Annotated in this window: 34 protein-coding genes and 2 pseudogenes (1 of these 36 cut by a window edge); 10 read left to right on the forward strand and 26 right to left on the reverse strand. The window is 48.0% G+C overall.

What is annotated here, in order from left to right:
• Both J2Z65_RS06730 and J2Z65_RS06735 read right to left on the reverse strand, forming a co-directional pair.
• Positions 1–217, reverse strand: the 5' end (the start) of a protein-coding gene (locus tag J2Z65_RS06730; protein WP_167053435.1) for an acetylxylan esterase. Its footprint begins 743 nt before the window's first position; the window shows 217 of its 960 coding nt (coding positions 1–217); it begins with the start codon at positions 215–217; its stop codon lies off the left edge, out of view.
• Positions 218–236: 19 nt separating this feature from the next.
• Positions 237–1,898 carry a hypothetical protein gene (locus J2Z65_RS06735; protein WP_167053433.1) on the reverse strand — a complete coding sequence of 554 codons (1,662 nt, stop codon included), beginning with the start codon at positions 1,896–1,898 and terminating at the stop codon, positions 237–239.
• Positions 1,899–2,139: 241 nt separating this feature from the next.
• Here J2Z65_RS06735 and J2Z65_RS06740 point away from each other — a divergent pair, with 241 nt between their 5' ends.
• From J2Z65_RS06740 to J2Z65_RS06750, 3 genes are read left to right on the forward strand one after another with little or no spacing between them, the layout of a single operon-like run.
• On the forward strand, positions 2,140–3,168 hold the full coding sequence (locus tag J2Z65_RS06740) for a methionine ABC transporter ATP-binding protein (RefSeq protein WP_167054372.1): 1,029 nt from the start codon (positions 2,140–2,142) through the stop codon (positions 3,166–3,168).
• On the forward strand, positions 3,165–3,827 hold the full coding sequence (locus J2Z65_RS06745; protein ID WP_167053431.1) for a methionine ABC transporter permease: 663 nt from the start codon (positions 3,165–3,167) through the stop codon (positions 3,825–3,827). The genes J2Z65_RS06740 and J2Z65_RS06745 overlap by 4 nt, the downstream gene beginning before the upstream one ends.
• Before the next feature lie 31 nt (positions 3,828–3,858).
• Positions 3,859–4,716 carry a MetQ/NlpA family ABC transporter substrate-binding protein gene (locus J2Z65_RS06750; RefSeq protein WP_167053429.1) on the forward strand — a complete coding sequence of 286 codons (858 nt, stop codon included), beginning with the start codon at positions 3,859–3,861 and terminating at the stop codon, positions 4,714–4,716.
• Between the two features lie 51 nt (positions 4,717–4,767).
• On the opposite strand, the pseudogene J2Z65_RS06755 reads toward J2Z65_RS06750, so the two are convergent.
• The 7 genes and pseudogenes from J2Z65_RS06755 to J2Z65_RS06785 form a co-directional block, all read right to left on the reverse strand.
• Positions 4,768–5,540 (reverse strand): annotated as a pseudogene (locus J2Z65_RS06755) (YitT family protein).
• A 130-nt stretch (positions 5,541–5,670) separates the two neighbouring features.
• Positions 5,671–6,786: an alanine dehydrogenase gene (ald, locus tag J2Z65_RS06760; protein ID WP_167053427.1), complete on the reverse strand. Its 1,116-nt coding sequence runs from the start codon at positions 6,784–6,786 to the stop codon at positions 5,671–5,673.
• A 125-nt stretch (positions 6,787–6,911) separates the two neighbouring features.
• On the reverse strand, positions 6,912–8,579 hold the full coding sequence (locus tag J2Z65_RS06765; protein WP_338111560.1) for a PucR family transcriptional regulator: 1,668 nt from the start codon (positions 8,577–8,579) through the stop codon (positions 6,912–6,914).
• 140 nt (positions 8,580–8,719) lie between these two features.
• A complete protein-coding gene (locus J2Z65_RS06770) occupies positions 8,720–9,871 on the reverse strand; it encodes a DUF2264 domain-containing protein (protein ID WP_167053425.1) in 1,152 nt (383 codons plus the stop codon).
• A complete protein-coding gene (locus tag J2Z65_RS06775; RefSeq protein ID WP_167053423.1) occupies positions 9,864–10,985 on the reverse strand; it encodes a glycoside hydrolase family 88 protein in 1,122 nt (373 codons plus the stop codon). The genes J2Z65_RS06770 and J2Z65_RS06775 overlap by 8 nt, the downstream gene beginning before the upstream one ends.
• A 19-nt stretch (positions 10,986–11,004) precedes the next feature.
• Positions 11,005–12,021: a LacI family DNA-binding transcriptional regulator gene (locus tag J2Z65_RS06780; protein WP_167053420.1), complete on the reverse strand. Its 1,017-nt coding sequence runs from the start codon at positions 12,019–12,021 to the stop codon at positions 11,005–11,007.
• 134 nt (positions 12,022–12,155) lie between these two features.
• Entirely contained in the window at positions 12,156–13,502 is a 1,347-nt protein-coding gene (locus J2Z65_RS06785) for an ABC transporter substrate-binding protein (RefSeq protein WP_167053418.1), read from the reverse strand.
• A gap of 387 nt (positions 13,503–13,889) precedes the next feature.
• On the opposite strand from J2Z65_RS06785, the gene J2Z65_RS06790 reads away from it, so the two are divergent.
• Positions 13,890–14,033 carry a hypothetical protein gene (locus J2Z65_RS06790; RefSeq protein WP_167053416.1) on the forward strand — a complete coding sequence of 48 codons (144 nt, stop codon included), beginning with the start codon at positions 13,890–13,892 and terminating at the stop codon, positions 14,031–14,033.
• Positions 14,034–14,265: 232 nt separating this feature from the next.
• Here J2Z65_RS06790 and J2Z65_RS06795 read toward each other — a convergent pair whose 3' ends face one another.
• The 10 genes from J2Z65_RS06795 to J2Z65_RS06840 all read right to left on the reverse strand — a co-directional run bounded on the left by J2Z65_RS06795 (position 14,266) and on the right by J2Z65_RS06840 (position 23,664).
• Positions 14,266–15,216 (reverse strand): MsnO8 family LLM class oxidoreductase, encoded by a 951-nt coding sequence (locus tag J2Z65_RS06795; RefSeq protein ID WP_167053414.1) that lies wholly within the window; start codon positions 15,214–15,216, stop codon positions 14,266–14,268.
• 232 nt (positions 15,217–15,448) lie between these two features.
• On the reverse strand, positions 15,449–16,231 hold the full coding sequence (locus J2Z65_RS06800; RefSeq protein ID WP_167053412.1) for an SDR family NAD(P)-dependent oxidoreductase: 783 nt from the start codon (positions 16,229–16,231) through the stop codon (positions 15,449–15,451).
• Between the two features lie 138 nt (positions 16,232–16,369).
• Positions 16,370–17,455 carry a Gfo/Idh/MocA family protein gene (locus J2Z65_RS06805; RefSeq protein WP_167053410.1) on the reverse strand — a complete coding sequence of 362 codons (1,086 nt, stop codon included), beginning with the start codon at positions 17,453–17,455 and terminating at the stop codon, positions 16,370–16,372.
• A 33-nt stretch (positions 17,456–17,488) separates the two neighbouring features.
• Complete coding sequence (locus J2Z65_RS06810; protein ID WP_167053408.1) at positions 17,489–18,571, reverse strand: Gfo/Idh/MocA family protein; 1,083 nt, start codon at positions 18,569–18,571, stop codon at positions 17,489–17,491.
• A 395-nt stretch (positions 18,572–18,966) separates the two neighbouring features.
• Positions 18,967–19,638, reverse strand: coding sequence for a hypothetical protein (locus tag J2Z65_RS06815; protein ID WP_167053405.1), 672 nt, complete (start codon positions 19,636–19,638; stop codon positions 18,967–18,969).
• A 137-nt stretch (positions 19,639–19,775) separates the two neighbouring features.
• The gene (glpX, locus tag J2Z65_RS06820; protein ID WP_167053403.1) at positions 19,776–20,738 is read right to left on the reverse strand and encodes a class II fructose-bisphosphatase; all 963 of its coding nucleotides are present in this window, start codon (positions 20,736–20,738) and stop codon (positions 19,776–19,778) included.
• 40 nt (positions 20,739–20,778) lie between these two features.
• Positions 20,779–21,570 (reverse strand): pyruvate, water dikinase regulatory protein, encoded by a 792-nt coding sequence (locus J2Z65_RS06825; protein WP_167054368.1) that lies wholly within the window; start codon positions 21,568–21,570, stop codon positions 20,779–20,781.
• Positions 21,571–21,597: 27 nt separating this feature from the next.
• Positions 21,598–22,236 (reverse strand): helix-turn-helix transcriptional regulator, encoded by a 639-nt coding sequence (locus J2Z65_RS06830; protein WP_420850772.1) that lies wholly within the window; start codon positions 22,234–22,236, stop codon positions 21,598–21,600.
• A 224-nt stretch (positions 22,237–22,460) separates the two neighbouring features.
• A complete protein-coding gene (locus J2Z65_RS06835) occupies positions 22,461–23,003 on the reverse strand; it encodes a chromate transporter (protein ID WP_167053400.1) in 543 nt (180 codons plus the stop codon).
• Between the two features lie 16 nt (positions 23,004–23,019).
• Positions 23,020–23,664 (reverse strand): chromate transporter, encoded by a 645-nt coding sequence (locus J2Z65_RS06840; RefSeq protein ID WP_167053398.1) that lies wholly within the window; start codon positions 23,662–23,664, stop codon positions 23,020–23,022.
• Between the two features lie 251 nt (positions 23,665–23,915).
• Here J2Z65_RS06840 and J2Z65_RS06845 point away from each other — a divergent pair, with 251 nt between their 5' ends.
• The gene (locus tag J2Z65_RS06845) at positions 23,916–24,284 is read left to right on the forward strand and encodes a hypothetical protein (protein ID WP_167053396.1); all 369 of its coding nucleotides are present in this window, start codon (positions 23,916–23,918) and stop codon (positions 24,282–24,284) included.
• A gap of 73 nt (positions 24,285–24,357) precedes the next feature.
• On the opposite strand, the gene J2Z65_RS06850 is transcribed toward J2Z65_RS06845, so the two are convergent.
• A complete protein-coding gene (locus tag J2Z65_RS06850) occupies positions 24,358–25,266 on the reverse strand; it encodes a DMT family transporter (protein ID WP_167053394.1) in 909 nt (302 codons plus the stop codon).
• A gap of 201 nt (positions 25,267–25,467) precedes the next feature.
• On the opposite strand from J2Z65_RS06850, the gene J2Z65_RS06855 reads away from it, so the two are divergent.
• From J2Z65_RS06855 to J2Z65_RS06875, 5 genes are all read left to right on the forward strand, one after another.
• Positions 25,468–26,871: a spore germination protein gene (locus J2Z65_RS06855; RefSeq protein WP_167053392.1), complete on the forward strand. Its 1,404-nt coding sequence runs from the start codon at positions 25,468–25,470 to the stop codon at positions 26,869–26,871.
• A gap of 9 nt (positions 26,872–26,880) precedes the next feature.
• Entirely contained in the window at positions 26,881–27,969 is a 1,089-nt protein-coding gene (locus J2Z65_RS06860) for a GerAB/ArcD/ProY family transporter (RefSeq protein WP_167053390.1), read from the forward strand.
• Positions 27,962–29,080 carry a Ger(x)C family spore germination protein gene (locus tag J2Z65_RS06865; RefSeq protein WP_167053388.1) on the forward strand — a complete coding sequence of 373 codons (1,119 nt, stop codon included), beginning with the start codon at positions 27,962–27,964 and terminating at the stop codon, positions 29,078–29,080. The genes J2Z65_RS06860 and J2Z65_RS06865 overlap by 8 nt, the downstream gene beginning before the upstream one ends.
• Before the next feature lie 122 nt (positions 29,081–29,202).
• The gene (locus tag J2Z65_RS06870; RefSeq protein ID WP_167053386.1) at positions 29,203–30,414 is read left to right on the forward strand and encodes a threonine synthase; all 1,212 of its coding nucleotides are present in this window, start codon (positions 29,203–29,205) and stop codon (positions 30,412–30,414) included.
• Between the two features lie 20 nt (positions 30,415–30,434).
• Entirely contained in the window at positions 30,435–30,638 is a 204-nt protein-coding gene (locus J2Z65_RS06875) for a hypothetical protein (protein WP_167053384.1), read from the forward strand.
• A gap of 12 nt (positions 30,639–30,650) precedes the next feature.
• Here J2Z65_RS06875 and J2Z65_RS06880 read toward each other — a convergent pair whose 3' ends face one another.
• The 6 genes and pseudogenes from J2Z65_RS06880 to J2Z65_RS06900 form a co-directional block, all read right to left on the reverse strand.
• Complete coding sequence (locus J2Z65_RS06880; RefSeq protein ID WP_167053382.1) at positions 30,651–31,145, reverse strand: hypothetical protein; 495 nt, start codon at positions 31,143–31,145, stop codon at positions 30,651–30,653.
• Between the two features lie 100 nt (positions 31,146–31,245).
• Entirely contained in the window at positions 31,246–32,697 is a 1,452-nt protein-coding gene (gene katA, locus J2Z65_RS06885; protein ID WP_167053380.1) for a catalase KatA, read from the reverse strand.
• A gap of 197 nt (positions 32,698–32,894) precedes the next feature.
• Entirely contained in the window at positions 32,895–36,608 is a 3,714-nt protein-coding gene (locus J2Z65_RS35665; RefSeq protein ID WP_167053378.1) for a rhamnogalacturonan lyase family protein, read from the reverse strand.
• A 158-nt stretch (positions 36,609–36,766) separates the two neighbouring features.
• Complete coding sequence (locus J2Z65_RS35185) at positions 36,767–37,405, reverse strand: dockerin type I domain-containing protein (protein WP_342357340.1); 639 nt, start codon at positions 37,403–37,405, stop codon at positions 36,767–36,769.
• Between the two features lie 207 nt (positions 37,406–37,612).
• Positions 37,613–39,898 (reverse strand): annotated as a pseudogene (locus J2Z65_RS06895) (rhamnogalacturonan lyase); the annotation flags it as partial.
• Between the two features lie 997 nt (positions 39,899–40,895).
• Positions 40,896–41,099, reverse strand: a 204-nt coding sequence (locus J2Z65_RS06900) for a hypothetical protein (protein ID WP_209855783.1), incomplete at its 5' end; no start/stop codon positions are given.

Below are 41,099 nucleotides of genomic sequence, written 5' to 3' on the forward strand. Positions count from 1 at the left end.
ATTTGGCATAGATTCGGGCGCCTTTAACGCCGGTAAAATAGAGATCGAAGCATTCCGCAAAAGGAACTTGAAACTCGCTTGAGCGCAGTTCGATTTGCGGATCAACAGCTTTCATTTCAGCGATGGCCCGCTCCCAATACGCATCGAAATCTTCTGGGCGGGGATTGCGTCCCTCATAGGAAAGTAACTTGTCCAACGGCATATCCACTAATGGCATGATCATATCCTCTTTTCTTTTATTTTAAAAGGACCTTATAATCCGTGAAATCCGCAGCATGACCATTTACAAATCTGCTGGCTTCGGAGTTAGGGCCGCTTTTGAAAACAAGTAAATCATCATTCAGTGTTGTGTAATGAATAGCGTAATCATTTCCCGCAGCAGGAGAGTATGCCGGTTGTTTATTTCTCATTACATCTGCAAATTTCCTTAGATCGGCAATGCCCCTCGACTTCGCGTCCTTTGTGTCCATACACTCAAAAACAACGGCATTCTTATTTCCGCTGCTCGTTATTACGGAACGGTCGGCTAGTACTTCTCTTTGATGCGGCTGCTGCACATAGACTGCCATGTATACATCTCCGCATAAGCCAAACAAAGCGTGCTTATCTTCCACCCAATCTCCTGCAGGCAAGCAGCCAATAATTTGATTGGGAATATTTTCTGGAATCTGATAATCAGCTATGACCGTACTCCGATGAAAAAACACTTCTGAATATTCGCTCTGATGCCGCAAATCTCCTTCTCCATTCCCAGGTGCCGGATGGAAAAAATAGGCATGATTGACTCCTTCCGCACGATCAAGCGGTAGCGCTACATCCCAGCGGTGCTGCTCATTGTCAAATTCAAGCACACGTTCGTATATTCCGCCAACGGCAAAGCTTTCTGTGATAAATACATAGCTGTGAAGCACATCCTCTTCATTGATAGCTAATCCAGCTTGTTTGGGAATGCGAGACTTCACTTCGACAGGAACCTGACGGTTCAAAGCAAGATGCCGGGCATCAACCGGAGCCTCATATGCTAGAAAACCGGCATACTCTGTCCGTGGCATTGAGTCAGGCAGGGTGAAATCCCCGTACTGCGCATAATCGTGCAGCACATTCGTATCCCTAGGCATGTCGTGAGGCCAAATCCTGGAATGCGGTCCCACCCATGCGCCTCCTAAATAATAGGTCGAGCGAACACGCCACAGGTAATCTAACAAGCGGGCGAGCTCACCTTTAATCTCTGGATCTTTCATCAGCTGCCAAGCGCATGTAAACGCCTGCACCCAATGCCAGAACCATGGCAATCCCCCGTACTCGGACATTCCAAGCGTTGTGACCCGGTCCAATGTACGGCGCAAGCTCACAATGCCATCTTCCAGTAAGTCTTTATCTTCATAGCGCTGTCCGAAAATGAGCTTGGCAGCCGTGTATTTGGCTTCGTGATGATTGAAATGCTCGACCCTTTTGCGATAGAAGCCGCTCTCATAAATATGGAAAAGCGTTCCTTCGAAAGAGTTGCGCAAGGACTCGCTAAGAACATCCGCGTAACGCTCATAGAAATAAACCATCAAGCTCCCCATCAATTCCACTGGGAGTGTATTTTTCGTTGCTTCATGCGGAGTTGGTCTCAAATTTAGCGGCCAATGACCATAAGTGGGGCTTTTTGCATTTCGGTCCTGCAGTTCAAGTAAAAGCAGAAGAATACTTTCCGCTTTCTCTTTCGCCGAATGGCGGTCTCCTTCAAACGGAATGTCTTGCTCCTGGGATGCTGCAAATAGATAAGATGCGTAGTAGAAGTTATCACGAACATCTTGGTGAAATAAGAACCCGCTGCTCATTAAAGGCAGCTTATATGCCGCTGTGGCAACTTTCGATTTGATTTCATTTTGTCTTTGTTGCAAATTCGTCAAATTTATCATCCCCCTGAAAAAATCGTAAAAGAGCGTTTTCTCTGTTGAATAAAGCGCTGTCTTGATTAGTTGAAACGTTTAACCTCAGTTTATATGCAAACATATACAGCGTCAATGAATAATGAAAGTTTCATTTTTCATATTTTGGCTGTTGCTTAGTCTTGTAATTTCTTATAAAATGATCTACCGTTGGTCAAAATATACAATCACCATTATTTGCATGGAATAGGAGGTATTCATCCTGATTCATATCGATAACTTGCAAAAAGTGTACGAGGATATACCGGGACGTGTACCCGCTATCCAGCAGATCCATTTACATATCGCTCGCGGAGAAATTTTCGGTATCATCGGACACTCCGGCGCAGGAAAGAGCACTTTGCTGCGGTGTGTAAATTTACTGGAACGTCCTTCCTCAGGAAGCATTATCATCGATGGCGAAGATATGACAAGTCTAAACGCCAAACAACTGCAGGTCAAACGCCGCAAAATCGGCATGATTTTTCAACATTTTAATCTGCTTTCTTCATCTACGGTTGCTGAAAACATCGCCTTTCCGCTGAAGTTGGCTGGCACAGGACAAGCCGAGATTGGCGCGAGGATTAAGGAACTGCTTGAACTTGTTGGATTGCAGGAACATGCGGACAAATATCCGAACCAACTTTCTGGCGGACAAAAGCAGCGCGTCGGTATTGCAAGAGCGCTGGCCAATCATCCGGATATTCTGCTCTGCGATGAAGCCACTTCTGCGCTCGATCCGCAGACAACGAATGCGATTCTCGCCCTTCTGCTCGATATTAACCGGAAGCTTGGCATTACGATCCTGCTTATTACGCATGAAATGCAGGTCATTCGCGCGATCTGTGACCGCGTAGCCGTTATGGAGAAAGGTTTGATTGTCGAAACCGGCAAAGTGCTCGACGTGTTTCTTCAGCCGCAGCATCCGGTAACGAAGGAGTTTGTCGGTCAAGTTTCTGATTTTGCCACAAGCAGTGCTGCGGTCGATTCGAATGTACAGCAGGGGGACAAGGCAGGAACGATCATCCGGATTACGTACATCGGTGCGAAAACGTATGAGCCGATCTTGTTTGAAACGGTCAAGTCGACGAATGTGACCTTCGCTATTTTGCAGGGGACTATTTCTTCCATGAAAGGTGTTCCCTACGGTCAGTTAGTCGTCCAATTATCCGGCGCTCAGCAAGAGGAAATTGCTGCCGTAATTGCTAAGCTGAAGCAAGAAGGAATGGATGTGGAGGTGATTGCCCCATGAATATGACCTGGGAAATTAACTGGGCTGAAATTGCAAAAGCAACAGGCGATACGCTTGTGATGCTGGGGTGGTCACTCCTATTCACAGTCATCATCGGCTTAGCGTTAGGCATTATCTTATTTCTGACTTCCAAAGGGCAGCTGCTGCAAAATCTGCCGCTGTACGGAGTTCTCTCCCTGATCGTGAACATCCTGCGCTCTGTGCCCTTCGTTATTCTCATGATTTCGGTATTCCCGATCACGAAAGCGCTCGTGCACACCACCATCGGCGTGAAAGGCGCGATCCCGCCTCTCGTGATCGCCGCCGCGCCATTTCTGGCGCGGCTGGTCGAATCCGCGCTGCGCGAGATCGAGAGCGGCGTCATTGAAGCCGCACAATCTATGGGCGCAACGCCATGGCAAATCATCTGGCGCGTTCTGCTGCCGGAGGCTCGCTCGGGTTTGATCTCAGCTGTGACGGTAACGGCTGTGGCTCTGCTCTCCTACTCCGCCATGTCAGGCGTTGTCGGCGGCGGCGGGCTTGGCGATCTTTCGCTCCGCTACGGCTATATGCGGTTCCGTACGGACATTATGATCGTCACTGTTGTTATCCTTGTCATTTTTGTTCAACTTTTACAAATGCTCGGTGATCGAATGGTCGCCAAATACAACCGCAAATAAGACATCATTGATTATTGGAGGTCATTTTACAATGAAAAAACTTACTGTTTCACTCGTTGCCCTATTCTTCGTTCTGGCACTTGCTGCCTGCGGACAAAAACCGGCTGAAAATCAAGCCAGCACAGCTCCTGCTGCGTCGGCTGCACCTTCTGCTACGACGCCAGCCAAAGAAGTGACATTAAAAGTCGGCGCTTCCTCCGTTCCACACGCTGAAATTTTGAACAGCTTGAAAGCAAAAATGAAAGCGCAAGGTGTTAACTTGGAAGTTATCGAGTTCAATGATTATGTGCAACCGAACGTGCAAGTGTTTGAAAAACAATTGGACGCGAACTTTTTCCAACACCAACCTTACCTGGACCAATACAATGCTGATAAAAAGCAAAACCTTGTAAAAGTCGTTGGCGTGCACATTGAGCCATTCGGCGCTTATTCTCAAAAAGTGAAATCCGCTGCAGAACTGAAAGAAGGCGCGTCCGTAGCAATCCCTAACGATCCTTCCAATGCGGGCCGTGCGCTCGCGTTGATGGAGAAAAACGGTCTGATTAAGTTGAAAGACGGCGTTGGCATTAAAGGAACTGTGAAAGACATCGTTGAAAACAGCAAAAAGCTTCAAATTAAAGAGCTGGATCCTGCCATGCTGCCTCGTACAATCGGTGAGTTCGATCTTGCGCTGATCAACACGAACTATGCGCTCCAAGCGAACTTAAATCCAACAAAAGATGCTCTGTTCATTGAGGATAAAAATTCCCCTTATGTGAACATTCTCGTTTCCCGTCCGGACAACAAAGATTCTGAAGCTATGCAAAAGCTTGCGAAAGAATTGAACTCCGCTGAAATGAAAAAATTCATTGAAGACAAATACAAAGGCGCTATCGTTCCTGCGTTCTAAAACGAAAAAAGCTGCACTTCCAGGTTGCCTGGAGGTGCAGCTTTTTTGCGTTTACGGCTCGTGCTGAGCGAATCCGTTCCCTACGACTTCTCTCACATCGCTGAATGTGACAAAAGCGCAGGCGTCTAAGCGATGAACAAGCGATTTCAATTTAATGATTCTTTGCGGCTTACGATACAATAGATGACTTCCCGGTGAAATCCCGTGTAACCGCCTCTTCCTTCGAGAAACGTAATTCCTCGCTGTAATTCAGACATAATGGCCGTTGCTGTCTGCTCAGGCTTGGCCGTAATAATAAATGCCGCACGCGCTCCGGAAGCCCCCTCCAGCACAAAATCAATCACTCTGGCACCTACAATAATAGCAATAAGCGTATACATCGCTCGCGTTTGATCAAGGTAGATCAGCGATAAAAGCAGGATGATGAAATCGATGGCGAATATCGTTTTGGCCATTCCGATCCCATAGTGCTTCTGCAACATGCGGGCAATGATATCCGTCCCCTCTGTCATCCCTTCGAAACGGAACACGATACCGAACCCTAGCCCAACAATTCCTCCCGCATAGAGAGAAGCTAAAAGGGGATCTGGGAGCGGCATGGAATAGCGCTCGAACAGCCATAGAAATAGTGAAACAGACACCATTCCTATGACTGTGTATATGAAGCTGATACGTCCAAGCAACTTCCAACCTATGAGAATGAGCGGAATGTTAATAAGCAGATTCGACCAGGCCGGATTCCACCCCAGCACATATTTGAGCAAGAGTGCAAGCCCGGTTATCCCCCCTTCTGCGAGACCATTGGCCAGATTGAAGTAGTTCATGCCGAAGGCGATTATTGCAGAACCGGCGATAATCGCAAGTATATTCACCCCATTAATTTTAACAGGCACGATAACCTCCTTGGTAAAAGAACCCTAGTGAGATTATTATGCCCTTGTGCAACTTATCCCATTACTGTAAAAGCGAGTACACATCCGTATATTCATAACCATGTGCTTCCGCAACAGCTTTGTAAGTGACATGGCCTGCAACTACATTGATCCCTTTGGCGATAGCTTTATTATCCAATGCTGCGCGCACAAAGCCTTTGCTGGCAATTTGCAAACCATAGGGAGTCGTTACATTCGTAAGCGCCAAAGTTGACGTACGCGCTACGGCTCCAGGCATGTTCGCCACCGCATAGTGAATGACTCCATGCTTCTCATAGGTCGGTTGATCATGCGTCGTGATGCGGTCAATCGTCTCGATGGAACCGCCCTGATCAATCGCAACATCCACGATCACGCTGCCTGGGCTCATCGTTTTGACCATCTCTTCGGTCACCAAACGAGGTGCGCGCGCTCCCGGAATCAACACGGCGCCGACAACTAAATCTGCGCGCCGCACGACTTCTGCGATGTTATAGGGACTTGACATCATCGTTTTCACGCGACCTTGGAAGAGATCATCCAACTGTCGCAAACGATCTGGATTCAAGTCAACAATGGTCACATCGGCACCCAAGCCAATTGCCATTTTGGCCGCATTCGCACCGACGATTCCTCCTCCAATGACGGCTACCCGACCTGGCTCAACGCCTGGTACGCCGCCAAGAAGAATCCCTTTGCCGCCATGCGCTTTCTCCAGAAAATGCGCCCCGATCTGGACGGACATGCGGCCAGCCACTTCACTCATCGGCGTCAGCAGCGGAAGGCTGCCATTGTCCAGCTGAATTGTCTCATAGGCAATAGCAGTTACTTTATTGCGTGCCAGAGCATGCGTTAGTTCAGCCTCCGGTGCAAGGTGAAGATACGTATATAAAATCAAACCTTCGTGAAAGTAACCGTACTCCTCCGGCAGCGGTTCTTTTACTTTGACAACCATGTCAGCCTTCCACACTTCCGCAGCCGTTGCCACAATGGATGCTCCGGCTTGCACGTAATCCTCATCCTTAAACCCGATGCTTTGACCTGCCGAGGTCTCTACTCTTACTTCATGACCCGCTTTTGTGTAAGAAAGAACAGAACTAGGTGTCATGCCAACACGGAACTCATTATTTTTAATTTCCTTAGGAACCCCAATAATCATTATGCATCTGCCTCTCTTTGGGATCCATCCAAAAAAGGATCCGTCTCTACTTGATGTTTCCAAGTATAAGAGGGATCCGCTTTCGTTCCATTAGACAAATTGTAAAGAAACTGTCCGATTTTTTTTCACAATTTTATATCCGGATGCAGCAGCTGGAAGGCACGGATGCCAACTTGCAGCGCTAAGCGTTTTTCCGGCAGCATGTAGTTTGCGCCCAGCAGCTCCTCGATTTTCTCCAAACGGTAATAGAGCGATTGCCTAACGATAAAAAGCTGCTGAGCAGCGATCTGCTTCGAGCCGTCATTGTCGAGATATACCTTAAGCGTGCGCAGCAGCTCGCTGCCCTTCATGTGGTCATAGTCGATGATCGGCCCCAAATACGTGCGGACAAAGGACTTCAGCATTTGCTTATCGGCAATATGAAACAACAGTTGAAAGACGCCGAGCTCGTCAAAAAACAGCACCTTACTTTGCAGCGTCGGAGCAAGCGATATCGCCTGAAGCGCTTCTTGGTAGCTTTGGTGCGCCTGCATGAAGCTTCGGTTGCTTTGTCCGACCCCGATTGTCAACTCCATCTCTTCCTCCGCTTTCAAGAGCTGAAGCGATTGAAATACTTGCTGCAGGCGCTCTTTGGCCGGACGTTTAGGCGTTTTGTCAAAAGCTACGACAACAAGCCGGTTGTTTTTTAAAGTTAAAAGGGGATGAAAGGTATGCTGTTCGAATATAGAGCGTGCAGCAAGCGAAAGATGAATGCCGGCAGATTCAATTCCGCCGCCATCACCTAAAGCGGGATAATCTTCTGTTTGTTTATGCTCGAACTCGATCAAAATGACATGATAGACCAGCTCGTTTAGCTGTTTAAAACCGTGGCCGATCAGCACTTTGATCTGCTCTTCGTCACGAATCCGAAGGTGAAGCAGATCATCGACCCACAAAGTTTGTGAATATAATTTCCGCTCTTCCATATACCGCTTGCGCAGTAAATCCTGCGCGATCGACAAGGAAGCTGAGTCGAGAATTAAGTATTCATACTCCTGCGGCTTTCGGCTGAGCACAAGCATGATATTGGCCCAGGTTTTGCCCATGGCGCCAACAGGCTGCACAATAACTGTTTGTCCTTCGACTTCGAAGACGGCGGGAGATCCCGCATGCCTGGAGTCTGAGTTCGTGGCAAGGTGGCCGCTCAAATATTCCAGCCACTGAGCGGATTCTCGGCTCCTCATCTGAGGAAAGAACTTGGGCTGCCCATCTTGTGGCACATAGATAACCTGGGCTTTGGTACTGCTTTGCAAAAGCCCTAGCACGTGGGATACGCCTTGAGACGATAGCGTCATGCGATGAAATTCACGCGATATTTTCTCCAGATCCTGGAGCGCTTTATGATGTTGATTAATGATGTGCGCATGAATATCCTGCGTAATGTCGATGAACCGCACCGCTTGAGGGAAAATGATAAGCGGCAGCTGGCTGGCTTCCGCCGCATCGATCCATGCCTGCGGAACGGAACTCAAATAATGGCCCATCTCAATGCAAAGGCAGGACACATTATTATTCATGAGCTGCTCCAGATAGGTCATAAACAGCTTCGTATCGCTCTTAAAGGCGGCTCCGGTTGTCAGGATCATCTCTCCGCCCTGAAGCAGTTCTTCAAACTGAATCACTTCAATGATATGCACCCAGCGCACCAGACGCTGTAAACCCTCTTGACCTGCAGCGATATAGGCTTGCTGAAAGAACGGTCTTCTCAGCACTTCTTGTACCGTTAACTGATAATTTTCATTCAAAAGCGCCACGCTTCTTTCTTCTGGCTCACCAAAGTTATCCACAATCTCTAATTCGGGCTATTTGGGGATAAAGGGAATTAACGTTGTTTAGTATACATGAAAAAAGCGCCTGTTTCACTAGGAAACAGCACGCTTTTTGAGATCCAATTTTATATGGCTTTATCAATAGCAACAGTTTGTCCCGCCCAAACCTTCTGGGAGGTCCAAAGCGCATCTGCCCCTTGCCAGAACTCATCATTCGCCGTCAAGCCAAGCGGCAGAAATACAGCGGAGCATAAGTACAGGCTGCCTGTTGAAATATACGGTTCGCCAAGCTCAGGCTGGTGGCCGCACAGGCCGATCTTCAGCCAGCCCGCTTCATCGAACGTACCAGGCGCTTCAATTAGTCGCTTGATCACCTCGGTCAACGCGCATCTGACTTGAGCTGGAGCTACGCCGACCGGCAGTTCGCGGCGCAGCGCCGTCTGGGCCAGCGACTGGAAGGCACCGAACCGGTAGGCAAGTGATCTACCTATAACAGGGAACGTGCCCTCCGGAGAAATGGATCGCTCCTGCACGGCGGCATAACGTTGAGCGCGGATCAAAATATTCTCACGCATCGCGTCCCAGTCCGGGTACTCCCCATGGACAAGCTCGATAATATCAACCAACATCGGCTGAATCACGAAGCTGTTGTAGTAATCTGCGTGATAGTCAGGCCCGTCGCCGTACATGCCGTCGCCGAGGTACCACTGCTCATGCTGCTTGAGAGCAAAGTCCACACGCATCCGGTCCCAATCTGCACCCATATAACGAAGCGCCGTTTCGGTCATAGCCGCAAACAACAACCAATTGCTAAAGAACGGCTTGCGCGTTCTCGACGACTGCAAAGCTTTCACCAGATTAGCCTGTACGCGGCCATCTAATCCATGCCACAGCGCGTTCGGAGCTCTTAGGATGGCATGAGCCAGAAAAGCGGTGTCAACGACTGGCTGAAACCCTTGACTAAAGTTCAAGAAATCAGGCGACTCAGGATCCGTCGCCGCATCGAGACCTGCGCGCACAAGATCGACGTAGTGCGTCCGAAGCTTTTCTTCCTCTGCATCCAGCGCAGGACTTTCCAGCCATGGCGCCATCCCGACGAGCGTTCGTGCAAAAGCTTCCAGGTGAGAGAACTGGCGCTGCTCTTCTTTTTTATTTTCAACGGGCATCGTAGCCCGCAGCTTTCTTTCTGCCAATGCTTCCAAGACAGGACTTGCAATGCGAAGCATGGTTTGCAACCAGTAAGAACGGGTATTGCCGATTGAAGCTTGATTATTCATACCAGTACCCTTTGATTCCTTTTTCCATACGAACCAGAGCTTCCAGGTAGTAATAATCGCCCCAAATCATGAAGTCGTCAGGCGCGTTTCCGCCGCGCACACTATAAGAGCCTCGCTCGATAAAACCTTGTGCATCGGGCTTACCGATTGTTGCATAAGATTTCACCAGGCCAGTCATGGAACGTTGAATCGCATTTTCTAAATAAGCGCGGTCTGCATCATCAGCAGCCAAATGTTCCAATAATTCAAGCGCACCAGCCGAAGCGATCGCAGAAGCTGAGCTGTCGCGCTTCGTTTCTTCGTTCACTGGCGCATTGAAATCCCAATAAACGACATCATCCTGCGGCAAGCGGTCAAAGAAGTAACGAGCCAGACGTTTAGCTGTTTCTAAGTAAAGCGGATTTTTCGTATAGTGGTACGAAAGCGCAAATCCATAAATGCCCCAAGCTTGGCCGCGAGTCCATGTAGAACCGTCGCTATACCCTTGCGCAGTTCCGCCGTGCAGCGGTTCACCGTTCTCTTGATCAAAATAAAACGTGTGGAATGATGAATCATCGCCACGCACCAAATAACGGCGGCTTAAGTCAGCATGAATGACAGCAACTTCTTTGTACTTGGCGTCGCCTGTTTGTTCGTAAGCCCAGTACAAGAGCGGCAGATTCATCATGCAGTCAATGATAATACGTCCCCCGTTATGCTCATCGCCTTCAGGACCCCACGCTTGAATATACTGGCCTTTCGGTCTCCAACGCTTCATCAACACATCGGCTGCTTGCAGCGTAAGCTGTTTGGCATTTTCATCTTTTTCAATAATCCACTGCGCTTTGGAAGAAAGGGAATATAAGAATCCGATATCATGATGGTCCAGAGCTACATTAGCTTCCAATCTTTGTTTAAAGCTGGCAACTGCTTTCTGAGCAGCCTCTTGAAACGCTTTGTCGCCGCTGTATTCGTAGCCCAGCCACAAGATGCCTGACCAGAAGCCGTCTGTCCAATCCGTATTCGGATTCAGATGATACACATCATTCTCACTTACGTGCGGAAATAGATCTCCAAAACGTTCAATATTCGCTTTCGTTTTCTGTAAAGCATCTTCAATGGCTTGTTTCCACATGAATGAATCACTCCGTTTATTAGAATTTGGTTGTTTGTCGCTCTATAAAAGTAAGGGGGACCTCAATTTCGCGGTCTTCTCCAGAGTCCGCTTTATCGGCAAACTTATGCAATAGCTTCGATATCGCCATTAGCGCTTGATCTTGATAAGGAATGTCCCAGCTAGATATGCCAGGGTAACTTTCCTTTGCAATATACTCGTTATTAATCCCAATAAGCTTTAATCGATTCGGAATATCAATATGCAGTTTATTAGCAGCTGATAAAACTCTCAAAGCCACATGATCATCAAAAGCAACAATGCCTATCGGCTGCGCATGACGCTGCATGAGACCGTTCAAATAAGACTCGACATCCAAGCCCATCGCATCCACGATTTCATGCTTGATCCCGCTTCCGAATTGCGTCATCCCGGCATGGAAGCCGAGTAAACGCTGTTCATCAATCACTTTTGCACGTTTGCTGCCTATGTAGCAAATGGCTTCGCAGCCACGTTCAGCAAGCACTTTCACAGAGTCCCGGCAAGCTCCGGCAAACCCAAGATTGACGGCTCCTGTCGCAATGTCCGCAGGCCAATTCCAACCGTTAATCATCACTAAGGGAGTTCCGCTATTGACAATCGAGCGAGTAGTTTCAAAGCCCATGGCTAATCCATGACAAATCAACCCGTCAACTCTGCGCTGCAGCAAAACTTCCAAGTGTCTCCGTTCAATTTCCGGATCGAATCCCCCGGAAGAAAAAACGGATAAATGGTACCCTGCATTGTGCGCTTCAATCTGTAAATGTTCGGCGAGCGTTCCATAGTAGCTGGTCAGCGCCGGTATGATGAGACCGATTTCAAATGTTTTGTTGCGGCTTAAACCCGCTGCCATCGTGTTGCGTCGATACCCCAGTTGTTCAGCAGCCAATTCGACCTTGCGAATCGTCTCTTTCGACGAACGAATACCACCTCGATTCAACACATTGGAGACGGTGGCAATCGACACACCTGCTGCTTCGGCCACTTCTACAATGGTGACTTGTTTGGGCTTGGTCATCCCTGTTTCAACTCCGTTTTGTTAAACGTTTAACATACACTTATAGCTTAATTTGAAACGTTTAACCTGTCAAGGGGAAAAAAGACCGGTTCCCCCTGTTCAAGCGGAGTCCGGTCTTTTGCTTTGGCGAAGATTTACTTCGCTTTATTTTTCTCTAAAACAGCGTTAGCATCCTTACGGAATTTCGCCGCAGCCTCTTCAATGCTTGTTTTCTTATACAAGATTTGTTCACTTGCTGCTTTAAGCAGTTTCTCGACCTCGATGGAACCAACCGGATTCGGAGGATCCATTTGGGAGCTGTTTTGTTCTGCCCAAGCAACATAATCAAAAATTTTCACTTCGTTTGGTGACAGCAGCGGTTTCAGAGCATCCTTCACTTTGGAGGAAACCGGCACACCGCGATCGCCTTTAATCAATTTGTTCGCTTCAACATCGTTAACGAAGAAGGAAATGAACTTCGCTGCTTCTTCTTTTTGCTTGGAGCTGTTGGCAATAGAGAAGTACATACTTGGTTTCAAGAAAAGGCCTTTATTGCCATTGCGTCCAGGCAGTGGAAGCAATTCAAGCGGGCGGTCTTTGACCAAGTTGGCTACAGCCAAAAATTGGTTGGACCATCCATTGCCGGTCACTGCATTGTTCAGCAAAATTTCATCTTCCTCGGCTACCCCTTTCTTCTGTGACTCTTTATCAAGGGAAAGGATATTGCCGGCATCGTACCATTTTTGATATCGCTTGAAGTAATCAATGAAAGGTTTATCATCGTTGTAGCCTAGCGCTGTTCCGTCTGCGTTATACATTTTTTGATCGACGGAGCGAAGATAGTACGGGAAGAAGACCTCATGGTGGAGTGCAAAACCGCCGATTTGTTTGCCGCCTGCTTTTGCTTTCGCCGCAACCGCATCATAGTCATCCCAAGTCCAATCTTTTGTAGGCATGTTAATGCCTAAGCTTTTAAAAGTATTCACGTCAACGGTCGTCGCCAACGCATTCACACCTAAATTCATAGCAACTAACTTGCCGCCAACCTCACCACCGGAGATGTTGTTCGGAGATATGGAGGAAACATCTATAAGCCCGTTTTTGGTGTAAGGCGTCAGATCAGCCAGTTGATTTTTTCCGCCGTATTGCGTCAAGTAAGAGATATCCATTTGAATAACGTCCGGCAGCTGGTTGGCTGAGGCTTGTGGAGCAAGCTTTTTCCAATAGTCATCAAATGGCGCGTATTCCGCTTCGATCTTTACATTCGGGTTCTGTTTCTCGTACATCTCGATGACTTTGAGCGTGTAATCGTGACGCGCTTGTCCGCCCCACCATGCAACGCGAAGTTTAACTGGATCTTTACTAGGTGCTGTAGTAGCCGCTGCTGCTTTGGATGGTTCCGCGCTGGCCGCAGGTGCTGCTGGCGTATTCGTGCTTGATGAACATGCTGCCGCAGTAAACATGATGGATAGCGACAGAGCTAAAGTGAATACTTTTTTCATCTCTATTCCTCCCCTAAATGAGCCGTTCATATTTGGATAACGCTTACATGTTTATTATCCATCTTTATGGCGGAAAGTTTAATCCAGAAAGTAGAGGTATTTGTTTAAAAAACAGTGTTAAAAGATTATTAAAAAAAAATAAAACCATCCCAATACTTTTTACGTAGTACTGTTTATGCATGACATACTTTCAGGGTTAGGGAGGTTTCTTGCTTATGACAATGACACTCAGGTATTACCAAACCGCTTCAATCCGGGATGCCATTACCATGTTAGTCTGGTATTTACGTAAAAAACGCCGCGCGTAACATGACTTATATGTATCGCAACTAAATAAGTAACAAAGGCTGCTCCTTAGTAGAATATCAACTGAAGGATGCAGCCTTTTTGCTAGTCTATTCGGGCGGCGGGCTTGGCGCGGGAATGCGTGAGCGAGATTCTGGCGGCGAGGACAAAGGGAACTACAGAGCTATATTTTGCCAATACGCTGCGTGTTGGCACGCGAATGTGAACTATGGACCGCTAGTTTGACATTTTTGGCCAAAAATAGGGTCTGACGGGCAGATACGGCCCTGTCGTTCCCATTCGGTACTCAAATTGGCTGAATTCGCAAAAATAGCGGATTACAGTTCCCTTTAGATGTGAAGAAACATTGCGCGGAAAGGGTTGGGTGGCGTACAAATTGCATTCGACTGTGCGCTCACGAGTCTCCAAGAAGGGACATTGCGCCGTCAAAGCGCATTCGGTTGCACGAAAAGTAAAATCAACAAATAATCGAACTTAACAATTCATAGGAACGCAGCCGCTTATCGTAATCAGCAATCGGCGTAACAACCAAAAATTCTTCGACGCCGCATCGCTGTGCCAGCCGCTCCAATTGTTCCCGTACGCTAGCCGCAGTGCCCAGGAACATTCTGCGCTGGGCTAGAGTCTGACCCTCAACGCCAGTTCCAGCGCTAGCGCCACCCTCCCCGTATCCTGCCGACTGCAACCAAGGCATTCCAACAGCTAAAGCCCGCGCCTCCTCCTCCGAATCGGCACAAACTACACCGATCGCGATGATGACACGGGGGCGCTCGCTTTGAACGGACGGCACGAATTTCTCCCGATACCCGCTCACAACTTCCAAAGCATCGCTATCGCTCATAAACTGCCCAAATACATAGCCGGTTCCATGCTCTGCAGCGAATGCAGCGCTTTTGCTGTTCGTGCCAAGCATCCACACGTCTGGCGGAATCGATGGCACCGGCCTTGCCGCTACCGGCTGCCCTTCACATGCAAACCGGCCTTCCAGCAAGGCCATTAACGACTTTAACGTTTCAGGCAGCTGACGAACGTTCTCCAGGAAGTTGCCGCTAAGCGCAATAGCGGCATTGGCCGATCCGCCGGGCGCCCGCCCGATGCCAAGATCGATCCTGCCAGGATACAAGGAAGCCAGCATATGAAAATTTTCAGCCACCTTCATAGGCTTGTAATGCGGCAGCAGCAGCGCTCCTGAGCCGATGCGGATACGATCAGTCCGCGCGCCGATATGCGCCAAAAGAACCTCGGGCGACGTACAAGCCAGCGAGGGCATATCGTGATGCTCCGCGACCCAATAACGCGAATAGCCCCATTTTTCAGCCTGTCCAGCCAACTTGACAGCTTGCTCATAGGCTGTGCCTACATCTGCCGGAGCGATGACGGGCACAAGATCTAACACACTTAGCTTCACTCGAATGTTCCTCCCTATTCCTCATCACTTTCTCATTATGCACATGAAGAGTGTGTTACGCCAATTGACGCTAACGATTTACCGCCTTCTTCGCACAAAGAAGCCCCGCCAATTCCGCATCCGGAAGAGGCAGGGCTTGCTTTTTATTCAGGCTTCCAAATCTTAAACCGGCCGCTCAGCGCCTGCATTCAGAACGTAATATCGCGTTTCCCTTACCTTATGATGAATTAGCTTACAAGGCTTCGCCCTTGCCGCCATCAACATTGACGGACGTTCCCGTCACATAAGAAGCCGCTTTAGACGAAAGGAATGTAATGACGTTCGCTGCTTCTTCCGCATCGCCGATACGGCCAAGCGGAATGTCATGCCTTGCATCTCGCGCGTACTCGTCCCAAGTCAGCTCGGGAGCTTCCCGCTGCCAGCCTTTCTCCAGCTGATCGCTGCGAATCTTTCCGATACAAACCGTGTTGACACGAATGCCATCCCCGGCAAGATCCTTGCTCATCGCATTGGTTAAGGCAAGTCCTGCCGCACGGCTTACACTTGTGGGCAAGGAGGAAGCCGGCGGCGTTTTGGCAGCGGACGTTGTTATATTCACAATGGAGCCGCCTCCGGCTTGACACATATAAGGAATCGCAAAGCGGGAGCAATGAATCGCCCCAAACAGTTTCAGCTCAAGATCGTGCCGCCACACCTCTGTAGCCACCTGTTCAAAAGGCTTCGCTGCGGAAGTCCCGGCATTATTCACCAAAATATCGATGCCCCCGAATGCTTCAACCGTTTGCTCAACGGCGCGTTTACAATCTTCCTCAGACGTGACATCCGCCTGAATCGTTAGCACGTTGCTATCGGTTAAACTCGCAATATGTTTGGCAGCTTCCTGGAGCTGCTCCTCATTACGCGCACAAATGGCAACCTTTGCTCCCTCGCGGGATAACGTTATTGCTGTCGCCAAACCAATCCCTTTACTCCCGCCTGTAATTAAGGCGACCTTCCCCTGCAATCCCAAATCCATTGCTTCATCATCCTTTCATTGACACCAGAGTAGTTCATGCATATTAATCTAGCATACTCCTTTTGCAGGGATTTTTACAAATGATTGTGTATGCCCGTTGCAAAAAAAAGAGAGGCACGAGGCCTCTCCTTCTTCATGTTAAGCATTCAAATAAACGGCTTTCCCCGTACGCGCCGATTCATAAATAGCTTCTAGAATTTGCGAAACGACGTATGCTTGCTCAGGCGTTACGACAGGCTCCGAATCCGTTTCAATCGCCTTGATCCACGTGCGCATTTCCAGATCCGCATCGCTTTCTTTGGCTCCATCATAGAAAGCAACTCCGCCGGCTTTCAGATCCACTTCGGTTGTATACAAACGGCTGTGTTTCTCGCCATTGATGCGAAGTCCGCCTTTCATGTCTGCGCCGCCTTCCGTTCCGCTCAGCGAGCACTTGGCTTCGTCGACTTCAAGCGTATTCAACGCCCAGCTGGATTCCAGCATGATCGTCGCTCCGTTTTCCATTACGATCATCCCGAAAGCGGAATCTTCCACCGTGAACTTGCTCGGATCCCACGGACCCCATGCGTTGGCGGCATTCTCCTTTTGGGATAATTCGTGGTAGGACGTTCCCAACACAACTTTCGGCTTATAGTTATCCATCATCCAAAGCGTTAAGTCCAGAGCATGTGTCCCGATATCAATTAACGGGCCTCCTCCTTGCTTTTCTTCATCCAAGAATACGCCCCATGTCGGAACGGCACGTCGGCGAATCGCATGCGCTTTTGCAAAATAAATGTCGCCAAGCTCCCCTTGCTCACAAACACGCTTCAAATGCTGGCTATCCGCACGGAAACGGTTGTTGTAGCCAATTGTAAGCTTCTTGCCCGTGCGTTTGGCTGTTTCAGCCATACGCTTGGCATCTGCCGCTGTTTTCGCCATCGGCTTCTCGCACATAACATGCTTGCCTGCCTCCAGCGCCGCAATTGCAATTTCAGCATGCGAATCATTTGGTGTAAGAACATGTACGATATCTATCGTCGCATCTGTTAATAGTTCTTTGTAATCTTCATAGACTGTAGCGCCTTCTGCGCCGTATTTGTCCGCCGCCTTTTCCGCGCGCTCGCTAACGATGTCACAGAATGCGACAATTTCAACATTTTTCAGCTTGCTCAAGCTCGGTAAATGCTTCCCGTTTGCAATTCCACCGCAACCAATGATACCAATACGGAAAATACGTGACATAAGATTACCTCCAAAGTAGGTTAAATTTTATAGTTAATTAGGAAGTTCAATGGTGACTTCGCGTTTCTGGAGAGAGGAACGGATTATACCGTCAATAATCGCTTGATTCCGGACAATCTGCTCACCTGGAATCGGCGCTGGCTTGCCGTCGCGAACCGCTTCAACGAAATCGCGGACTTTTTCATGAAACAGATTCTTTTTGTGCTCTACGATCGGAATTTGACTTTCGGTATGATGTCCCAGGACATCATGGAAGTACGTAATGGATCCTACAGATCCGTCAAAAACGCCGCTCCATGGCCCTTTACCGGCAGGCGTCACTTTAAGTCCGCCATCTGTTCCGAGGAACAAGGTCGGTCCTAATGTGTCCATATGCATGGCCCATGAGATTTTAAAATTCAGCACGAGATCGTCTTCAAATCGGATCATCGCAACACCGAAATCCTCCACATCGAAGCGCGCTGCTTCTTTATGATATAAAGGGTTCGTCCCAAAAAAGTTAGAACTGTAGGCGGATACGGTAAGCGGTTTCGGATAACCCATTGCGTTTAGCGCCATATCGAGCGAGTAACAGCCAATATCAGCCATCGCGCCGGCACCGGCGATTTCTTTGGAGATGAATGTACCGCCAGGCATGCCTCTTCGTCTTCCGCCGCCGGTCTCTACGTAGTACACCTTGCCTAACTGACCGGATTGAACCACATCTTGAATGACTTTCATGTTAGGATCATATCTCGGTTGGAAGCCTACATTCAGCATAAAGCCTGTCTTCTTCGACGTTTGTGCCATTTCTAGGGCTTCTTCCAATGTAACGGACATCGGCTTTTCAAGCATTACGTGCTTGCCTGCCAGCAAAGCGTCTACCGTCGTACGGTGATGAGCCACATTCGGCGTGCAAATACTTACTCCGTCAAGGTCCAACTCCAGCAGTTGCCGGTAATCATCAAAAGCTTGCGCTGATGAAAGCTGCCAAAAATCAATAAATTGCGCCGCTTTGCCAGGTACAGCATCTGCGACCGCTACAATCTCTACATCCTCCAGCTCTCGGTAGGCTTTAACATGAGCGCCAGCAATACCGCCGCCGCCAATAATGCCGATTTTCAATGTTTTACTCATCCCATTACCTCATCGCTACATGTAATATTAAGACATCCTACTTAAATGTAGCATAGGAATAATCGGATTTTTAGTCTAACATTAGGACAAATAGATTAAGAAATTGCGACATGACAAAAATACTCTTTGCACAGCCTAACTTATGGCACACGATTGAGCTGCACATAGGCTTGATTGGACATCCTTGGATTTTGTCTAATTTCCTCCAAGGAAACAGCCACTCAAGGCGCCGAATTACTTGCTTCATTGGCCCCCCAGCTTCACGGCTTGTCTAGAAAGAGCACGGAGAAGCCCCTAATCTATTGCTTAAACCCTAAACAAATAAGACTACCATCAACTAGATTTATCTACTTGATGGCAGCCTCACTCAGGCAGTTCCTTCACGATCTGCTTGCTTACACGCTCCCGTCGCCGCCTGTTTTTTTCTGCGCATCCTCCAATAGGCTCCGATAAGCTTGGTGCTCCGGGTGATCACGTACCAAGTCCTCATAGTAGCGAGTGACCCGTTGAAAATAGTAAGGATGAACATCTTGCGTCGGTACAAGCCTGTAAGGATCCCAACGATACGTTTGCACTTGATAGGCTTTATCGTGCTCCTGCACCCAAAGTGCAAGTTCACATAGTCCATCTCTCCCGTCCCGGGTTGGCATATCCTCAATTTCCAAATGGTTATACGTCGTTCCGGGAGGAATCATCCGTTGGAAACCGCTTGCCGTCCACTGGATAATGTCGAGCTCAGAGCGAGTCCCCTCCTGCAGCCAGCCTACGATGACATCCCAACCCTCTCTGCGCGAAACAGGCGCTGCGACAAAATCTGTCACTTCCCTAATTCCTCCCGTGGCAGCGGATGCGATAGGAAACCAGTTACCAGAATAATCCTTGAGTGAAAACAGGTACTGGTTGTCTAAAAATCTATACATTGCCGTGATTTCGGGAGAGCCATCACCATCTACGTCAGCATACAAGATCGCCGCGGGATTCCCTTGCTGTTGCAGCTGTACAATCTCTGCTTCTTTCGGGATACAGCTTCGGACGACGGAAAGGAAATCAATCGGGGTCAAACTCATGGTCATCCCTCTTTTCGCATCATTTTCAACTAAAGTATATGCGTAAGTGGACTTGACCCATGAACAATTCAACCGGATCGGAACAACAAAAGACCATGCATCTCAACAAAGCTGAGGTACATGGTCTTATTTACGCTTTAGGCACTCCCTTGATACACCTGCGTCTGATGGACACAATGGATGAAACGCACTGTCTGCGTTTCGGCTCTCATCACGACCGAATGAGTCTCCGCACGACCACCGAACTGGTACTTCACGCCGCTCAGGAAATCGCCTGAGGTCACTCCTGTAGCTGCGAAGTAAATATCGGATTCTCCGATAAGATCGCGCATGGCAAGCACTTTTGATGGATCTGCAATCCCCATTGCCATGCAGCGTGCAATCTCTTCATCATTGTCCGGCAGCAGCCGTCCTTGAAATTCGCCGCCCATGCAGCGCAGTGCAGCAGCAGCGAGCACGCCTTCCGGCGCTCCCCCCGAACCCACATGCAGATCAACGCCCGTCTCGGGAAACGCTGTCGCCATGGCGCCCGCCACATCGCCATCACTGAGCAAATGAATTTTGACGCCTAGTGTGCGCAGAACCAGTATTTTGTCGGCATGCCGTTTTCGATCCAAAATGGACACGGTTAGCTCTGTTATGTCTTTTTGCAGCAGTTCCGCCGCTTTGCGCACTGTAACTTCAAGCGGATCCTCTAACCGGAGATGACCGGCTAAACGAGGACCTACTGCCAGCTTCTCCATATACATATCCGGAGCATGCAGCAGATTCCCTTTCTCAGCAATGGCAACCACGGAAAGCGCATTGTTTCTGCCGCTAGCGACAATATCTGTTCCCTCGAGCGGATCTACTGCTACATCAAATTCCGGACCCGCGCCGCTGCCAACAGACTCGCCAATGTAGAGCATCGGGGCTTCATCCATCTCCCCTTCTCCTATCACAACAGTTCCACGAAAAGGAATGGAGCTAAAAATAGAACGCATAGCAGAAGTTGCCGCTTCATCAGCGCTATGTTTATTCCCTTTTCCAGTCCACCGTGCGGACGCTAAAGCAGCATATTCTGTAACTCGGACAATTTCCAGTGACAAATCTCTTTGCATACATCCATTCACCCTTTCTATTTGGAGTTGTTTTGAGTATTCAAGTTCTATCGGCCAATATGAGCCCTGCTGTTTCCTCAATTGCTTTCTCACTGACATCGATAACTTGACAGCCAAGCTCACGATACAATTTCATCGCAAAAGCCAGCTCTTCTTTCACCCGTTCCCCTGTCGCATATTTGGCACCAAAGGGAAGCCCGACTGCTTTCAAACGTTCGGTACGAATGCGCACTAGATGATCAGGATTCATCGTTAAACCGATTAGCTTCTTTGGATCTAATTCATATATAATGGCAGGCGGCTTCACCTCGGGAACAAGCGGGTAATTGGCCACCTTATTTCCTTTATGCGCCAAATAGATGCTGAGCGGTGTTTTGGAAGTCCGGGAAGGCCCCAACAAAACAATATGGGCGTGACTCATCGCACTGGGATCTTTACCATCGTCACTATTTACCGTGAACTCAACCGCCTCTACGCGCTGATAGTATTGCTCATCCAATTGGTAGAGCAGACCCACTTTCCGCTTCGGCGAATCTTTGAACGTATCAATGAAAGCCTGCATCATTGGCCCCATAATATCAATGGCATTGACGCTGAGCCGGATCGCTTCCTGCCGCATCATCTCCCTAAGTTCAGGCAGCACAAGCGTGTAAGCAATAAAACCATTTACTTTGGATGCTTCTTCCACTAAGGAACGCACTTCATCTTCCGTTCGGATCGACCCGAAGCGTTTAACCTGCACTTGGCTGGCATTAAATTGACGGATTGTTGCTTGTACGACGGTATTCGCCGTTTCCCCCACAGAATCCGAACAAACGAAAATCGTATGCATCTTCTCTCCCACTTGCACTCCTCCTGATTAAGTCCCCAGCGCTACTTCGAGCAGCAATTTGGTCATCGTCGTTTTCGTAATTCGGCCAACTACTTCATCATGGTCCAGATCAGGCGCTGCGGGCTTAACGACAGGCAGTCCGTCGACTTGATGATGAATCATTTTCCGAGCTGCCTCTAGCACGCTATCGTCAGGCTTCACCGTAACAATGTTCGGATGCCTAGTCATGACTAGTGAAACGGGCATTGAATTTGCCGTGGATTGACCCAGCGTAACCTTAAGTAAATCCTTTCTTGAAACAATACCGACTAAGGCCCCCACTTGATTTACAATCATTAAACTGCCTACATTTTCGAGAAAAAGTGTCACAACGGCATCGCTGACTGTAACGGTTTCCCTTAACACAACGGGAATGCCCATGACATCTTTAACTTTCAGCGCTTCGATATGCTTGAATGGTGAGTTTACCTCAAGCGCAGCCTTTCCGAGAAAATAACCGACTTTGGGTTTGGCATCGATATGCTGAAGCATCACCAAAACGGCTAAATCCGAACGGATCGTTGGACGGCTGATGCCTAAAAGCTCAGCGATACGTTCCCCCGTAATCGGGGCATGTTTGCCCACTAGATCAATAATTTCCAACTGGCGGGTAGTAAGCTCGATGATATTTCCCTCCTAAACGATTCAAAACCACCTATATAGTGTGTTCTATTTTTTATATATTGTATATTATATAGCATAATAAAGTAAAATAATATTGTTTATAGCACATAAAATAAAATTTTATCAACTAAAAAAATGGATCGATTAACCTTAGGCAAATCAAAAAGCCCCCTATCCACTTCCGCTAAGAAATGAAAGAGAGCTTTATTCGCTTTCTTCAGTACTGCTTATTGAAAAAATACAATCCCCATAATGCCCGCGCCAACAATAATAATAAAAGGATGCAGCTTGTACTTAACAATACCCACGAAAGCGCCGACGGTGATTAATATCGTCGCAATCTGCTGCCAAGTGACCGGGAGCTTTGCCTCGCCCCAGCCCGCCATACCGAAATGAATGGCCGCAAAAAAAATCAGGCCGGTTACCACGGGCTTTAATCCATAAAAAGACGACTTGAACCATTTGTTGTTATGCCATTTATACAAAAACGCCGCCAACAAAATAATTAATAACAAGGACGGAAGCACCATCCCGAGCGTCGCCATAATGGCTCCCGGTATGCCCGCCGTCTCAAACCCGATCAACGTCGCACAATTCGTAGCGATCGGTCCGGGTCCTGTCCCAGCCAAGGAAACGACTTGATTAAAATCTTCCGCTGAAAGCCATTGGTTCCGGCTTACCTCGTGCTGGATGATCGGCATCATCGCGTAGCCGCCGCCAAAGGAGATAAATCCAATTTTAAAGAAAGTAAGAAATAAGTCTAGCAGCAAGCTTCTTCACCTTCCCTCATATGCCGTCTGCTATGAAATAATCCGCGGCTCGATTGGTTATTGGCGCTTGCGAAGACGTTTCTTTGCTCGCGAACGGATCTTTCATTCCCCATTTTTGTTTCAGGAACACGACCGCAATTCCAATCACAAAACCGAAGACAATCATTAAAATTGGCGAAATCGGAAGGAAGAGCAGGACTAGCACGGTGACCACAGCAGCAAACAGCGTCATTTTATCGAAAATGGACGACTTCGCCATTTTGTATGCGGCAGCTGCAATGAGTCCAACGATAGCGGCGTGGATGCCCTCCATAATGGCTTGCATCTTCGGATAATTTTGAAGAAAAGCGTAAACCATACTAAGGACCATGACAATCAAAAAGGTAGGAAGCGTAATGCCGATGACGGCTGCTACGGCTCCTCGAATTCCTGCCAAATGGTAACCGACTAAGGCTGATACGTTCACACCTACGCCGCCCGGAGCAGCTCCGGAAATGGCAAGCAATTCCGTCATTTCATCGTCGGACATCCATTTGTTCGTTTCAACCACTTCTCTGTGTATAGCAGGCAGCATGGCATAACCGCCGCCAAAAGTAAGTGGGCTGATCCGCAGGAACGTCCAAAAAATGCTCATTAATTTACGATAGTTATTTATCGGCATGTTGGTTGACCTCCCCTGCACTTAATTCTATTTTGAACTAAAGAGAGAAGAATGTCCAATCATTTTTACTAATCCTTTCTGTTAATCCCCCTTATAATGCAGGATATAACCGTATTTCCAATCCCGATCATCCCGATTAAAGATGTAAGTTTAATTTATTTTGGAATAAAGGTTGGAAGTTATTTACATAGGGGTAAGCAAGCCATAAGAATACCTAACAATCAAACATGGATGAAAGGAATGATGACGTGATGAGCCGAATGATTCAGGCGTATTTTCACACAGAAAATCAAGCCGAGGACGCTAGGGTGCTGCTGCTGAAGTATGATCCGGAAATGCTCGAAGTTGGAAGATTGTCTGAAGGTTACGGAGGAAGCGGACGTCTTCTGCTTCCCTTTATGGAAGGAGGCGGCCTTATAAGTGAAGCCAACATGAACAACAAGTTTGGATTCGTTGATGTCCTGCCGACAGCAGCGCCAGTGTCTTCCGATGATGTTAATGACGGAGATGTCCATGCGCTTCATTATGTGCTTTCAGCCAAGGTCGCTGATGCCGATTATGCTGGTGCGATAGACTTAATACGTCGCAACCATGGGCATTTAGAGGAGTTCGACGAATAAGAAGTACTTTAATAAAAGATAAACAAGAAAAGAGGCTGCCCTCAAGGTTGATTTACCTTGGGACAGCCCCTTTTCATGCAGCCCTCGTCTGCCGCTTTTTCATCGCATAATTCGTTAAATACACCCCTGCCACAATGCATACTGCTCCTAAGAGATGGTATAGCTTCAACGACTCACCTGTAAAAGCCGTTGCAAAAATCGCGCTGAACATCGGGATGAAATTCAAAAATCCAGCACAACGCTGTGGACCGACTAATTCAATCGCGCGATTCCAGCTTAGAAAAGCAACGATCGAAGCAAACAATCCGATATAAATAAGTCCGGAGACCAAGCCCGAATTCCAAGCAATCTGCGGGGATTTGACTGCCCATTCGATGAGCGAAAGCGGAATCAGCATGACCAAGGCGATGGCAACCTGTGCGAGCAGCAAAGGGCTTGAAGGAATCCGGCCCCCTACTTTTTTCATCCCAACGGAATATAGTCCCCAACAAAGCACAGCTATCAGCATAAGCAGGTCACCTTTATTGAAGGAAAGATGAAGCAGAGCGGACAAGCTCCCTCGACTAATGATCCAACTTACACCGGCCATTGAGATGAGAATACCGGGTAACGCCGACCATGCAAACCTTTCTCTTATGACTAGCCAAGTTAGGATGACCACGATGATCGGTGTAGCGGAGTTCATTAACGAGGCATTGATTGAACCCGTAAATTGTACAGCGACATACGTCAAAGTGTTAAATCCGGCAACTCCGGTCGCAGACAAGAATAAGAGCATTTTCCAATTCCGCAGAAATTCAACACGGAGCCCCCAGGCTTGCTTGCCGTAGAACGGCAGCAAACAAAGAAAAGCAATGCCCCAACGCAAAGCAGCAAGTGTAATTGGGGGAATATGCAGAACAAGCGCTTTACCGGCAACAAAATTGCCTCCCCATATACATGTGGCAAGAACTAAGAGTATGTAGGGGGAACGTCGTATCATGTTGGATCATGCTCCTTTGTAAGTCCATCATCTGATCTTTCACTTGTTTATGATAACATATGACGGAATCGGCAGGGTGATGAGTTTGAGTTATTGAAGGAATGTTCACCCGCAATCGCATAGGACAATGGCAATAGTTACATACTAACGTATGGAAATATTGTGAAATCTGGGTCACAGGCGAAAAGGAGATCGACAAGGATGATCGGAGAATCAACAACGGAAATCAGCCTGCTAGAGCAAACCCGGCAGATGCTCTGCGATTGCTCGGATCTGACATTTCAACATCTCCCGCTTCAGCAAGTCGACCTCGTTTATTTCAGCTATCTTGTCAGTTCAGAAGCTCTGAGAAATGATATCTTGGACCCGCTCAATAAACCTGATGTAAATATGGTTTCGATCCTGTGCAAATCTTCCTTTAAACAAAAACTTCAAGCAAGTGAACTCGTTTATGGTATCCTGAACGGCTGTATTGCTATCTTTTATAATCATAGAGCCTATTTGTATGAAGCATACGCACCTGAATCGCGAACGATACAAAGTTCAGAGACGGAAAGCGTCATTAATGGTCCTATGGACTCCTTCACCGAATCGCTCAGCACAAATCTGTCTTTAATCCGAAGACGTATCAAGGATCCGGCGCTCAAAGCGCTTACCTTCACAATTGGCAGCAAAACAGGCACAACATTGAATCTCCTTTATTTGGAGGATCTTGCAGATTCGCTTCACGTACAGCAGTTGAGCGAGATGATTGAAAAACTCAATGTTCCTGTCATTATTGAAACGAATATCCTTGTTCAACACTTAAGCCCTAGCAAGTTTTCATTTGCACCGCAAATATTAACAAGCGTGCGGCCCGATCATATCATCAATAAACTAACCAGCGGCAAAATTGTCGGACTGCTCGACGGGAGTCAAGTTGCCTTCAGCACCCCAACTTCCTTTATTGAATTTTTTATGTCTCCTGACGATTATTATCAACCTTGGGCCGTCGCCTCCGCTGTTCGTATATTACGACTTATTGCCTTATTCATAACGCTCAGCTTCACCGCAATCTATGTATCACTAGTCACTTATCATTATGAGATGATTCCGCCATCGCTGTTGCTAAACTTAATGGAATCCCGTAATAGAGTACCTTTTTCGCCGTTAGTAGAAGCCATTTTTATGGAAATGACCATTGAACTTCTTCGTGAAGCAGGGGCACGCTTACCTACCAAAATCGGGACCACCATCGGCACCGTCGGCGGAATCGTCATCGGTCAAGCAGCTGTTCAGGCTGGTGTAACAAGCAATATCCTCATTATTTCTGTTGCGATTTCGGCAATTGCCTCCTTTGCCATCCCAAGTTACATCATGAGCGCTTCCATTCGCTTAATGCGATTTGGAATTATTCTATTGGCGGGTCTCTTAGGAAATTTCGGTCTGGTTTTCGGGCTCGGCTGGTTAATCGTTCAACTTTCCAGTTTACATATGTTCGGCCTGTCTTATTTAGCACCTTTAGCACCATCGCAACCAAGTCGATGGCTAGATTTGGTTATTCGAGCGCCTGTTCATATTTTGACTAAAATAAATAAATCTCCCCCCAATAAAACAGACAAATAGGAGACACTCATGCGGGCAAAGCTCCCATTTTTTCAAACCACCATTCTGGCCAATTACATTCAAACCGGTGTCGTCGTATTCAGCCTCCCTCGTCTGCTTGCTGAAAATATCGGGACAAATGGATGGGCCGCTTTACTCATCTGTGCGGCGGTCGCGGCTTTCAATATTTTCTTGATATCGTTGGTATATCGGTTCGGCAAAGGGAAATCCATCTTCGATATCACAAAGTCTGCGCTACCGAAGTTCATTGTGATTCCCTTTTTTTGCATACTGGCTGCATTTTGGGCCATTTCCGGCTGTCTGATCGGTAAAGAATTCATTCTCATTATTACGTCGTTGTCGTTCCGGTCGCTCCACCCAATCTACTTGTATGTGATGTTTGAGTTGCTTGTATTCTTGCTTCTGTCCAAAGGAATTTTTACGATCTCCAATACGGCTGTTATTGCTTTTTTTATTCTTACTTGGAATACTTTACTATTAATTTATGCTCAGAGTGACTTCGATTGGTCACGAATGACTTCCTTTTGGTTTAAGGGCGTCGATCATACACTGAAGGGATGGATCCAGATTTATTCAGCCTTTCTGGGCTATGAGCTCTGTTTGCTTCTGTTTCCCTATGTAGATGAAAAATCACACTTAATGCGTGCTTTTCAAATCGCAAATCTCACTACAACATTCTTCTATACTTTAGTTTGCTTAGTTTCCTTTGGCTTTTTCAGCTTGCATCAACTTCAGCATATGAAATTTCCTGTGCTCAATTTACTTTCTTATGTGGAGCTTCCCTTTGTGAAACGAGTGGATGATTTCGTGTTCAATATCACCATATTGCGAGTTCTCATATCGAATGTTATGTTTGCTTGGGCATCCGCTGAAACGATTAAATGGATCCTGCCGGCAGCGAAGTTCCGTTCTATCCCCTATGTGTTCTTAGCTTTTTGCGCAGCAGTTGCCTTTTTTGCCATACCTTCAACGTTAGAAAAAACAGAGCCTTGGTTACTCAGATTTGGACTTGCAGAAACGGGAATCGCTTTCGCTCTCCCCCTCTTATTAATGATTATCCTGCTCATTAACAAAAGCCGGGGGCAAAATTATGCGTAAATCACTGATTGTCATTCTTTTATTCAGTCTCACAGGTTGTACCCATCAGCAGCAGCGGATTGAAAAATTAGGAATGTCAGATACCGTAGCTTTAGACCCCGCGTATGATGACAATGGAAAGCCATCCGATAACCAATTATCGATTGCCATCTCTATCCCAATCGCTAAAATTGACTCTCATCGCATAGAAGTTTTGCAAACAAAAGCCGGTACACCCAAAGAAGCACGGAACCATTTCGCTCGTAAAATTGACAAAATCATTGTTTCAGGTCAATTGAGAAATATGCTTTTCGGGAAGGATCTAGCTAAACAAGGTATATGGAAGACATTAGACTCCTATCGCCGTGATTATACGGTCGGAGAACGGCTTAAAATCGCCGTTGTAAACGGTAGTGCTGTCGATATGTTGAGCCGTTCTTATGCTCAAATGAATTCTGTAGGCATTCACATTGACCAGCTTCTAAACCAAGAGGCCAAAACTCATGAAGTCCCAAATGTCACGCTGCACAGCTTCGTTCGCGACTTTTTTGATGACGGAATTGATCCAATTGCGCCTTCGATCATCTTAAAAAATGATAATGTAGAAATTGACGGAATCGCCTTATTCAAGAAAGATCGCTACATTGGAAAAATCGCCCCAGACAACACAGTGCTGTTTGCCTTTCTGCACCATAACCTGAATAGTGCCGAATTCGTTACGACCTTTATGGACCAATATTCTGGCCAAAAAGAAAGGGCAATGATCAGCTCCATTGTATCCAAAAGAAAAGTGTCGATCATGAAGCAACTTGCAGGCGGCCTTCCCCAAGTCGTTATACAAATTCGACTAAGCGGAATTATTTTGGAATATACAGGCACATCGACCTTCAAAACCGCAGATGAGCAAAAGGCGCTAAACCAGGACTTATCCAAAGCCATTCGCGAACAATTGCAAGCGATTGTTAACCAAGTTCAGCGAACCGGTGGGGATAACTTGGGAGTTGGCACTTACATAAGAAACAGTATGAGTTTCGACGAGTGGAAGAAGCTGGATTGGGACGCTCTCTATCCAAATGCAGAGATCCGCGTGGAAGTAGACACCAAGATTCGTGACTACGGGATGATCCGGTGACCAACTTTTCATGTCACGTTGACACGTCGCTTTCATTTCCATTACGATGGCTAAGTAATTGTCCATAGGTTGGTTTGGAAAATTGACAACTTCCACATTTGATCGTTTAGGAGACTTGAGCCATGAAGCATAGTTATGTATCTCATCTTTTTTGCCCGAAATGTGACACTCGATATACGATCGAGGACAAGCATCAATTGTGTACGTGTGGTTCTCCGCTTTTAGTTGCTTATGATATGGAAAGTTTAGCAGGGGCCTTAAATCCTGCCATGCTGCGTGACCGCGAACCGAGCTTATGGCGCTATCGGGAGCTGCTTCCAGTTCTTCATCCAGAGCATGTTGTCACGCTCGGTGAGGGCCTTACTCCGCTGCTTCCCATGCCAAACATCGGCGCGGACATGCAGATTCCCGGCCTGCTTATGAAGGACGAAGGATTGCTGCCAACCGGCTCTTTCAAGGCGCGAGGCGCAGCGGTCGGAATCTCTAAGGCCAAAGAGCTGGGCGTGACGGAACTCGCCATGCCAACCAATGGCAATGCTGGTGCTGCTTGGGCTTTGTACGCAGCGAGGGCAAAGATGAAGTCAACCGTCATCATGCCCATCGATGCTCCGCTCATTACCCGTAACGAATGTGCGATCTCCGGGTCCAATCTATACCTCGTTAACGGCCTCATCAGCGATGCAGGGCGAATTGTTGCGGATCTTGTACAATCGTACGGTCTCTATGATGCTTCTACGCTCAAAGAGCCATACCGTATCGAAGGCAAGAAGACGATGGGGCTGGAAATCGCCGAGCAGCTGGGCTGGAAGCTGCCTGACGTTATATTGTATCCGACTGGCGGCGGCGTGGGTTTAATTGGCATTTACAAAGCGCTAAAGGAGCTGCAAACCTTAGGGTGGGTTCAAGGAAAATTGCCGCGGCTTGTCGCCGTTCAAGCGGAAGGCTGCGCTCCAATCGTGAAGGCTTGGGATAACCAGGAGAAAGAATCTCAATTCTGGACAGCATCCAAGACTGTCGCCTTCGGTATTAACGTTCCGAAAGCGCTTGGCGATTTCTTAGTACTAGAGGCGGTTTATGCGACAGGAGGATGCGCGGTTTCCATTTCTGACGAGGAACTGCTGCAAGAACAACAGCGAGTGGCGGAGCTCGAAGGCGCGTTCGTATGCCCGGAGGGAGCGGCCACATTCGCAGCCGCAAGAAAGCTGAAGCAAACCGGCTGGATCGGTGAAAATGAGTGCGTCATCGCGCTGAACACGGGCGCAGGGATTAAATATCCGGACACCGTAAACGTGCAGGTTCCCGTATTGCAACCTGGGGAATGGATCACGCGATAGGGGCCGGAGGTGAATTCCAATTGAATAAAACGCTTTTCACGGACATGCAATTATTCGCGGCGGCACTCTCTCAAGTGAATGTCGCCGTGATCCAGCGAACTGCCGATGACATCCCTGTTTTTCTTGCTGTCGGCGTGATCAGAAAGTATACGCCATATGAAGTGCAGGTTGGCGAATACACTTATTTGCGGGAAGAAAGCGAGTTCCGCGTTGAAGAGGACTGAGCCCTCCGACAATTAGTAAAATGTCACTTCACAAAAAGACCCCAGTGGAATTATTTCATTCAAATAACTGTACATGGCTTCCTTCTCTCGATTTTGAAGACTTCTGGTGGCATAAAAATCAAAATAAATCAGACTTTCAGCTGCATCATATTTCACAAACGATAACTGACCGAATGGAAACAGCCGATTAATCGCCTCAATAATGCCATATTGATTCAAATTTCTACGCTTAGCGGTTTGGATAACAGCTTCCGGAATATCATGCTCGAGCGGCACTCTATCCGTTTGCACCATATGATAGGCTTTCACTTGGTAGTAAACATAGGGATACAAGTAACCGCTTGCATATTGCAGCAGGCACGCTGCGTCCTTATCTGTTAAGCGCAGGTCTTCATTCCATGCATAGATGGTCGCCTTATGTTTTTCAGGCGTATGAATCCGGACATATTTCAAATGCGGAAATCGATTTTTCACCAGCTGCTCCGATAATAAACGAGTTCCCACCATGATCACCCCTTCGGATTATTGGCCTTCCCTACAGCATATGCCATAAAAAAGAGGCAGCTAACCTTTTGCTGCGAAAAGGTAGCTGCCTCAACTTATTATCTTATTCAGGTACGGATAAACCAAGACCTTCTGCGATACGAATGCCGTATTCGGGATCTGCCTTATAGAAATGGCCGATCTGTCTCTGCTTGATTTCATCAGACTCAACAGGCTTCATTGCGCCAACAATCGTTTGTACAAGGCGTGTACGCTCATCCTCGCTTAGAAGCCGGTACAAATCGCCTGGCTGCGTATAGTGATCATGATGATCATATCCTACGCTGTCGGCTGAACCTGACACCTCAAATGGCGCGATTTTGCTGTCCGGCGACTCCTTCGGTCCCCCAAAGCTGTTCGGCTCGTAGTAGACCGAGCTCCCACCGTTATCATCCGAGCGCATTTGACCGTCCCGCTGGTAGGTGTTCACTTCGCTGCGCGGCCGGTTGATCGGCAATGCCTGATGATTCGCGCCAACCCGGTAACGATGCGCGTCCCCGTAGGCAAACAGGCGGCCTTGCAGCATTTTATCCGGTGAAACATCAATGCCAGGAACTAGCGTGCCCGGTGAAAATGTCGCCTGCTCAACCTCGGCAAAATAATTGTCCGGATTCCGGTCCAGCACCATGCGGCCTACTTCAATTAACGGATAGTCTTTCTGAGACCATACTTTCGTCACATCAAAAGGATCAAAGCGATACGTGTTCGCATCCTCGAGCGGCATGATCTGCACACACAGCTTCCAAGCCGGGAAATCTCCTTGAGCAATCGCATTGAACAAATCTTCCGTATGATAATCCGGATTGTCTGCCGCCAGCTGCGCCGCCACATCAGGCGATAAATTTTTAACCCCTTGCTCAGTTTTAAAATGATACTTCACCCATACGCCGACGCCTTCGCTATTTACCCATTTGAACGTATGACTGCCAAAGCCATGCATATGCCGCAGAGTCGCAGGAATCCCGCGATCTGACATCAGAATCGTCACTTGATGCAGCGACTCCGGCGATAGCGACCAGAAATCCCACACGGCATTAGGGTTTTTCAAATGCGTCTGCGGGTGGCGTTTTTGCGTATGAATGAAATCCGGAAATTTAATCGCATCGCGGATGAAAAACACAGGCGTGTTATTTCCAACCAAATCATAATTGCCTTCATCTGTGTAAAATTTCACCGCAAACCCGCGCGGATCCCGGACCGTGTCAGCAGAACCGTTTTCGCCGGCAACAGTCGAAAAACGCACGAACAGCGGCGTCCTCTTACCTACTTCAGCAAAAAGGCTAGCTTTCGTATACTTCGTCAAATCTTGTGTGACTTCAAAATAACCGTGCGCCCCGGCGCCTTTGGCATGTACGACCCGCTCCGGCACCCGTTCCCGGTTGAAGTGGGCCAATTTCTCCAACAGGTGAACATCTTGGATCAGTGTTGGCCCTCGCGCGCCTGCGGTTATGGAGTTTTGGTTATCCCCGACGGGAGCCCCCCAGCTGGTTGTTAGTTTGTTCTTTTCCGTGCTCATTGCTCAATCACCTCTTAAGTATAATTGTGAAGCTCCCGCTTAAGCGCTCTCATCGCTGACAGGATATGGATATGACAACTTTCTTTTGCCTCTTTCATATGTATTCGAGAACCTGTCTTGTTATGATGATCCAGGGGAACAATTGAAAAACCTGGCGGAAAGATCACAGATCTCCACCAGGTCCTCAATTTGACCGATTATTTTAAAATGTAGCTGGCTACTTCACTTAGATCCAGAATATCAATCACGCCGTCTGCGTGAACGTCAGCTTTGCTGTTCCAGTTAGGATCAGCGCTCGTTTGTCCGTAGTGGGCAGCAATGAAGGCTAAGTCACCGATACTCACGTCACCGGAATTGTTAACGTCGTATGCATGGCTAGTGTTCACTGAAGCTTGGAATGCGGACAGGGCGGCATTCAGCTCAGCAACCGCTTGCGTAATTTCGGTTTGAGTGACATCCGGATTCGCCTGAACAGCCTTGGCCTTCGCAATGGCAGCCAAAAGCACCGCTTTCGAGCCCATTGGATATTCCCCTTGACCGATACCTTCAACCGCTTGTGCGTAGCTCGCTTCTGCCGTGCTAATTAGCTCATTCAGCGAGGACAAGTCCGCATATCGAATCGTAATTGGTTTATCCACAGATTGGAAGGTCGTTTCTACACCTTCAGCATTTGCGACTTGTGCAGAGCTGTAGACGTTGGTAGCAACCGTGCTGCTGACCGGCTTAGCTCTTAACTGGAGCGATACCAATTCGCTATTGCCCGTCACGCCATAATCCGTTCCTAAGCTGGCTAGGATGATTCGCACCTTGCCAGGTGTACTGTACACATTCCCTACAACACTTACGCCTTCTTGCAAACCGGTTGCAGACACATATTCGAAGTAATCCGGATCATACGTAAAGCTCACATTCTGCGCTACGATCGGTTCCTTTATTCCGTTCAGCCCATATGTCAGCTTAATCGTCTCGCCCGGTTTCAGCGTGCTGCTGCCGCTTAAACTAATGCCTGGTTCTTGCGTTTCACCTGCAGGTACCGTAATATTCGGCATTGGCGGCTGAGTCATCCCGCCACCGAGATAATAACTTACATGAGGCGGCTGGTTGTAGCCGGTATTTTCACGGGCCACACCTAATCGGTAAACAGGATCATGCATAAGCGTATAGAAACGATAATCGGTTACATCGGTTGTCATATAAATGCGCAAAGCACTGCTGTCTTCCAGACGCCACATGGCTTCCTCGCGCCAGTCGCCGAATAAATCGGCTTGCAGACCCGGGTTCCCTTTTGTTCCATTGTTGGAGAAAGTCCCATTCGCTGACAGCAGCGTTTTTACTTGGGAATTCTCATAGTCCCATTTCAAAATGTTGCCGACACCGGTTAAAGTCGTATCGTTGTACGTATGATCAAGCAGCTCGCGCTGGAGATCACCGTCCCACCAAATAGCAAAGTTCGCAGGCGGGATATGCGTGGCTATCTCATTCCCTTTCACGTCGTACAAGCCTCCGGAAGTGCTGTTCCAGCCCCCTGCATCAATGGCCCAAGACTCAGCCCCTTTGTACCGAGGGTCGATATCCGCAGAAACACCACGTCCGACGTCATACGTCGTAGGTTTCCCCCAGATCAGCTCGCCTGTTTTCGCATCGCGGAATTCCATACCGGCACGGTTCGGCTTCTCCTCATGAACCTGGAACACCTCGTATCCAGGACGGTCCGGGTCCAAATCACTCAAGTGCATCGCATCGCCATGCCCTAATCCCGTTGTATACAGGCCTTTGCCATCGTTATCAACAGCCATTGCGCCATAAACAATTTCATCCTTGCCGTCACCGTCAACATCCGCAACGCTCAAGTTATGATTTCCTTGACCTGCGTAGCTGCCATTTCCGGGAGTGTCGGAATCAAACGTCCACACCTTGGACAGCTGTCCGTCTCTCCAGTTATAGGCGACCAGAACGGTTCTTGTGTAGTAGCCCCGGGCCATAATCAAACTCGGATGCTCGCCATCCAGATAGGCGATTGCTGCCAGAAAACGATCGACTCGGTTTCCGTACGTATCTCCCCAATTACCGACTGTTCCCCTTGGAGGTTCATAGGAGGTAGTGGTAAGCGTTTTGCCAGTAGCCCCTTCAAAGATGCTCATATACTCCGGTCCCGTTAAAATATAGCCGGATGAATTGCGATAATCCGCCGCCCCGTTTCCGAGCACAGTTCCGGCTCCATCGATGGTTCCGTCTGCCGTCTTCATCGCGACCTCGGCTTTGCCGTCCCCATCAAGATCGTACACCATAAATTGCGTGTAGTGAGCTCCCGCTCGGATGTTCTTGCCCAAATCAATGCGCCACAACTGCGTACCGTCCAGCTCATACGCATCGATAAATACGTTGCCTGTGTAACCGGACTGGGAGTTGTCCTTGGAATTGGATGGGTCCCATTTCACGACATATTCGTATTGTCCGTCACCATCCAAATCGCCGACACTGACGTCGTTCGCACTGTACGTGTAGGCGACCCCATCCGGTGTCGTGCCGCCAGCCGGTCTCTTTAACGGGATATCCAGATAATTCGTTCCCATGACAGATGCGCCGCTTGAAGCTGTTTGTTCAATCCCGCCCAGCACTGCTCGAACCGTATAGGTCGATTGAAGCGTACCTTCACTATCCAGGAAGTTGGTGCTCGATGTGATCGGTGTGCTGTTAATTTTCTGACCATCCCGGTACAGGTTGAATGAGATCGTACTAGGTTCAGTGCCCAGCAGCCTCCAGCCGACATATACACCATTACTCACTTTGATTGCGGTAACACCGCGCTCCAAACGTTCCATTTGGCGGTAGAAGATTTTTTTAACAGGTGAAATGGCGGTTGCCGTGAGATCGGATAGACCTGCTGTGTTTACGGCTGCGATTTTGTAATAATACGGAACATTCGTTGTCACGGATTGATCCACATAAGACGGAACCGAAGTTACTGCAATTTTACTATAGGTTCCCGTTTCGCTTGCCGATCTGTAAACATAGTAATAGGCAGCTCCTGCAGCTGTGTCCCACCCTAAGCTAACGGAATTCTCCGTCGCGCTCGAAACTTGGAAATGAGCTGGAGCAGCTGGTTTTTGCCCTGTGCTGTCTGCGACAGTTACTGTAAGGGGATCACTTTTAGGAGATTCATAACCTCCGCTAGTGTTCGATACCGCATACGTGTACGTTAATCCAAGCTCAACAGAGCTGTCCGAATAGGCGGTCCCGCTCGAAGTTCCGATTTTGGCATACTCCGTTTGGCCTTCTGCTTTCCTGTAAATGGTATATTCGCTAACGCCCTGCGCCGCATCCCAGCTAAGCTGTACGCTTGGTGCAGGTGTAACGCTCACACTGTCAACCTTGACTCCGCTCATGACAACAGCTGGCGTGATTTCGATGGCATTCACACGGCCGTCATTGCCGCCAATGTCAAAGTTCATCTGACCGTCTGCGACTGTTACTACAGCCGTGATATCCTGGAAGCTGCCGCTGGCTGTATTCGTACTGCCACGATTTACTCCTTCAATCGTAACAGCTGTCTTATTGCTTGCCGTTCCATCGCCTGCGCTTACTTTAACGAAATAATCCCCATTATCCATATCTACTTTAAAGGAAAAACTTTTATCAATGACAAAATCTCTTAACGTATCGCTATAACTGGCTCCACGATCCCTGCTAGCTATCGTTTTGCTCAAACCATATCCAAGTGTACTGCTGTACAACGTGGATTCGGATACTCTCGTAAACCCGGGTGCTACAGGACTTGTCGCCGTTCCAAAATCAAACAGGTAAGCATGCTGAGCTGCATAGCCAGTCTCGGGAAGCAGCGCTGCGCCTGAAAATAAGGTAAACGCCATCGATGCGCTTAGCAAAAGTGGAAACATTTTTTTCATCTTCATTATCACGTTCAACTACCTTTCGTTCGTTTGATGATTCAAAATGATCATAAGCAGCGAGAATCAAAACGCATATGCTAATTGAATCTCGTGAATGGATGAAGGGGAGGAACGCAGCGAATATCCTGCCTTCCTTCCCACGAAGTTGCCTATTTTACAGCTTACAAGTCATCATTCATAATCAAACGAGCCAGCATGGAGAGATCAACAATATCGATCACATGATCGTTATTGAGGTCAAATTTCTTCCAATCATTCCAATCTGTATCCGCCTGCGTTTTGCCGTATGCTTTCACCATGAGCGCTAAGTCGCCGACACTTGTTTTACCATCGTTTGTAAAGTCGCCAACAATGCTAGTAATTACAGCATTACGGAAGGCTTGCAATTTAGCGGAAAGCTCGGCAATGGCCTGATTAATCAGATCTTGCCCAATGGTTGGATCATTCGCTGCTTGAAGCGCTTTATCAATAGCTGCTTGCAGAATTGCTTTGGAACCAGCTGGATATTCACCGACATGACTGCCTTCAACAGCGGTGCTTATCACACCTTGTGCTTCTGCGATCAAGGCATTCAACTGCATCTTGTCACCAGAACCGATTTGAACAGCGTAGGAACCGCCTTGTAATTGCTGCTCCGTACCTTCTTTATTGGCAACAGTCAGTGCAGAGACAGAAGCCATTCCAACTCCGGATTGCACGGAGGCTTTGGCAGTCAAACCGATGCTAAACAAAGGACCATTCGGACGTGCTTGTTTGTCTCCGAAGTGAACGCCGAGAATCCGTAGCTTGCCAGGCGACATTTTATAATCAACCACTTTAAACGTATTCTCATCCAAGGAAACAGGAGGCGAATTGTTGATATCCAGCTTCGTTGTATCCACATCAATTGTGATATCTTCCGCTACAACTTCCGATGGCACATACTGCAAGCCATAAGTAACATTGAAGGATTGACCTGGAGCAACAGCGTCAGGACCGCTTAATGAAGCACCTGCCGCAAATGGCTTCAAGTTCGGAATAGGAACCTTGGACCAATCCGTGTCAGAGGCAAAATAAAAACTTGTATACGCCGGCTGATTGTACGCCGTGTTCTGTCTAGCAATCTCTGCCCGATATTGCGGATCATGCATCAACGTGTACAGTTTGTGATTCGTTTCCTCTGTGCTCATATAGATTCGGATGGCAGAGCTGTCTGATTTTCTTACGAGTAACTCTTCTCTCCAATCGCCGAAAATGTCTGCAACGAGCGACGGATTCCCTTTGGTGGAGTTATTCGTCGTTGTCCCTGTAGCAGTCAGCGCTCTAGCTCCTCCCCACACGTCGATCGTAGGTGTTGAGCCTTCCGCTCCGTTTACAATTTGCGTAGTCATGTTGCCGGCCCATTTGATGCTCATGTTTGTGCCTGGCAATGAAGTTCCTAACGTCGTGCCATTTGCCATTCGCAATGCGGTGGCCCATGTTTCGATTCCTCTTTTGGTCGTGTCTACGTCTCCAATCATGCCACGCCCAGTGTCTTTGCCTGTATAGGCGCCATAGATGGTCTCGCCTGTCTTGGCATCACGGAAAGAGTAGCCGTAAGGTACACTAGTTGCACCCTCATGAACCATGAAAATTTCTAAACCTGGACGGTCAGGGTCAATGTCAGTGACGTGAAGAGCATCCCCATGACCAAGCTCCGCATAAGTGCCTGCATTGGGTCCAGCGGATATCGTATCGCCGGAGCTGTATAATAATTTGCCATCATGGTCAATCGTCGAGGAGCCATAAACGATTTCTTGCTTGCCATCGCCGTCCACATCAGCGCTCGTCAAGGAGTGAGCGCCCTGCGTTGTGAGTGATGCGTAGGCAGGATTGGAGCCCAGTCTGCCGTGAGGAGTGTCGTTGAATGGGTTGGTCATTTTCACCCATCCGCTGTCTACGAACCAATACTCCTCTAAGTGCTTACCGTTCCAGCGGTAAGACACGATCGTACTTCTCGTATAGTAGCCTCTGGCAATAATCGCATATGGATTCGTGCCATCCAGATAAGATACGCCTGCCAAGAAACGGTCAACCCGATTGGCAGGTTCAATTCTTGCCAGCGCGTAATCTCCCCACATGAGTCCGTCATCTTCACGGCCCGGCTTGTAGTGGATCGTCTCCAGCTCCTTGCCACTCGCACCTTCAAACACCGATAAATACTCGGGACCATCTACAACAAACCCTTCGAACTCCCGCAATTTGTTATTCGTGCTGCGGCTAGGAGCATACACATCCATAAAATAATCCGCCAAAAGCTTGGCATCTCCTTCGGAAAGCGGATAGGAATATTGTTTGGCGATACCGAAGCACTCTTCCAAGGTTTTAGGCCACGAACCGTTAATCACCTCTGGGTGCTTATCCCAATTCATGAACATGTTGACCACGTGATCATAGTAGCCTTGTGCGCTCAAACGATAATCGTCAGTGTTAGAGTAACCTGCCGCAAGGTCTTCGCCCGGCATCGTAATGTACTTCGTGGATGTGACATTTCCCTGGGCATCGTAATTGCTAACTTTTGTGCCCGGCGCTGTTTTGAACATCATCTCTGATTTTCCGTCGCCATCGAAATCATAGACCATGAATTGTGTATAGTGTGCACCCGACCGGATATTTACCCCGAGATCAATGCGGTATAAAAGCGTCCCGTCAAACTTGTAGCAATCTACGTATGTATTCCCTGTATAGCCTTTTTGGGATACGTCTTTGGAGTTGGATGGGTCCCATTTGACGAAGTATTCGTACTGTCCGTCTCCATCAACATCGCCAACGCTCATGTCATTTGCTTTGTAGGTGTAGGCTTCGCCTTTCGGCGTCACGCCGTCTGCCGGCTTTTTCAAAGGCAAGTCATAGAAATTGTTGCCCCAAGGCGTAACGGATGCGCTTTTGTCCACTTCATTTCCGTTTGTGACCGCAGCTACATAGTAACGCGACGATGCCGTACCAGTGCTATCAAAATAGTTCGTGCTGCTGTCAATCGTAGCAATCTTTACGCCGTCTCTATACAAATTAAAGTTAGTCCCCGTTAGCCCCGTGCTAGAATAACCTGTAACCTCATTGCCGAGCAGCCGCCAACTAAGAAACACACCGTTGCCTTTGACAACAGCTGTCAAACCACGATCCAAATATTCCAGTTGAACTCCTGATGTTGTTGTTACCTGATTGCCTGACTGTTCATCGGCTGCTGCAGTTCCGACCATGCTGCTAAATAACACCATACAGCCTGCTGATATAGTAAGCGCTTTCTTTGCAATGCTGGATTTTCGCTTCGCCATGCTTTAAGTCACCATCCTCATCGGTTATGAATCGCGTTATTTGTCGAATATTGATACAATACGTCTCTTCCTGTGGATTGCGAGTCATTCATTTGTTGTTTTTACCCGTAAAATGTCGTATAATCAAGCGCGCCGTTGACCACTATAGGTCTTACGGCTTATTTCTCGGAATAACTTCCATAGTCATGACAAAAAAAGCAATAAAACTAACCTATAAAGCGATAAACATACATTATTTGAAGCATTTTATGCAAAGTCTCTTCAAAGCACATCTAACATAACCCCTACATGATTAGCTCGACAATGATCTTATTTGTACACTTTCAGTCTCCTTTCGTCGTACTTAGTGGCTTGATGATGCTTCGTCCATATTTCTGACTACCTCTAAAATGATACATTGTGTATTTTTTATTTACCAAATAAAAAACCGTTATTTTTGTTCAAGAAACAGTTATATTGTTGGAATATCGGATAGTAAAACTTATACTTTCTCTCCTGTAACGATGAGAAACATCGTTACTGCACGTGTGCGCCGCGGCGGAGCACCTGTAGCGATGTAAAACATCGCTGCATGCCGAAAAAGGCCAGGCAGTCTGGCCTTTTCTCTCCTGTAACGATGAGAAACACCGTTACTGCACGTGAGCGCCGCGGCGGAGCACCTGTAGCGATGTAAAACATCGCTGCATGCCGAAAAAGGCCAGGCAGTCTGGCCTTTTCTCTCCTGTAACGATGAGAAACACCGTTACTGCACGTGAGCGCCGCGGCGGAGCACCTGTAGCGATGTAAAGCATCGCTGCATGCCGAAAAAGGCGGGGCAGTCTGGCCTTTTCTCTCCTGTAACGATGAGAAACATCGTTACAGCACATGAGCGCCGCGGCAGAGCACCTGTAGCGATGTAAAGCATCGCTGCATGCCGAAAAAGGCGGGGCAGTCTGGCCTTTTCTCTCCTGTAACGATGAGAAACATCGTTACTGCCGTGAGCGCCGCCGCGGAGCACCTATAGCGATGTAAAACATCGCTGCATGCCGAAAAAGGCCAGGCAGTCTGGCCTTTTCTCTCCTGTAACGATGAGAAACATCGTTACTGCACGTGTGCGTCGCGGCGGAGCACCTGTAGCGATGTAAAACATCGCTGCATGCCGAAAAAGGCCAGGCAGTCTGGCCTTTTCTCTCCTGTAACGATGAGAAACATCGTTACTGCA

It is taken from the genome of Paenibacillus aceris (assembly GCF_017874035.1).
GTDB lineage: Bacteria > Bacillota > Bacilli > Paenibacillales > NBRC-103111 > Paenibacillus_E > Paenibacillus_E aceris.

Bases quoted from the DNA above. Each gene is read 5' to 3' on its own strand.
- J2Z65_RS06845 (WP_167053396.1), top strand. From the start codon at position 23,916: ATGAGCCGAATGATTCAGGCGTATTTTCACACAGAAAATCAAGCCGAG.
- J2Z65_RS06825 (WP_167054368.1), bottom strand. From the start codon at position 21,570: ATGCATACGATTTTCGTTTGTTCGGATTCTGTGGGGGAAACGGCGAAT.
- J2Z65_RS06745 (WP_167053431.1), top strand. From the start codon at position 3,165: ATGAATATGACCTGGGAAATTAACTGGGCTGAAATTGCAAAAGCAACA.
- J2Z65_RS06865 (WP_167053388.1), top strand. From the start codon at position 27,962: ATGCGTAAATCACTGATTGTCATTCTTTTATTCAGTCTCACAGGTTGT.
- J2Z65_RS06870 (WP_167053386.1), top strand. From the start codon at position 29,203: ATGAAGCATAGTTATGTATCTCATCTTTTTTGCCCGAAATGTGACACT.
- J2Z65_RS06855 (WP_167053392.1), top strand. From the start codon at position 25,468: ATGATCGGAGAATCAACAACGGAAATCAGCCTGCTAGAGCAAACCCGG.
- J2Z65_RS06810 (WP_167053408.1), bottom strand. From the start codon at position 18,571: ATGAGTAAAACATTGAAAATCGGCATTATTGGCGGCGGCGGTATTGCT.
- J2Z65_RS06860 (WP_167053390.1), top strand. From the start codon at position 26,881: ATGCGGGCAAAGCTCCCATTTTTTCAAACCACCATTCTGGCCAATTAC.
- glpX (WP_167053403.1), bottom strand. From the start codon at position 20,738: ATGCAAAGAGATTTGTCACTGGAAATTGTCCGAGTTACAGAATATGCT.
- J2Z65_RS06850 (WP_167053394.1), bottom strand. From the start codon at position 25,266: ATGATACGACGTTCCCCCTACATACTCTTAGTTCTTGCCACATGTATA.
- J2Z65_RS06785 (WP_167053418.1), bottom strand. From the start codon at position 13,502: ATGAAAAAAGTATTCACTTTAGCTCTGTCGCTATCCATCATGTTTACT.
- J2Z65_RS06880 (WP_167053382.1), bottom strand. From the start codon at position 31,145: ATGGTGGGAACTCGTTTATTATCGGAGCAGCTGGTGAAAAATCGATTT.
- J2Z65_RS06780 (WP_167053420.1), bottom strand. From the start codon at position 12,021: ATGACCAAGCCCAAACAAGTCACCATTGTAGAAGTGGCCGAAGCAGCA.
- J2Z65_RS06805 (WP_167053410.1), bottom strand. From the start codon at position 17,455: ATGTCACGTATTTTCCGTATTGGTATCATTGGTTGCGGTGGAATTGCA.
- J2Z65_RS35185 (WP_342357340.1), bottom strand. From the start codon at position 37,405: ATGTCGCCTGGCAAGCTACGGATTCTCGGCGTTCACTTCGGAGACAAA.
- J2Z65_RS06775 (WP_167053423.1), bottom strand. From the start codon at position 10,985: ATGTGGAAACAAGCCATTGAAGATGCTTTACAGAAAACGAAAGCGAAT.
- katA (WP_167053380.1), bottom strand. From the start codon at position 32,697: ATGAGCACGGAAAAGAACAAACTAACAACCAGCTGGGGGGCTCCCGTC.
- J2Z65_RS06770 (WP_167053425.1), bottom strand. From the start codon at position 9,871: ATGAATAATCAAGCTTCAATCGGCAATACCCGTTCTTACTGGTTGCAA.
- J2Z65_RS06840 (WP_167053398.1), bottom strand. From the start codon at position 23,664: ATGCCGATAAATAACTATCGTAAATTAATGAGCATTTTTTGGACGTTC.
- J2Z65_RS06815 (WP_167053405.1), bottom strand. From the start codon at position 19,638: ATGAGTTTGACCCCGATTGATTTCCTTTCCGTCGTCCGAAGCTGTATC.
- J2Z65_RS35665 (WP_167053378.1), bottom strand. From the start codon at position 36,608: ATGAAGATGAAAAAAATGTTTCCACTTTTGCTAAGCGCATCGATGGCG.
- J2Z65_RS06800 (WP_167053412.1), bottom strand. From the start codon at position 16,231: ATGGATTTGGGATTGCAGGGGAAGGTCGCCTTAATTACAGGCGGGAGT.
- J2Z65_RS06750 (WP_167053429.1), top strand. From the start codon at position 3,859: ATGAAAAAACTTACTGTTTCACTCGTTGCCCTATTCTTCGTTCTGGCA.
- ald (WP_167053427.1), bottom strand. From the start codon at position 6,786: ATGATTATTGGGGTTCCTAAGGAAATTAAAAATAATGAGTTCCGTGTT.